The sequence below is a fragment of the Sphingobium phenoxybenzoativorans genome, from assembly GCF_018286635.1.
In the GTDB taxonomy this organism is placed as follows: Bacteria; Pseudomonadota; Alphaproteobacteria; order Sphingomonadales; family Sphingomonadaceae; genus Sphingobium; species Sphingobium phenoxybenzoativorans.
In genome coordinates this window covers 954202-1011872 of the sequence record NZ_CP073910.1, presented here as the reverse complement: position 1 = coordinate 1011872, position 57671 = coordinate 954202, and the positions used below count along the sequence as shown (strand labels likewise).

The window sequence follows — 57671 nt, the reverse complement described above, 5'->3', positions numbered from 1 at the left end:
AGCCGATGTAGACAAAACGTCGATAAATTGTCATCTTGAGTCGCAGATTTTCAGGGGGTCCCGTTTCGAGTCATGGGTGGCTGGCAATTCTGGGTGGATCGTGGCGGTACTTTTACCGATATTGTGGCGCGCGCGCCCAGCGGTGACCTGCGCACAATCAAGCTTCTGAGCGAGAATCCTGCGCATTATCGTGACGCCGCCGTCGCCGGCATCCGGCAATTGCTCGACCTTGCGCCGGATGCGCCCCTGCCATCCCATCTGATCGACCGGGTGAAGATGGGCTCGACAGTCGCCACCAACTCCTTGCTGGAACGCAAGGGCGCCAAGACCCTGTTGCTGATCGACCGGGGCTTTGCCGACGTACTGCGCATAGGCAATCAGGCGCGGCCGGATCTCTTTGCGCTCGATATCCACCGGCCGGAGCCTCTATATGCCGCCGTCGAGGAAATTGGCGGGCGCGTCAGCGTGGATGGCGAGACACGCACGCCGCTCGATGAGAATGATCTGCTCGCCCGTCTGCATGAGTATCGCACACAGGGTTTCGAGGCATGCGCCATCGCCTTGATGCATGCGTGGAAACATCCGCATGCCGAACGGCGAGTGGCCGAACTGGTGCATCAGGCCGGCTTCCCTTGGGTTTCGACCAGTCATGAAGCAAGCCCATCAATCGGCCTGGTCGCGCGCGCCCATACGGCGGTGGTCGACGCCTATCTTTCGCCCATTCTGCGCCGTTATGTCGATCAGGTCGTTTCTGAGTTGGGCGACACACGGCTCTATTTCATGCAGTCAAGCGGCGGACTGACCGATGCGGCGCTGTTTCGCGGCAAGGATGCGATCCTGTCAGGTCCGGCGGGCGGCGTCGTCGGCGCAGCCCGCACGGCCGAGGCCATCGGCATCGACCGCATCATCGGCTTCGACATGGGCGGCACTTCAACGGACGTCGCCCTCTATGCGGGGCGCTTCGAGCGCGAGTTCGACACGGAGATTGCCGGTGCGCCAGTGCGCGTGCCGACGATGGCAATCCACACCGTCGCGGCTGGCGGCGGGTCGATCCTGCATTTCGATGGCGTCCGTTTCCGCGTTGGCCCGGACAGCGCGGGCGCGCAGCCAGGACCGGCCGCCTATCGCAATGGCGGCCCACTGACCGTTACTGACGCCAACATCATGCTTGGCAAAGTTCAGCCCGCGCGTTTCCCCCATATATTCGGACCGAACGCCAATCAGCCGCTCGATGCCGAAGTCGTGCAAACGAAGTTTGAGGAATTCGCGCAGGAGGTTTCCCGCACGAGCGGAGACAACTGGACTGCAACGCGGGTCGCTGAAGGTTTCGTACGGGTCGCCGTCGAGAGCATGGCGCAGGCGATCAAGCGGATTTCGCTGGAAAAGGGGCATGACGTCCGCCAGTTCGCGCTGCAATGCTTTGGCGGCGCGGGTGGCCAGCATGCCTGTCTGATCGCCGAGACGCTGGGCATGGAGCGCATACTCATCCATCCCTTTGCCGGCGTCCTCTCCGCCTATGGCATGGGCCTCGCTGATCAGAGCCTGATCACGCAACAGGCCATAGAACGGAATCTGGACGACGCCACGGTCAGGGATGTCGAGCAGCTTCTGACGAGCGCGGAACGGCAGAGCGCCGCCGAACTTCTCGCGCGCGAACCGGAGCCAGTGGACATCCTTTTCCACCGTCAGGCGGAACTTCGCTATGCCGGAACCGACACGGCGCTCAGCGTAGCGTTCGGCAATGCCGGAGCCATGCGCGCCGCCTTTGAGCAAGCGCATGCTCAACGCTTTGGTTTCCATACGCCGGACCGCGCCCTCATTCTGGAAAGCGTTACGCTGGAGGCGATCGTGCCCGGCGAGCCGGCCAAGCCGCTGACCGAAGCGCCAGCCGCTGCGCCATTTGAAGGCGAAGATGCCCAAATCACCCTGTGGAGCGGAGAGGAAGCGCATGCGGCGACTGTCCACCGGCGGGAAAGTCTGGCGCGCGGGACCCGCATCATTGGCCCTGCCCTCATCTGCGACGCGCTATCGACAACGGTAATTGAACCGGGCTGGCAGGCGGAGGTCTCGACCGGCGGCGTATTATTGCTGGAGCGGCAAGCACAGGCGGAAACGGCAGACGCGGCGAATGGCGCGACCTTCAAAAAGGCCGATCCCGTCCTGCTCGAACTGTTCAACAACCGCTATATGGCTGTTGCCGAACAAATGGGCGTGGTGCTGCAGCACACCTCGACCAGCGTGAATATCAAGGAACGGCTGGACTATTCCTGCGCCGTATTTGACGCCCAGGGCAATCTTATCGCCAATGCTCCGCATGTGCCGGTGCATCTGGGCGCGATGGGCGACAGCGTGCGCACCGTCCTGCGCCTGCGCGGAGATACGCTCAAGCCCGGCGATATGATCGTCCTCAACAATCCCTTTTCCGGCGGCACGCACCTGCCCGACGTGACCGTCGTGGCGCCTGTGTTCGATGACAGCGGACGCGAATTGCGCTTCTTTGTCGGCAACAGGGCGCATCATACCGACATTGGCGGCACAACGCCGGGATCGACCCCGCCCGACTCCGCCAGTCTGGAGGAGGAAGGCGTCGTCATCGACAATTTCCTGATTCTGGATGGCGGCCAGTTCCAGGAGCACGCGTTTCGCGACCTGCTTGCCGATGCGCCATGGCCTGCGCGCAATCCGGACATCAACGTCGCGGACATCCGTGCGCAGATCGCCGCTAACGAGACCGGCGTGCGCGAACTGCAGGCGATGGTCCGGGAACAGGGCTGGCCGCTGGTCCTTGCCTATATGGGCCATGTCATGATCCACGCGGAAGAGAGCATCCGCCGCGTTTTCGCCAAGTTGAAGGATGGTGAATTCGCCTATCCCATGGATGACGGCGGAATGTTGCGCGTGGCCGTGCGCATCGATCATGGCGCGCGCGAGGCGACGATCGATTTCAGCGGCACGACCGCGCAGCATGGCGGCAATTTCAATGCTCCGCCCGCCATTGTGCACGCAGTAGTGCTCTATGTTTTCCGTTGCTTCGTTGATGACGCCATCCCGCTCAACGAAGGCTGCTTCACGCCGCTGCGGATCATCTTGCCAGAGGGCAGTTTCCTCTCGCCCCGGCCCGGCAGCGCCGTGGTCGCCGGCAATACGGAGGTAAGCCAGGCCATCTGCAACGCTCTGCTCGGCGCGCTCGGCACCGTGGCGTCCAGCCAGGGGACGATGAACAACTTCCTGTTCGGCAACGACCAGTATCAATATTATGAAACGATTGGCGGCGGGTCCGGCGCTGGCGACGCGTTCGACGGCGCGTCCGCTGTCCATACCCATATGACCAATACCCGCCTTACCGACCCGGAAGTGCTGGAACTGCGATATCCGGTATGGGTCGAGCAGACCGCGATCCGCCGCCATTCCGGCGGGGATGGCCGCCATCGCGGCGGCGATGGCATGATCCGGGCGCTTCGTTTCCTCGAGCCGATGACGGCCACCCTCGTCTCATCCCGGCGTCAGGTCGCGCCCTTTGGCATGGCCGGCGGCACGGATGGCATGCCCGGCCGGCAATGGGTCATGCGGGCCGGCGGCCAGCAGGAAGATGTTGCCGGCTGCGGATCGATCGACATTGGCGCAGGCGACCTGGTCGTCATTGAAACCCCCGGCGGTGGGGGTTTCGGCGCTAATTAATTAAAACACAAAATAATATATGCAGGAAATACAATAATATAACAGATAAAATCAGTATAATACAAACATACCATAAGATCTTTATTTGAAAACTTCCAAGGAGAGGAGGGTCACATAAAATCAAGGGGAATGGTAATGACGTATTATAGCAAGAATTTCTTATCCCTCGCGACTTCATTAGCGGCAATCGGAATAGCTCTGACGGCACAGTCGGCCCTCGCAGCAGACGCAGGCGAAACCTCCGCCCAGACGGAAAGCTCAACGGATCAATCATCTGCTCCAGCGGCCAGCACCAGCGCCGAGGAATATGGCGATATGGTCATCGTCACCGGTTCGCGCACCGCTGGCCGGACCGTCTATACCAGTGAATCGCCGATCGACTCCTTCTCCGCTGAAGACATTACGCGCACGACCAAGACCGACCTTCTGGAAAGCCTGGCCGTGCTGGTGCCTTCCCTCGATCTGCCCCGTACCCCCGGTTCATCGGCGCGCATCGTTCGCGGCCCCTATCTGCGCGGCCTCAGCCCGGGCCACACGCTGGTCCTTGTAAACGGCAAACGCCGCCACGCGACATCGACCCTTGGCGTTGGCGGCACCAGTGCGGCGCAGTCGGTCGATATCGCGATGATCCCGTCGGCGGCGATCGAGCGGATGGAAGTGCTGCGCGACGGCGCTTCGGCGATCTATGGTTCGGACGCGATTGCCGGCGTCATCAACTTCATCACGAAAAAGGATGATACCGGGCTTACCGCCTTCGGACGCTTCGGCACCTTTGGCGATGGCGAGGGCAAGACCTATTCGGCCTATATCGGCAAGGGCTTTCAGCTTGGCGAACAAGGTCACCTCTATGTGACGGCGCAATATGAAAAGCGCGACCGCACATTCCGCGGCTCGCCAGTCCCCGCCGATATCCTCTATTATTTCCCCCTGAACGCCAGCGGCAACCCCATCCTGCCGCGGGGTAGCCTGACTCAGCCAACCCTCCCGGCTGGCGCCACGCCAGACCCTCGCGAGGCGACGCGCGACAGCAATGCCTCCCAGATTCAGGGCGAGTCCCCCTACACCACCAAATCCTTGTCTGCGGATCTCGGCTTCGAACTCAGCGACAGCGTTCGCCTCTATTCGTTCGGCACCTATGCGGAACGCGACGCGGACTTGTTCAATTCCTTCCGCCTGCCGCTGCGCAATGAAAATGTCCGTGCCATCTTCCCTGACGGCTTTTCACCGATCCGCGACCAGAAAGAGAAAGACTTCGAGGTCATGGTCGGCCTGGAAGGCGACATCGGCTCCTGGAACTGGGACATCAGCACGACATATGGCGGCAACAAGGCGCGCATCGGCGCGCATGACACGGTGAACCCTTCCTACGGCCTCGATAGCAAGACCAAATTCTATATCGGCACTACCGACTATACCGCGTGGACGACCAATATCGGCGTGAAGCGCGCATTTGATCTGCCGATCAGCGCGAAGCCGGTCGAGTTCGCCGCAGGCGCGGAATATCGTAAGGAAAAGTTCCTCGTTCATGCCGGCGAACCGCAATCCTATTCCTGCGGCGGCGCGTCCGTACTTGATGGCCCCAACGCTGGCATGCCGCTTACAAGTTACAGCTATTGCGGGTCGCAGGCGGTATTCGGCTACACGCCTGACAATGAAGTGAACGCGATGCGCAACAATAAATCGGCCTATGCGGAACTGTCCTTCTATCCGCTGGAAAACTGGTCGATCAGCGCAGCGGGCCGTATTGAGGATTATTCGGACTTTGGCACGGCCAAGATCGGCCGGCTGTCGACACGCTTCGAAATCATCCCAGCCCTGGCGTTGCGCGCAACGATCGGCAACGCATTCCAGGCGCCGACCTTGGCCACCATCTCCTACCGGGCGCAGGTGAACTGGGGCACCTACATCGCCTTCTCCTTCCCGGTGACTTCACCGGAGGCGCTTGCCCTAGGTTCCCGGCCGCTGGAGCCGGAACGGTCAAACAATCTGAGCGCAGGCTTCGTCGCCACATTGTCTGACCGGATCCACCTGTCGGTCGATGCCTATCAGATCAAGGTGAAGGATCGGGTCTCGCTATCCACGACGATCCGCGACGCCATCTATCCCGGTTCCGGGGCGCTGCTGGTGTCGGTCGGCCTCGAACCGGATGCCGCCATCAACTATTTCATCAACGCCGCGAACACCCGCACCCGCGGCGTGGAGGCAGTGCTCGACGGCCTTGTCGATATGAACGATCTGGGCCGCCTGAGATGGTCGCTCTCGGCAAATTACAACCGGACGAAGGTCACCGGCCTTGCCGAGACCTCGCCGGTTCTGGCGGCCTTCAATGTGCCGGTGTTCAGCCTGGCGGACACCCGCAATCTTGAAAACCGCTCACCGCGCAGCAAGGTGGTGGCGGATTTCGTCTGGTCGATCGGCAAGTTCGACCTGAACCTGCGTGAAACCTATTTTGGCAAGACGATCCGCTACGGTACGCCTACGACCATCCCGACCTCTGGGCCTTATGCCGGAATGAGGGAGATCGGCTATAATATCGGCAACCTTTTCACCACCGACGCCAACATCAACTATAACATCAACGATCAGTTCACGCTGAGCCTGTCGGCCAACAATCTGTTCGCCAAAAAACCGGCGTTGATGCCCGTCCCGCTTCTTCAGCCCATTCAGTCCTACGCCTATGACGAAAGCGGCCCGGTCAGTTCCGACGGCGCCTTCTTCGCCGTTGGCCTGAGAGCGAAATGGTGAGTCTTTCCACGTCAGTCTGAAACATCTCCAGCCGGACCGGATGCCGGTCCGGCGGAACAGGATCATGAGGTCGAAATGAGCAACGATATTACCCGCAGAAGCATGATGGGCACCATCGCCGGCGGCGCGATGCTGCCCTACGCCACCGCGATCGCGGCGCAGGTGGACGGAACACCGCCGGTCACCTTCAACAGCGCGAAACACAAGCGCCTGGTTGACAAGATCGATCAGAAAGGCGCGCTGGCTTTCCTTTCCAAGACTGTCCAGCATAAGAGCTTCACCGATACGGAAGGAGAGAATGATCTCGCCAAGTTCATCGCGGAGTCGATGAAGGCGGACATTCCCGGCATCGAGGCGATCGCACAGCCCTATGAGGGCCGTCCTAACGGCAAACTCAAGACCCGGTATAACGCCATCGGCGTGCTGAAGGGCACAGGCGGCGGCAAGAGCATCATGTTCAATGGCCATATCGACACCAATCCGGTGACGGAAGGCTGGACAGTCGATCCTTTCGCGGGCCTCGTCGACAAGGATTTCATCTACGGCATCGGCGTCTCCAACATGAAGGCCGGTTGCGCCGCTTATTACTGGGCGTTGAAAGAACTGGTGAAGGCGGGCGTAAAGCTGAAGGGCGACGTCACGCTCACCTTCGTCAGCGCAGAACTGGCGGGCGGCCTCGGCACCATGGCCGTGCTCGATGGCGGTTATCGCGCGGACTATTTCATCAACCCGGAACCGACCGATCTGATCGCCCTCACCATGCACGCGATCGGCAGCTCCCTGGATATCGAGTTGATCGGTTCGACCCGGCACATGTCGAAGCGGGAGGAAGCGGTCGATACGATCATGGCGGCCTGCGACCTCATTCCCAAGCTCAACGCCATGACTTTCCGCGGAGCGCTCAGCGCAGAACATGCCTCAATCAACCGCGTGCATGTCGGCGTGGTGCACGGCGCGCTGGGACGGCAGCTTGACGAGTGGCGCCCGCCGCAGGTGGCCGACTATGTGAAGATCAAGGGGTCTGCTCGCTATGCGCCGGGCCAGACGCATGAAGGCGCAATGGCCGATATCCAGTTGCAGCTAGACGCTTTGGAAAAGCGCTTTCCAGGATTGAAGGCCAATAATCTGGCTGTGGACAGGAAGCCTGACCCGATCCGGCAGAAAGGCTATTTCGTCTCGCGCGATGCGCCAATCGTGAAGGCGGTCAACGACGCCTATATGACCGTCCGGCGGGCTCCGCAGCCGACAGGGCCGGAAACGACCAACGCCCGCTACTATGGAACCGACTCTCCGATGCTGCAGAATATTGGCGGCATGCAGGGCCTCGTCTGCGGACCGGGCGGCCGCTACAACACCATGCCGGACGAGCGGGTCGACATTGTCGACTATATCGACATGATCAAGGTATTCATGCTGACGATCGTCAATATTTGCGGGGTCGAAAGCTGATCTTCAGGATGGTTCCCCGAACCGGATTGATGAGAAGCCGCTGATGATAAACCGGCGATGCAGGGCCCTCTGCATCGCCGGTCAATCGCCGGTCAATCGCCGAGTCAGCCGCCTGTTGGCGAAGGCTTGTCCTGACCTTCAGGCGGACTGCGATTTCCCGCGAAAACGGCTGATGGCGGTTAACATCGTCAGCCCCATCAGGAACGCCGCGACGATGCCGGGCGCCCGGCCCATTCCAAATCCCATGGCCAGCAGCGCCGCCCCCATGGTCGCACCCAAAGTCTGACCAAGCAGACGGTTGGTGGCGATCAGGCCGCCAGCCGCCGCCGTGCGGTTGACCGGTGTCGCCGCGATGATCGATCGCGCATTGGGGGCTGCGAACAGTCCAAAGCCGCCACCGCAAAGCGACAGCCGCCAGGCCATGTCGAGCCATGTCGCATCATGCGGCTGGAAGGCGAAAAGCAGCATGCCCACCGCCGCGATCAGACTGCCGGAACCGCATAGCAGCGCCACGGATACGCGGTCGGACAACGCCCCGCCCAGCGGCGCCAGGATCAAGGTCGTCAGTGGCCACACCGCGAAAATCGCGCCTACTTCCCCAGGCGACAGACCATATTCATTCTGAAGGCGGAAAGGGATCGTGACGATCAGCGTCATCGCTGAGACGAAACATAACATTCCGCCAAGTGCGGCGAGGCCAAGTGCAGGCACAGCCAGCAGGTCGATCGGCAGCATCGGCTCTGATGCCGACAACTCGCGCTTTACAAAGGCGCGCCCGATCAGAATGCCCGCCAGCACCATGGCGGCCGAAACGACAGGCGAATTGCCATGCACGCCGCTTTCAATGCCGCTGACGATCAGGCCGAAGGTGCTGGCGCACAGCATTGCGCCAAGAAAGTCATAAGGCCGCTCACGCGGTTCCGGGTCCGGCAGCGCACGCCCAAGCAGCATCGAGACGATGCCGAACGGAGCCGCCGCCGCGAATATCCACGGCCATGACGCCACGCCGAGGACAAGCCCGCCCAACGTGGGCGCAAATGCCGATGCGCTCGATGAGATCACTGCATGGATGCCCAGGCCCCGGCCAAGCTGTTTCGGCGGATAGATGGACCGCAACAGCACGGCTGTAATGCTGAGCACCGCCGCTGCCCCCAGGGCCTGCGCCGCGCGCACCACCAGCAGAAATGGCAAGCTGCGCGCGAAGAAGCAGAGGATGGTCGTCACGGTGAACAGGATCAGCCCATATTGATATAGGGTGCGATGCCCCAGCCGGTCCGCCAGCGCCGCAATGGGCAGCATCGTCATCACCAGCACGAGCTGATAGACCGTGACGACCAGCACCGCCGAGGACCCGGACACGCCTAGGTCGCGGGCGATTGTCGGCAAAGCGACATTAGCGATCGATCCGTCGATGACGACCAGCGCCGTCCCGAACGATGCGGCGATGATTGCCAGCAGGCGGCGGGGCATCGGCAGGCCGCCACTCTGTTCGGCAGGTTCGGGGGCGTCGGCGCTCACTCTATGCTTGGCCGATGATCTGCCGGATCGCCGCGTCTTCTTTGGATGCGCCGCATGACAATAATCGCATGGAGCAGGTCCCGGCATGCATAGGCGTCTTGATCATGGCCAAAGCCGCAGACCTCTCCGATCGACATTCCGCCTTTTGCGGAATGAATGATAGTTCCCCTGGCCATATCTTCGCGATACGCCAAGTGCACTTGCCCAAACATGCAGGCTGTGTTGACGGCGACCACAGGCGACCACAAATGCCGGCCTTCCGCTGGGCTGGTGACGGCCGGTATCAAGCTCTAAAAATCCATCCACAATCCCCATCATCGATGATCAAATATGGTTAAGATAAAATCCGAAAGAAAAAAGTAACCAAGAAAATCATTTCCTGACAAATCGCCACGGAATTGAATATCATTTCCAATCATTTCTGACATAATCAGGGCCATTGAATCTGTTGGATAATTAATTTCGTCCCTTGTCCCTTTCCGGCACTGTTCCCTCATCACTATCAACTGCGCATTGCATTCCCCCGGAATGCCAAACACCTTGTCTTTGGGGATATAGTGCGCACTTGCCTTATGGCGGCGCGCGGCAGGGGGTAGGCATGACCTACATATCGTCGTCGGATGAATTCCGTTCGCCATTGGGCGTTGCGTCAACCGCAGACGGCGTCCCCACGGAACGCGCCTTCAGGAAAGACATCAACGCCTTGCGGGCGATTGCCGCCAGCATTGTCGTTCTGTTCCATTTCCGCGTCGGCGGGTTTGCGGGCGGATTTGTCGGCGTCGATATATTCTTTGTGATCTCCGGCCTGCTGATGATGCAGATCATCGAGCGGAAGGTTGCCGCCGGGCGCTTCTCAGTCCTCGAATTCTACTTGGCCCGAACAAAGAGGATCGTACCCGCTCTCGCCTCGCTCTGCGTGGTCCTGCTTGTTTTCGGAACCCTGTTCCTCGATCCGATGACATTGAGCGAAGTGGCCCGAAACGCCCTGGCGTCCCTGCTATTTCTCTCCAATGTGCTTTATTCCTCGGTCAGCAGCTATTTCGCCGAGGCCGCGGAGACCAACTGGCTCCTCCATACCTGGACACTTTCGGTCGAATGGCAATTCTATCTCGCGCTTCCTGTGGTCATGGCGCTTGCCTCGCGCTCGCCCCTGCTCTGGCGGCATCGCAAGACATGGATCGCGTCCGCCTGCATCCTCTCCTTCCTTGCCGCGATCCTTATCGCCGGGCGTTCGGAGAGCTTTGAGAAATACGCCTTCTTCCTGTTGCCGACCAGGGCGTGGGAGATGCTGGCCGGCGCGTGGCTTGCCATAGCTGCGCCGCAGATAAAGAACCGCGCGCTCAACAGTATAATGCTTTCCGTTGGCCTTGCCGCGATCGTCTTTTCCACCATCTTCTTCGACGCCGCCACATCATGGCCATCGCTGTGGACGGCGATCCCCGTGCTTGGCACGCTGGCCGTCCTGGCCGCAGCCAGAGGGGACGCAGGCTGGACGCGGACTCCCGGCATTCAGGCGCTCGGCACCTGGTCCTATTCGCTCTATTTGTGGCATTGGCCGATATTCGTCGGCTTCACCTATTTCGGCGTGCTTATGGGTCCCGCGGCAATCGCATGCGGATTGGCGCTCAGCGTCCTCTGCGCCATGCTGTCCTACGAACTGTTCGAAACCAGACTACGCGACGCCATTTTTGGCCGGACGCCCCTGTCATGGCGGCGCGCCGGCGCACTGGCCGCAGCCGCGCTGATCCTTGTCGCCATTCCGGTGACCGCCTGGAAAATGCAGGGCTTTGAAGCCGTGCGCACAGCCGCATTCGATAGCGATACCAAGGCGCGCCTTATCGATTATCGCGGCGCTCCAGCGGACTGGAAAGGCATGTCGCCCTGCAAGGGGCAGCAATTCTATTCCGGGCATATTTGCGTGATGGGCGCAGGCAAGGCGAACCGCGTCGCCATCATCGGCGACTCCCATGCGGAACAGATGCTGCCGCGGCTGGCGCAATTATCGCAGCAGAACGCGGAAATCACTGTTATCCGTCAGCAGGGCTGCCCCCCGCTCCCCACGCTTTTCTGGTCACGGCGCGGCGATCATTGTCACCGGTTTACGGAGAAAGCATTCGAAAAGGTGCTCTCGGATCGCTTTGACAAGGTGATTATCATTTCCGCCTGGGTCCATTATTTCGACTATCCGGGCGGCGCAAAGCCGGGCGCGCTCTGCGCCATGTCCTGGCGCGGTTGCCGCCCGATCACCTCCACCGCAGCGGTTGAGGCAGCCAAGGATGAAGCTTTTGCGTCTTTCTCCGACCATATCGGACGCCTGACCGCGCGCGGCGTGAAGGTGGCCGTGGTGCAGCAGACGCCCGACCCCAATGGCGTAAAGCCGCATGACTATTATCAGGGGACATTTTTTGGCGGCGTCCCCCGCATTGCGCCGGAAATCGACAGAGCCGCCTATCTGGCGCGGGCTTCGAACATCCGCAACGTGGTGGCGGCTGCGGCCCGGCGCGGCGGCGCGACGATCATAGATCCGGTCGAAACATTATGCGGCGATCGCGCCTGCCCGGTATATAATGATGGCCACTATCTCTACACCGATACGCATCATACGCGGGCGACAGAGGTCGTGCATCCCCGCTATGCCTATCTGGACAAGGCCATGTTCAACTAACGACCGTGGCGGCGCATAGAATAACGCATGGCAACGGCTTGATTCCCCGCATTCGGGGCCAATCTATCGGCCATGAACCAGATCCATAATTTCCACGCACATATCTATTTCAACGTCGATGAACTGGATGCCGCGCAGACACTGGCCAGCGAAGCCCAATCCCTGTTCGGGGTTGCCGTTGGCCATTTCCACAAGCGGCCGGTGGGACCGCACCCCCGCGGCAGTTGTCAGTTGACCGTCGCTAGAGAGAGGTTCGGCGAATTTGCCGCCTGGGCGGCGCTGAACCGGCGCGACCTGACGATCTTCGCCCATGCCGAGACCGGAAATGGCCTTGCGGATCATACCGCCCATGTCATCTGGTTTGGCCAGAGCGAACCGCTCGACCTTTCCCTGTTCCGCTAGGCGGGGGCTATTTCCGCGCGGAGGCGCGGCGCTTCCGGGGTCATGTCCAGCCGGAGCAAGCTGGCGGCTTCGAACATACGGACGGTGATCGGCTCATTGTCCGTGGCGCGCATGGCTACGTGGAACTCCACGGCCTCTGCCGATGGCATCCCCTCCAACCGGACAAGCTCGCCCTTTGCGACCTCGCTCCTCACCATGGGCTCGGGGAACACGCCAATTCCGCCTCCCGCCTTGGCGATGTCGATCATCGTTCTGGCATTGTTACAGAGATTCAGCGCTTCACCCGCGATCTTTGACTCGGCGATGGCCTTTCGCATGCGGCCGTGAATGGGGGAATGGCTGGCGAGCGACCAGACGGGTATCCGTCCCGCCCTGCCCTCATCCTCAACCATCGCAGCAATGGAAGGATGCGCCAGCCAGAGCAGACCAACGCTGCCAATCGGTTGCGATTTGAGCGCGGAATGCGCAATCGGCCCGGCGGCAAAAACAATGTCCATGCGGCCTGTCAGAAGCTGCTGGATCAGATTGGCGGTCAGGTCGATTTCCAGCTCCAGCAACACATGCGGCATGTCCGCCTTCAACTGCGTCAGGAAGCCGGGCAGGCAACTCGCCGCCACGATTTCCCCGGCCCCGATCCTGACGACGCCGCCCGCTTCGCCAAACCCGCCGCAGCGGAGCAGCATGTTCTGGACATCCCCCCAGATGACGCCGCAATCCCGCACCAGTTGGCGGCCTGCGGGCGTGAACGACATGGTCCGACCCTGGCGGCGGAACAGCCGCGCGCCCAAATGCGCTTCCATCTCCCGGACTCGCGCCGATACGGCTGGCTGGGTGGTGTTGAGCCTGTGCGCGGCGGCGGCGAACGTGCCGAGCCGGTCGATCCATAACAGGGTTTCGAGATGGTACAGGCCGATGCGATTGATAGACATTATTGATGATTATTCGAAAAATGAAATCATTGGAATTGATGAATCATATCGCCCTAAAATGGATCGAATGGAGGGCCATAATGAAGAAGCTATATGGTGATGCGGCATCGGCTCTGGAGGGGCTGCTGTTTGACGGAATGCATCTGTGCGCGGGCGGTTTCGGCCTGTGCGGCATACCGGAGCGTCTGATCGACGCGATCCGCGACAGCGGGGTCAAGGACCTGACGATCGCCTCCAACAATGCCGGTATCGACGGCGAGGGCCTGGGCAAGTTGCTCCGCACGCGGCAGGTCAAGAAGATGATCTCCTCCTATGTCGGCGAGAATAAGGAGTTTGAGCGGCAATATCTGGCGGGTGAGCTAGAGGTGGAATTTTGCCCGCAGGGCACGCTGGCGGAACGCTGCCGCGCTGGCGGCGCCGGCATTCCCGGCTTCTACACCAAGACCGGCGTCGGCACGGCCGTCGCCGAGGGCAAGGAAGTGAAGAATTTCGACGGCCAGGACTATATTCTGGAGCGTGGCATTTTCGCCGACGTGGCCATCATCAAGGGCTGGAAGGCCGATGAGAGCGGCAACCTCATTTTCCGCAAGACCGCGCGCAACTTCAATCAGCCTATGGCGACCGCAGCGAAGATCTGCGTGGCGGAGGTTGAGGAAGTGGTGCCGACCGGCAGCCTTGATCCAGACGCGATCCACCTGCCCGGCATATATGTGAAGCGCATGATCATCGGCGCGCCGTACGACAAGAAAATCGAATTCCGCACCGTTCGCCAGAAGGAGGCCGCATAATCATGGCATGGACCCGTGACGAAATGGCTGCCCGTGCGGCGAAGGAACTGCAGGACGGTTTCTATGTGAATCTGGGCATCGGCATTCCGACCCTGGTGGCGAACCACATTCCCGAAGGCGTGGAAGTGACGCTGCAGTCGGAAAACGGCATGCTTGGCATCGGCCCCTTCCCCCTGGAGGGCGAGGAGGACGCCGACCTGATCAATGCGGGTAAGCAGACGATCAGCGAACTGCCGCAATCAGCCTATTTCAGCTCGGCCGACAGCTTCGCGATGATCCGTGGCGGGCATATCGACCTGACCGTGCTCGGCGCGATGGAGGTTGCCGAAAATGGCGACATCGCCAATTGGATGATTCCCGGCAAGATGATCAAGGGCATGGGCGGCGCGATGGATCTCGTCGCGGGCGTCAAGAAGATCATCGTGGTGATGGAGCATACATCAAAGGACGGCTCGCCCAAATTCATCCCCGCCTGCACCCTGCCGCTGACCGGCAAGAATGTGGTCGACATGATCATCACTGACCTGGCCGTGTTCCAGCGGCCGGATCATGACAGTCCCTTCAAGCTTGTCGAAATCGCCCCAGGCGTGACCGCCGAGGACATCGCCGCCAAAACCACGGCGGCCTATATCAGCTAGGCTGGGGCCAGCCCCTTCCACAGCGACTGCACAAGGGAAGGATGATCCGCATATGCGGATCATCCTTCTTTTATTCTGCTCTAGAAGTTGGTGACTTCCTCGACATTCTTCTCCACCTCGGCGCGGTCGAACCAGAGCGTGCGGAAAGTCTTGCTGGTCAGATATTTCAACTGATCGCTGTTATGTTTGGAACCCGGCTGGCTGGCATTGCCATAGCTCATCATTCCCACAGCCTTCAGCGGTGTGCCGAACTCGACCATGGATACCCATGTCTCGCCATGAACGGGGGTGCGTTCGCCATTCTTCATCGGCCCCCATGTGATCGTACGGAACACGCCGGTATTGCCAAAGCCGCCGTTACCCGGAAGATTCACGTCGCCGATATGGAAGCGTGAGACATCTCCGAATGGCCGGTCGACCGCGCCATACAGCTTCTTCGTCTTGTCTACCGCCTGTTTCAGCATCTCGACGGCGGCGGCCGGGTCCTTCAAACCGCGTGGCGTTTCCAGCGGATCGTCCATCGTCCATTTCACCGCATAGTTCGACTGATCGGTGAAGTTTTTCGGCGAAAAAATGCCTGCCCATGTTTCGAACAGCAAGGCGCCGCGGCTATCCGCCTCAAAACGGTGATCCCACCCCTTGAGCAGGGCGATGGCGGCCTGCACATCGGGATCGGCCGACCCCGCCGCCGCCGCGAACAATTCGGGCAGCATGCGGTCGGCCATCAGCGATGTAGTCGTCAGCTTGCGTGAGACGAAATCGTCGAAACTCACCTTCCCGGGCATGGACATCAGCTTCACCGACATCTGCGCGCGCTGGCTGACCGGCCCGGCGGGCGCGACATAGGCGGGGAAATCCTTTGGATCGAGCAAGCGGGGCCAGGCCGCGAGCCATGGCGGGTCATTGGCGTTCTGCACGAAACCGCTAGCCGGATCGACGACCTTCGGCATGTCGTCATAGCTGTGGATATCCTTCCACGATGTCGCAGACGTATCGCCCGGAACCGGCTTTGACCAATAGGCGATGTCGCCATTGGGATGCTTGGGTAGAATGCCGTTATCGAGATATAATATGTGGCCCGCGCGGTCGGCATAGGTGATGTTGAACATCGGGACCTGCATCTTGCGCAGCGCGTTCTGGAACGCGGTCCAGTCCTGCGCCTTGCCCATTTCCAGATATTGTTCGAGCACGCCCGGCCGGTCCAGACCGGCTACCTTCAACGCGATCGTGGTCTTGCCGCCGGGCAGGTCGAATACCGGTCCCTGCACCGCCGTCCGCTGGTCGAACGTCACCGTCTTCAGCGTCCCGTCCGGCTGCTTGACTTTGTAGCTCAGCGTTTTGACCTTGAACGGCAGCACCTTGCCGTCAAACTGATAACCGCCATCCGCCAGGGTTAGCTGATAACTGGTGAAACCCAGCATGGTGTTCACCGTGTTGGTGAAGCCATGATCATTGTTGAAGCCGAAGCGCAGAACGGGAAGCCCGATCTGCGTTGCGCCATACAGTTTCAGCGTTGGCGTGGTGATCTGCGCTTCGAAATAGGTGAGCTGCGTCGCTCCCCAGGGCAGGTGCGGATTGGCGAGAAGCAGCGTCTTTCCGCTGGCGGAGCGGGATGGCGCAACGGCCCAAGTGTTGGAGCCGCCTGCTTCATTGGTTGATGGGTCGGCCAGCACCCGGCGATCCGACGCGATATAGACATAGTTCATCAGCCGATGCGCATGCGCCATCACATCGACGCCGGTGATGGGCAGGACCTGCCGGACAGACGCATCGATCTTGTCGGGATGCGCAGCCGCATAAGCATTGACCCCATCCGCAAAAGCGTTGAGGTTCTTCTGCATCTGCGGGCTTTGCTGCTTGAACCAGGCGGCCGCACGGTCCGGCACATCATTCGCGATCAGCCACTTGTCCTGATCGGCGAATTTCTCGCCCCAATATTCCGCCGCACGGGCGCGCGCCTCACCGAACAGGTGGATCAACACGTCGCCGTGATTCTGGGCCTGCGCGTAACCAAAGCCATAAAAGCCGCCGGCTTCGGTCTTGGCGTAAATATGGGGCACGCCGAAGCTGTCCCACAATATTTCTCCGCCGCCCCACTTTGTCTTGGCGGACGGAGCGGTCGATGCCGGCCCCGCCAGCATCGTCGCCGATAACAACAGGCCCAGAAAAATCGGCCTCATTCGCATTCTCCTCACTACCGGCTTTTAGAAATTCAATCCTACACGGGCGTAGTAGGAACCGCCGGTAAAGCCAAAGGGCGACTGACCGCCATAAAGCCCCTGCCCAAGCGTCGGACTGACCTGTCCAACGGCATCAGGATAGACGTTGAACAGATTGTTCGATCCAACCGCAACGCTGACCAGCGGCGTCACTTGCCAGGTCAGTTCCAGATCGGTGATCCACTTCGGGCCATAATAGCGGTCATTGGGATAGGTGGCGACGCCAGCCACCATCACCGGGTTCATCAGATTGTTGAAGCCGCCGAACCGGGTGAGGCGCGTCGACAGCGTAAAATCGCCAGCCGTGGTCACATTGCTGATCGACAATTTGGTATGTGGCAGGTTCACGGTCAGGTTGCTGCGCGAAAAACGATCGAACAGCTCGAAATTCACCGCGCTCAATTCCGGCGGGTTGCCGATGATGTGGGTGATCTTCGTCTTGTTATAGTTATAGCCCAAATTCCATTGCATGGTCGCCACGTCGAACAGGTCATGCTTGTACGACGCCACCACATCAATGCCGCGCGTGCGCGTATCAATGGCGTTGGTGTAATATTGGGCGCTCAGGTTGCCCGGAATGCCATTGGCGATCAGGATGTTGGAAATGGCGTTGCCGGACAATGTGCTGGTGATGACGATACGATCATCGACATCGATCTGGAACGCATCAACCGTCAGGCTGAAATTGGGGAAAGGCGTCAACACGACGCCGCCCGAAATGTTGAAGGATTTCTCCGGCGTCAGCGGCTCAGCGCCCAGGGCGATGGCCGCCGTCGACTCAACCGGCAGCGTTTTGATCTGGACCAGGGTGTTGGCAATGCCGTTGATCGTGCGGAACTGATTGGTCGTCTGCGAATAAATTTGCTGAGCAACGGCAGGCGCGCGGAAGCCGGTATTCGCCGCTGCGCGCACCGCAAGCCAGTCCGTCGCGGCATAGCGGCCGTTGACCTTCCAGATCAAGGTGTTGCCGCTATCGTCATCATAATGCTCGAAGCGGGCGGCCGCGCCGATCGTGATGTCCTTTGTCGGGTCCCACGCCACGTCCGCATAGGCGGCCAGGTTGTTGCGGGTCATCCGCGCGGCGTCCTGCGGCTGGAAACCGGCGGAGCTTTGCGCGCCCGGCGTCTGGCCGGCTCTGTAGAACGGTCCGATGGCATAGCTGTTCGGATCGCCTTCAAACGTCTGATAGCGTTCGCGCCGGTGCTGCGCGCCTGCCGAAACCTGCAGATTGCCGCCGCCCACATCGAATCCGCGCGTTAGATCGAGCGAAGTCACGAACTCCGACGATTTGAGCGTGCCGATGTAAAATTCGGTCGGGCCTGCCGGACCAAGTGACGGATTCACCGTCCCTTCGGAGGACTGCCGTGCGCGGTTGCGGCCGAAACCGGTGCTGAAATCCCAATCCCAGCCAGCGACGACGCCTTTCGCGCCCAGGATGAACTCGAAATCCTCCTCGTCTATCTTCACATGCGGGCGATAGCCGTTGGGATAAATCTCCAGCACGGAGTTCACGTCGTTCGGCGGACGGAAGGAATACCAGAGGTCTGACCGGCGCTGGCTGTATGTGCCAAACGCATAAAGGTGGACGTCGCCCACATCATAACCGGCGTTCAGGCCGGTATTGATGCTGCGCGATGGCATGACTCCATAACTGATGGTGGTCAGACGATCGATCGTCGCCTCGCGCGGATCGCGCTGGCCGTTGACCAGCGGATAGAGATTGACGTTGGGCGAGATTGGCAGCGCCCGGTTCGACATCTCCTGCTTCTTCATATTGACGGAGAAATTGGCGAAGCCGTTATCGCCAAGCGCCATGCCGAAATTCAGGTCCGCCTGATACAGTTCACCGTCCGATCGATCAAAATTCTGGCCGGCGGTGAATCCCGCGGAACCGCCCTTCGCATCGTCCTTCAAAATGATGTTGATGACGCCCGCAATCGCGTCAGACCCATATTGCGCAGCCGCGCCATCGCGCAGCACTTCGATATGGTCGATGGCCGAAACCGGGATCATGTCGAGATCAGAGGGGACCGACCCGTTGTAAACCGCGGACACGGCGTTGATCAGCGATGTCTTGTGACGGCGCTTGCCATTGACCAGGATAAGCGTCTGGTCGGGGTTCAGGCCGCGCAGGCCGCCCGTCGCAATGACGGTCGCAGTCGCCCCGCCCGCCCGCACCGGCAGGTTGAAGGACGGGACCAGCGTATTGAGCGCCTGGAACACGCCCGCCTTGCCGGTACGCTCCAGGTCCGCGCCGGATATGACGTCAATCGGCGTCGGGCTGTCCGTAATCGTCCGCGGCTGTCCGCGCGATCCGGTAACGACGATTGCAGCGCCCTCCTCGTCATCGGCCGCTGCGGAGGACACCTGGGGTGCAGTAGCGGCGGCGGCCGAAGCCTGCATGGCGACGGGCAGACTGGTGACCGAAAGGCTGGCGACTTCCACCGCCCGCGCGCGCTTGGGCTGCCGCGCAAGCGAGAGTGCGATGACTTCATTGCTCGATAGGGTAATCTTCAGGTCCGTGCCCGCGATCAGCCTGGACAGGGCAACGCCTGGCGCCATCCGGCCATTGACCGACTGCGCATGCAGCCCCGCCACCTGATCGTAGGGAAACAGGATCTGAATGCCCGACTGCCGGGCGAAAAGCGTCAGCGCGCTTTGCATTGACTGCGCCGGTATACGGAAACTGACCGGCTCCGCCGCTGCCAGTGCGGGTGCTGTGGCGACCGCGCAGATCGCAACGGATGCCAGCCCGGCTATGTTTCGAAAACTTCGCATCTTTGACCCCCTTTAATTTTTCGCATGTCTCAATGGGGGAAACGGGGGCCGATCACGTTTCTGCTAATAGGATCGAAAAATATCTCACTGGATTGCTGCGATCCTCGCGAAGCACAGAAACTGCCGGGAGGATCGGATCAGGGCAGCATAGGGGAACGGGGTTGGAAACGGTCAGGGTCAGGCTTGATTGGTTCAAGGCGGCAATTCTTCCGCATGAAGGCGCGCTTCGGGGACGATTGCGGCGCGTGATGTCGCGTTCCAGCGATGTTGACGACCTGGTCGCCGAATGCATGACGCGCGCCTATGCCCATGGCGATGTCAACGCCACGACCAACGGCAAAGCCTATCTGTTTCAGATCGCCCGCAACCTCCTGATTGATGAGGCGCGCCGGGAAAAAATCGTCTCGCTGGAGTTTGTGGCGGAACTGGACGTGCTGCAGGCCGATCATTCGACGGAGGCTGCGCTGCAGGCGCGCGATGAGCTTCGCCATCTCCAGGCGATATTGGATACGCTGCCGCCGCAATGCCGCCGCGCCTTCATTATGCGCCGCGTGTACGGGAAATCTGTTAAGGAGATAGCAGAGGAGATGGCGCTTTCCGTTTTCACTGTGGACAAGCATTTGACGCGCGCCGCCGTGAAGATAATGCAAGCCATTGGACAGTTTGAGGGTTCCGGTTTTGGGTGGTCGCTACAAAAGCGCGGAGGAAATGCAGACGATAGAAGCCGAAGCGGCTCGTCTGTTCCTTAAGGCGCGTGCAAGCGACGCACGGGAGGACTGGGACGCCGCCTATGATTGGGTTGCCCAGGACCCCGCTCATGGCCATGCCTTCGCCAAGGCGGAAGCGGGATGGGAGCTTGCCGAAAGGCTGAACGAGCTGCCCCTCGCGCGCGAGGGGTCGGAAGCGCACGGTCGTCTGATCACGGAAGCAGCAGCACCGCCGGAACCCGCGCCTGCGCGGCCAGCGATGATGAGCCGCCGCGCATTGCTGGGCACAGCGGTAGCGGCCGCAATCGTCGGCATTGCCGGAACAGTCACCCTGCGCCTGATCGGCACCGTGGACCATTACCGCACCGCACTTGGCGAAACCCGCGCGGTGCGCCTTGCCGACGGTTCAGTCGTCCATCTCAACACCAACAGCTCCATAGAGGTTGCGCTCCGCGACAATCGCCGGTCGATCAAGCTGCTGAAAGGCGAGGCGCGCTTCGACGTTGCGCATGACAAGGCGCGGCCGTTCATCGTGGATGCCGACGGGACCCAGGTCCGCGCCGTCGGCACCGTATTCAATGTGCGGCTGCGGCCGGAACTCACCGAATTGACCGTGATCGAGGGCATGGTCGCCGTGCGGAATGGCGGGTCAGAAGCACGGACAATCGGCAGCGGGCGCAGCGCCGCCGTCCGCAGCGGCGGCATAGCCGTCACCCCGCTCGCGCCCGCAAAACTCAAGCAGCGCATCGCCTGGCAGGACGGCGTGATTGAGTTTGATGGCGACACGCTGGCGCAGGCGGTTGAGGAGTTTAACCGTTACCGGGCGACGCCGCTGGTCATCGGGGACCCATCCATCGCCAGCATCCGGGTCGGCGGCACCTTCCAGGCAACCCGGTCCGACGATTTCGTCTACGCGCTGGAGCGGGGATTTGGCGTCCGCGCGATCGCGGGCAGCGACAAGTCGGTGATCCTGGTTTCCGACGATTAGAAGTCCTAGCCTGCAGTAGCAGATTGATGCGGGCGATCCGTTTCCGCTGTCATGGAACATATCGCTCTGCCGTTACCGGCGCAGATCACACGGCAGGACCGCCTTCGGTCGATATTGGGGGGGTCGGTCGGCAACCTCATCGAATGGTATGACTGGTACGTCTATTCGGCCTTCACCCTATATTTTGCGCCGGTGTTTTTTCCTTCGGATGACAGCACGGCCCAATTACTGAACGCCGCCGCCATTTTCGCGGTCGGCTTCCTGATGCGGCCGCTGGGGGCCTGGCTGATGGGCATGTATGCCGACCGGCGGGGGCGGAAGGCGGGCCTCACCCTTTCCGTCATGCTGATGGGCGGCGGATCGCTGATGATCGCGGTCATTCCCGGCTATGCCGCGATCGGCGTGTTCGCACCGCTGCTCCTCCTGGTGGCGCGCCTGATGCAGGGCCTGTCGGTCGGCGGCGAATATGGCGCCAGCGCCACCTATCTTTCCGAAATGGCGGACAAGGATCACCGCGGTTTCTTCTCCAGCTTTCAATATGTCACGCTGATCGCGGGCCAGCTTCTGGCGCTCTGCGTGCTGTTGCTGCTTCAGCTTGCCCTGACGGAAAGCCAGCTCGAAAGTTGGGGATGGCGCGTGCCCTTTGCGGTGGGCGGACTGATGGCGATCGGCGTCTACCGCCTGCGCCGGGGCCTGCGCGAGACCGAGGCATTCGAACAGAATGCCGCCGTTTCCGAACAGCCAAGCTCCAGCGGATGGACTCTGATTCGGCGGCACCCGCGCGAGGTGCTGCTGGTGATGGCGCTTACAGCGGGGGGCACGCTCGCCTTCTATGCCTATAGCACCTACATGCAGAAATTCCTGGTCAACAGCGCCGGTTTCGGCCGTCAGACCGCAACGGCGATCATGGCGTCGGCGCTGTTCATCTACATGCTGCTGCAGCCCATTGCGGGCTGGATTTCCGACCGGATCGGCCGCAAGCCCTTGCTGCTCGCCTTCGGCATTTGCGGCGTGCTGTTCACCACCGCCATCTTCACCCGGCTGGAAACCGTGACATCCTCGTTCGGCGCATTCCTGCTGGTGCTGTCCGGCCTGGTCATCGTCACCGGCTACACATCGATCAACGCCATCGTGAAGGCTGAACTGTTTCCCGCCAACATCCGCGCGCTGGGCGTCGCGCTGCCCTATGCGCTGGCCAACACGCTGTTTGGCGGCACCGCAGAATATGCGGCATTGTGGATGAAGCAGGCCGCAATGGAGAGCGGCTTCTACTGGTACGTCACGGGAATGATCGCCGTGTCGCTGATCGTCTATCTCCGCATGCCCGACACCCGCACCACCAGCCGTATCTGATCGATTGAGGGGAATTGCCATGACATCACTGACCAGGACCCTACTCCGCACGCTGCCCCTGCTGCTGATCGCGCAGACCGGGGAAACGCTGGCGCAGGATGCCGCTCCGGCCGAACCGAAATTCACTTCGATTCAGCCGACCGACTTCGCCATCGCCGGATCGCTTTCGAATAGCTGGGCGGATTTCGACAATGACGGCGACCTCGATCTCGCCGTTTCACTCAAGAGCGGCGACATCCGCCTCTATCGTAATGACAAGGGCAAGTTCGTGAATGTCGGCCCGGAGGTGGGACTGCCTTCCTCCGGTCCGGAAATGCGCGGCGTCGCATGGGGCGACTATGATGGCGACGGATGGGTCGACCTGCTTGGCGGGGCGACCATGCCCGACCAGCTAAGCCTGGTTTTCCACAATGAAGGCGGAAAGAAGTTCACCAATGTCGCGCCGGAACTGGGCCTGACGATCCCCGGCCGGTCCGCCCGCCAGACAAGCTGGCTGGATTATGACAATGATGGCGATCTGGATCTTTATGCGTCCAACCGCATCGGCCCGAATGCGCTGTACCGCAACGATAATGGCAAATTCGTTCAGGTCTTTGCGGGGACCAGCGTTTCCGACACGCGCCCCACCGTTGGGGCATGCTGGTTCGATTATGACCGGGACGGCGATCTCGACCTGTTCCTGGCCAATCAGTCGGGTGCGACCGACTCCTTGTGGCGCAACGATGGCGACAGCTTCGTCGATGTCGCGCCGCAGCTTGGCCTAGACAATCCCAGCCGGACGAAGGACGAAGGCGGCGTTGGCTGCGCCGTCGGCGACTATGACAATGACGGCTTTTTGGACCTGTTCGTGCCCAATTATGGCGTGAACACCCTCTACCACAATAATGGCGACGGCACCTTTACCAACGTCGCGAAGGAAATGGGCGTCGCTGTAGAAAACCACGCCGTCGGTGCAGTGTGGGGCGATTATGACAATGACGGTTTTCTCGACCTCTATGTCACGTCCTATGTTGGAGAACGGAACAAGCAGCAGCCCAGGGACAGCCTGTTCCACAATCAGGGCGGCAAAGGTTTCGTCAACGTCTTGACGCCGGAATCGCAGCTCAACGCTGGCGACCATGGCGTGCAATGGGTGGATTATGACCGCGACGGCGCGCTCGATCTTTCGGTGATGCGCGGATACACCGATCAGGGCGGCCATTTCCTGTTCCATAACGATCTTCCAAAGGCCGCTGCGCGCCGCAGCCTCTCGGTGCTGGTCCTCGACGCCAAGGGGCGTTTCACCCGCATGGGCGCGGAAGTGCGCCTGTACGACAAGGGCGGCAAGATCATCGCCACAAGGCAGGTGTCGACCGGTGACGGCTATAATTCGGAAAATGCGGCGCCGGTGCATTTCGGCTTGAAGGATAACAAGCCGGTGACCGTCGAAGTCACATTCATGGGAGCCAACGGCCGCAAGACGCAGACCGTCCGCAATGTCGACCCGAAACGGTTCGCCGGAAAATCGCTGGTGGTCAGCGAAGGGAACTGACGGCGCAGCCGCTCGAACTGCGCGCGGGCTGCATAACTGGCTTGCAGCCCGCACAATATACTCCCCCATCCGGGGCGCATAATATTTCGCGGCATGGATTCCTGCCCATGCCGCTTCTTGTTAAGACGGCCCATGGATGAGGTTCTGGCGATCGAGAATATCATAGGTGCTGGCGCTGTCGCCTTCAGCGCCGCGATCTATAAACTGACGCGCCTTGCCCGCCGCCTGCGGGATATTCTCGATTTTGAGGATAACAGTCTCAACTGATGCGCGTCCCGCCCGTTAAAGGCCGCGCATGGTCATTCGCTCCAGGCGGAAAATAGCGTTCCTGTCCTACATCCTTCCCCAATGTTAGCCCCGATCCGGCTGAAGCGGAAAGGGATCGACATGTTGGAAAAGACTGCTGGAGATAACCTCGCCAATGACCGTTCTCCGCGGCCATTTCCGGTGGCTCACGCCACTATCGAACCCAGCCCATGCCCGGCCGCTGGGACGGCCGAGGAAGATGCAATGGCAACCCGCAACTTCCGCAACTTCGATAACCGGTTTAGCGCAAAAATCCCGGAAATCCGTCAATCTCCGAACACTGCATGCGTCAGCGTGACTGACTTGGTCTTGCCGATCAGATTGCTCCATTCGCGGTGCGCATAGCGATGGAGGAGACCCTGCGCCTCCATATAGGTGCGGTGCGGATTATCCTCTCTCAGGAACCGGGCATTGGGACCCAGCATCTCGGCGACTGCGCGCGCCGACACCAGAAACTCTATGATGTCGCCGCCGAAATCGCCTTCAAAACGCAACATCGAGCCATCCGCCGTCCAACGCGGGTTGGGCTGGTCAAAGCGCAGGAACACCACCGCCATTCATCATCCTCCAGACGTGTCGCGAACAACGATAGCGTCAGAGGGTAAATAAAGATGGACCTGTTTCACACCGCCAGCGCAACGACCTTTCGCGCCGCCAGAACAACGGGCAGGTCGATCATGCGCCCGTCTAGCGTGATGACGCTTGCACCCTGCGCATTGTCCCACGCCGCCAGAACGCGCCGCGCCCGGTCAACTTCCGCCGCGCCGGGCGAAAAGCCGCCATTGACTGGACCAATCTGCGCCGGATGGATGCACAGCGCACCGGTCATGCCGATGGCCTTTGCCGCCGCTATCGCATCCGCCCAGGCGGCCTCGTCCTTGATCGTCGCTATGGAAATCGGCAGACCTATCGCCATCTGCCCCCGCACTGCCGCGGCCAAAGCGATCTGGCGGCAGGGAAGGTCGAGGCATTGCGGCGATGGCGGCACGCCCAGCGCCAGCGAGAAATCCTCCGTCCCCAGGGCAAGCCCGATCACGCCCGGCACGGCAGCAATCGCGTCGATCTGGCGCAAGCCGACCGGACTTTCGATCAGGGCGATCAGGCCCGGCGCCTCCGCCAGTCCACGCTCCCTGGCCAGCTCCCGGACCATTTCTCCGATCACCGTCAGCCGCGCGGCGTCCTCCACCTTCGGTGCCATGATTGCCGCTACGCCTGGATGCACGGCGGCATCCAGATCGGCCGTCACATCCCTCCACAGACTGTTGATGCGCACAACGACGGGGCATCCTGCCTGCGCAATCATGGAGGTTGCCCCGTTGACGGAGCGCCGCGCCGCCGCCTTGCGGTCGATGGCCACTGCATCCTCCAGATCGATGATCACTGCGTCGGCTCCGCGCGTCGCGACCTTGGCCAGCCGCTGCTCGTCATCCGCTGGCACGAACAGCAGCGATCGCCAGAGCGGCCTCATGCGGAGAAGTCCGCCTGCGCCGTCATCGCCACGCCAACCGGCCCGATCGCCCGCAATCTGGCCTGCCCGCTCTCATAGGCAAGACCAAGGCGCATCTCCTCCCCGTCGTACATCGGCGACATGGCGCGAAAGCTGTAACGGGCAATTTTCCGTCCGGCCTTCTGCCGCAAAAGATGATCCATCAGCAGCGTCGCGATCAACGGCCCCTGCACCACAAGGCCGGGATAGCCCTCCTCATCGCGCGCATAGTCGCGATCATAATGGATACGGTGGCTGTTGAATGTCAGAGCAGAATAGCGAAACAGCATGACCGGATCGGGCGCAACAATCCGCACCACCTCATCGTCGCCCTCAACCGCTACCGCCGGCCGCGCCAGCGGCGCTCCGGGCGCGGCGGCCTCCCGGTATACGATGTCCTGCTCCTCGACGATGGCCGCCTCTCCATCACGCTCACCAATCTCATGCCTTACCGTGACAAACAGCATTTCGCCGGACCGCCCGCTCTTGGGCGTAGCGGCAACAAGCGTCGAGACCCGGCGGATCGCTGCGCCCTTCTCTATCTCGCGCCGGAACTCCACGCGGCTTCCCGCCCACATCCGGCGGGGAAGGTCGACATTGGGCAACAAACCGGTGTCCGACCGCACGGGGTGCCCATCTGGTCCGACATTCGAATGCCGCGCATCGGGCTGAAAACAGAGCCAGTGGCCAAGCGGCGGCACCATGCCCTCAAGCCAGGGCGGTTGATCATGATCCAGCGTTGCCGCCAGCCGGACGAAGCGCGCTGGGTCGGCGATATCCTCATCGACCTGACAGCGCCCGATGAAAGATTGCGGGTCCATCACGCGAATTCCTTCCTGATATTTTGGCCATGGCTATCGAGAGCAGGCATGGCCAGGGCATGCCGCCCTTCATCCCGGATGACCGGACTGGACGGCAGGCTGACCGGCCCGGCCGATCCCGACGCCGGTGTCCGCCGTAATGCGGGATGGCGTGAAAGGCCGGCAATCTCGTTGACATCGGCCCAACCGATGCCGGCCGCCTCCAGACGCTTGACGGCTTCTTCCCGGGCAATCCCGGAGAGGACAGCGCCAACCTTATCCTCCAGCGCCGCACGATTTTCCACGCGCTTCGCATTGGTGGTAAAGCGGGCATCGTCAGCCAGTTCCGGCTGCTCCATAACGGTGGCGCAGAACCGGCTCCATTCCCGCTCATTCTGCACAGCGACAACAATCTGATGCCCATCCGAGCAAGCGAAGGCGCCATAAGGCGCGATGGAAGGATGATGAAGTCCCGTGCGGCGGGGCGCTTTTCCGCCATGCTCGAAATGCAGCAATGGCACAGTCATCCATTCCGCCAGAGCATCGAACAATGCGACGCTGATGCCCCGCCCCTTGCCCGTCCGCGTCCTTTCGAACAAAGCTTCCATGATTGCGGACGCCGCGTTCAGGCCCGCTGCGATATCGGCCACCGAGACACCCGTGCGCACCATGCTTTCTGCCGTACCCGTGGTCGCGGCCAGCCCGGCCTCGCATTGGATCAGGAGGTCATAGGCCTTCTTGTCCCGCCACGGGCTATTCCCGTCATACCCCATGATGTCGCAGGTAATGAGCTTGGGATGGCGCTCACGCATTTGCGCCGAGCCAAAACCCGCCCGCTCGGCCGCCCCCGGCGCCAGGTTCTGGACAAATATGTCGGCCCGCGCCAACATCGCCTGCAACAGGGCTGCATCCGCCGGCTGCCGGAAATCCAGCACGATCGACTCTTTGCCCCGGTTCAACCAGAGGAAATAGGCGCTGTCGCCGTCCACAATATGGTCATAGGATCGCGCGAAATCTCCTTCCGCCCGCTCGATCTTGATCACGCGCGCGCCGGCGTCCCGCAACCGCTGCGTACATAATGGGGCAGCCACCGCCTGTTCGATGGCGACGACCAATATGCCGTCGAGCGCGCCCATCAGAAGGACTTGGGCAGACCCAGCGCATGGGTTGCGACGTGGCTCAATATCAGGTTCGTGCTGATCGGCGCGACCTGATACAGCCGGGTCTCGCGGAATTTGCGTTCCACATCATATTCCTCGGCAAATCCGAAACCGCCATGCGTCTGAACGCACATGTCGGCCGCATACCAGCTTGCTTCAGACGCGAGCATCTTTGCCATATTGGCCTCCGTGCCGCATGGGATTCCCGCTTCGAACATGGCGGCCGCCTTGTTGACCATCTCGGCGGCGGCGGTCAGTTGCACATAGGCGCGGGCGATCGGAAACTGGATACCCTGATTCTGGCCAATCGGCCGGCCGAATACCGATCTCTCCGTCGCATACGCCGACGCGCGATCTATGAAGAAGCGGCCATCCCCGATACATTCGCTGGCGATCAGGATGCGCTCGGCATTCATTCCGTCCAGAATATATTTGAACCCCTTGCCTTCCTCACCGATCAGATTGGCGGCGGGAACGCGAAGATCGTCGAAGAACAATTCCGTCGTCGCGTGATTGAGCATGGTGCGGATCGGCCTGATCGTCAGGCCATTGCCCAGGGCTTGCTGCATATCGACGAGCAGCACCGAAATGCCATCGGATGGTTTGGCGACTTCCTCACGCGGCGTTGTACGAACGAGCAGGACCATAAGGTCGCTATGTTCCGCCCGGCTGATCCATATCTTCTGTCCATTGACGACATAATCGTCGCCGTCACGCCGCGCGAAGGTGCGGATGCGGGTCGTATCCGTTCCGCTGGTCGGTTCGGTCACACCGAACGCCTGCAGGCGCAACTCCCCGGTCGCAATCTTGGGAAGATAGGCAGCCTTCTGTTCTGCCGATCCATGCTTCAGCACCGTGCCCATGGTATACATTTGCGCATGGCACGCGCCCCCGTTGCAGCCCGAACGATGGATTTCCTCAAGAATTGCGGTAGCCGCGCCAAGCCCCAGACCGGAACCGCCAAACTCCTCCGGGATAAGGACCGACAAAAAACCCTCGCGGGTCAGGGTATCGACAAAGGCCGTCGGATAGGTCCGGTCCCTATCCAGCTCTTGCCAGTAGGTTCCGGGAAAATCGGCGCACAGTCTGCGGACGGACTCCCGGATTTCCGGGAAGCTTTGCTGTTCGTGCGCACTCATCTCTGTCTCCTTTGTGCGCTGCATCCGCATATTGGCCGCGCCTGTCCAACACCCGCTCGCGCTTTCAGCTATGCCGTTCAGGCATGTCTGGCGTTACGAGCCATGCGTTGCTACATTTCGACCATGGATCTTCGTCAGCTTCGCCACTTCCGTCAGATCGCCCTCTCCGGCAGCATCTCCGCCGCCAGCGGCACATTGCGGATCGCTCAACCGGCGCTCAGCCGCCAGATGCAAATGCTTGAGCAGGAATTGGGCGTCACGCTGTTTCACCGCACAGGTCGCGGCGTGCTGCTTACTGCGGCGGGCGAAGCGTTACTGACCGACTCTTTGACCCTGATCGACGAAGCCGAGGAACTGGGTCGGCGCATTCGCGCTTTTGGCGGCATTCCTGCAGGGGAAGCGACAATCGGCCTGTCCCCCACGATTGGACGTCTGCTTACGCTTCCGCTGGCGACGCGCGTGCGGCGGGATTTTCCCAACCTGAAATTGCGGATCGCCGAAGGGTTCAGCGGGACATTGCTCGAATGGTTGCAAACCGGCCGCCTCGACGCGGCCATACTCTACCATTCACCGGCCAATTCGGCCTTGCGTTGTGAAAAAGTGGGGCAGGAGCCGCTATCTGTCATTGGCAGCGTAGTGCGCCCTGCCTTCCCGCCGGGCGATCATGTGCCTATCTCTGCCCTGAAGGGGCATCCACTGGTGCTGTCAACCCCGGCGCACGGCTTACGTCAGATGGTGGAGCGCCATGCCGCCACAGCAGACGTCAAGCTTGACCTGCTCTTCGAGTTTGACTCCCTCGATGCGACGATCGCTCTGGTCAAGCAGGGCATGGCCCTCACGATCCTTCCAGAGTCGGCCGTACGGGCTGAACTTGATGCGGGAACGCTGCTTGCATGGCCGGTCGGATCGCCCAGCCTGGTGCGTCCGTTGATCATAGCGACAGCGCCGCAACGCCCCGGCGCAATCAGTGCGCGCGAACTAAGCGCATTACTGCGTGAAGCGATCATGTCCGCAGCGCCACCGGAGAATGGCAAATCTACGTCCGCCGGCTGAAGGCAAAGACGTTAGCGCGCGCCCAGTTTGCGCGAATGCAATTCCAACCTTTCACGAAACTCCGCGAGAACACGCGCGGCACCATATAGCGTTTCCGGCGATATGCCTGCGCTCAGCGACGCCGCCCAATCCCGCGCCTCACGCGCCGCAAGTTCAAACAGGCGATGCCCCTGCTCTGTCGCAACCAGCAGCTTCGCACGCCGATCCTGCGGATTATCCACTAATGAAGCCAACCCCTGTTCGACCAGTTCGTTCGCCACACGCTGAACGCCTTGGCGGCTATGCCCCAGCCCTCTTGCAATATGCGCCACGGTAACATGGGTCTTGGCCCGGCAGATGGACGTAAGAATCAGCCAGTCAGCGGGCCTGAGGCCCGCGCTTTTTGTTGTCATCTTGCGGGCAATAGCAAGCCGGCCTGAGAGCCGGACGACCTGATCCACCAGCGCGATAAGCGCTATGTCCGATCGGCTCATGCCCCCTTCAACACCGACATCGCGGGGAGAAATAGACAACATAGTGCGTATTTTGCATGCAATTACGAGCGTGTCAACGCAATCGGCCTTTCAATCGCGGGGGAATATGCCAATCTCCTCGCAGGAGAGGAGCACTATAATGAGCATGCATCCCGGCACTACCAGCGCGCAGAGCAACTTCGCCGAAGACCGTCTGGCAATCGTCAATCTATTCGCCGCCTATGCGCATTTCGCCAATGTGGGTGATATCGATGGCTGGGCCAATTGTTTCACTTCCGACGCGACTTACGCCGTTTCCGCGCCCAGAGCGCCGGGCATCCCGCTGCCAATAGCGCAAGTCGTAGCCGCTGAAACACCGCAATTCGCCGCGTATCGCCGGATGCTGGATGACCCCGATTCCGGGGAGCGGAAAATCTACTGTATCGTTAATCCTTATGTGGTCACGCAGGACGCTTCATCAGCCTCGATTGTATGCGAACTGGTGCAGTTGCGCGCGCAGCCCACAGGACCGGCGCCACGCATCCAACTGACCGGCACCTATAGCGGCGATCTCGTCAAACGGGATGGAGAGTGGCGTATATTCCGCTGGGCCATTTCGACAACACGGCAACCTGAGTCCGTTTCGGAAGTGCCGGCCTTATGGTGGCTGAATGTCGCCGCCAGCAAGGATGGTGACTGGCGCGCGCCAGCCGAACAGGCTTAAGGCCGATGGATCTGGGATTGCGATCCCGCACTGCGCTGGTCTGTGGCGGGTCGAGAGGTATTGGCCTGGCAATCGTAGAGGAACTGACGAACGCGGGCTGCCGTGTCGCAATACTCGCGCGCGATCAGGCAAGACTCGATGAGTTGGTCAGTGATTTGCGGCATCGCGGCCACGAGGCGGTCGGCATTGCCGGCGATCTGGCCGATCTGGAATTCTATAGGCACGCATCTGACATGGCGACAGCGACGCTCGGTCCGCCCACCATCGCCATATTCAACGGTTTGTCACCCCGATCCGGCGATTTCGATGCGATGACCATTGCTGATTTCGCTGAAGCCCATCATCAAGTGGTTGGTTGCTTCGCCGCGATGGCGAAGGCGGTTCTGCCCGGAATGAAGGCGGAGGGATGGGGACGGATCGTCACCATCGGCTCGAACGTCGCAAAACAACCTTTCCGGGGAGACAGGGATGCCGCCTATGTGCTGGCAAATACGGAACGGGTCGCCGCCGTCGGTTTGAGCAAAACCCTGTCGGCGGAATTGGCCCCCTTCGGCATTACGGTCAACACGATCCTTACCGGCGCGATCGATACCGGCAGCGCACGGGCATGGTGTGCGCAGCAAGCGGCCGAAGCGGGCATAAGCACAACCCAATTTATGGACCGCTTCGTCAACGACCGCATCCCGATGCGGCGTATGGGGACCCCGGATGAGATGGCGGCGCTATGCGCTTTTCTGTGTTCGGCACGCGCCGGCTACACCACGGGCGAGACAATACTTTGCGACGGCGGCGTATCGATGGCGATGATCTGACGGCCTTTACCGGCCTTTGAAGGCGGGAGAGCGCTTTTCCTTGAAAGCGCTCACGCCCTCTCGATAGTCATTGGTCAATCCCAGCCGCCGCTGGGCATCGCGTTCATGATCGAGTTGATCGTCAAAAGTCGACGCCCACGACCGCCTGATGGCGCGTTTGGTCTCCACCAACCCGGCTGTCGGCGCCGCCGCTAGCGTCATCAGCAGCTTTTCAACTTCCGTATCGAAAGCCTCGTCATCAACGGCTTTCCAGATCATGCCCCAGTCCGCAGCCTGGCTGGCATCGACAGGCTCCCCGGTCAAAGCCATCGCCATAGCGCGCGGATTGCCAACAAGATGCGGGAGAGTCCAGGTCCCGCCGCTATCGGGCAGCAAGCCGATCTTGGCGAACGCCTGGATGAAGCGCGCACTGCGTTTTGCAATCACGATATCAGCCAGCAGGGCAATATTCGCCCCCGCCCCAGCCGCCACGCCGTTTACGGCGCAGATCACGGGAAAGGGTAAAGCGACGATCCGGCGGACCAGAGGATTATAATAGGTTTCAATATTATGGCCCAGGTCCAGCGGCGCGCCGCTCTCGACATTGCGCTCGGCAAGGTCCTGACCGGCGCTGAATGCGCGCCCCGCCCCTGTGAGCAATATCACCCGGACCGAACCGTCCGCTTCCAGAGTGTCCAGCGCCCGCATCAACGCCTCATGCATGCCCACGGTGAATGCATTGAGCCGGTCCGGCCGGTTGAGCATTATCCGCCCAACACCCCCGTCGATAGACAGTAGAACTGGCGAATCCTCGTTCATGCCTGCACCTCGGAACGCGCTTCCCTGGCCAGCAAGTCAGCGCGCAGTTCGTTCTTCAATATCTTGTTTGCGCCACTAAGGGGCAGAGGGGTCAATCGCACTTCGACCGATCGCGGACATTTGAAGCCTGCGATCATCGACTTGCAATGATCGATCACCTGCTGCGGCTCGATTGCCACACCTGACACGGGTACAACGACCGCGTGAACGGCTTCGCCCCAGCGCGCATCCGGCCGGCCGAATACAGCGCACTGCTGCACGGACGGGTGCGCGGCAATGGCGTTTTCAACCTCCTGCGAATAGACATTCTCCCCGCCGGAAATAATCACATCCTTCAGACGGTCGACGACATAGAGATAGCCGTCACCATCCAGATAACCGATGTCGCCCGTATGCATCCATCCGCCGCGCAGCGCCTCGGCCGTGGCATCAGCCTGCCGCCAATATCCCAGCATGACCATAGGCCCGCGTACGACAATCTCTCCCCGCTCCCCGGCCAGAACTGGAGCGCCAGATGGATCGACCACCGCAATGTCCGCAAGCAGCGCCGGACGGCCCGCTGACCGCAGCAATCCTTTCGCCGCCATCTCCGGCATATGTTCACGCCAGCCCAGCATCGTCGCGATTGGCGATGTCTCCGTCATCCCATAGGACTGGACGAACCGGACATCCGGCAATCGCGTCATAACCTGCCGCAGCAACGCCTCCGGCATGGCGGCCGCGCCATAGGTTATGTAGCGCAGCGAGGACAGATCAGCGCTTGCTATCTCTGGCTCATCCAGCAAGGCGCTTAGCATCGTCGGCACAAAAGTCGCCAGCGTCACGCGATGCCGTGCGATCACGGACAGAACTTCGCCCGCGACGAAGCGCGGCAGAACGACATGCGTGCCCGCCGCCTGCGTCACCGAAAACAGCCTGACGCCCGCCGCGACATGGAATAGCGGGCCGCAATGGAGGTGAACCGTGCGCTCATCCATACCGATGTGCGATATAAAATTCGCCGAATTGGCGAGGATATTGGCATGGCTGAGCATCACGCCCTTCGGCGCTCCGGTCGTGCCTCCGGTATAAAACAGACAGGCAAGGTCATCGCCGCCCCGCCCCGCGTCCGGTACGGCCTGCGCGACCGCCAACGCCGCCTCATAAGCCGTCATGCCATCTGGCGCGGGGCCATCCGCACAATGGATGATGGCGGACACCGTTCCACCCGATGCATGCTTCAACTCGCCAGCGAATTGCGCAAAGTCGGGACCAAGAACGATAATCTTCGGCTCAGCATCGGCAATCTGCGCTGCAATCTCCTGAACAGATAGCCGGTGATTGAGCGGCGTTATCACGCCCCCCGCATGCAACGCAGCGAAATAGCATTCCAGGGACCGGTGGCTGTTCAACGCAAGCAAGGCGACGCGATCCCCCGTCTCCAATCCAAGCGATTTGAACATGCCAGCAAGCCGCGCGGTCCGGTCCACAAACTGCGCCCAACTGAACTGCGCGTCACCGTCGAGGATCGCCACGCCATGCGGGCGCATCAAAAGCGCGCGCCGCATTCCCTGCGTCAGTCCAATCATCACGCGCAACTCCACTCAAAGCCGTTTTGGACAATCCGCTTCGTCACTATCCGCCTCTCAGACCTCAAGAGGAAAGCCTCCCGACACCCGCAAAGTTTCCCCGGTGATGAAACTCGCCTTGTCCGAACAAAGGAACATCGCCGCATCCACGATATCGCCGGGAAGCCCCTGGCGCTTGAGCAATTGCAGATCATTGATGAAATGGCCGACCATATCGGACGGAAGGTCCGCCATGACCGACTCCGTCGCCATCAATCCCGGCGCCACGGCATTGACCCGTATATTATCAGGCGCAAACTCACGGGCAAAACTGACGGTCAACCCGCGCACGGCGAGCTTCGACAAGCCATAGGGCCCAGGTATCGTATATCCTGCAATCGACGCGAGGTTGAGAATGACGCCACCCCCACGCCGGGCCATTGCGGACCTGACCGCCACCGAGCAATTGATGACGCCCATGACATTCACTTCCAACACAGCGCGGACATCCGCTCGCGATATGATGGAAAAATCTGCGCTGTACCGGTTGGCCAGAAGCCCGGCATTGTTGATCAGGATGTCCACACCACCCAGCGTTTCGACAATATGGGCGACCGCCGAGTCGACCGCTTGTTCGTCGCTGACGTCACAGGAAACGGCGCTGCACGATGCGCCATCGACGGAAAGGGAACTGGCTGCGCGTCGCGCCTCATCTCCATCCCTATCCAGGATGACAACCGTTGCGCCAGCGGCGCATAATGCCTGTGCAAAGCCAAAACCGAACCCGCGGGCGCCTCCGGTGACGATAGCTATCTTATCTTTATGCTCCATCACTTCGACATATTGCATGCAAAATTACTTGTCCATATTTTCCGAAAGCAGCTTGCGTGAGAGAACGGTCATTAAATTAGCCGAATACGCTTTTGGCTTGGCTTTTCAGAAATGAGTTGCATGCAAAATACAGTAGAAGCTAGGCAGGAACCCCATGATTGAGAAAAACCGTCCGAATGACTTTGACCAGCGGCGCATCACATTTGCGGGCGCACATGGCCTGACCATCGCTGGAACAGCGGTCGGCCCTGCTGACGGTCTGCCGGTCATTCTTTCGCATGGTGGGGGACAAACCCGATATGCCTGGGGCCGTACAGCGCATTCTTTGGCGGAGTTGGGCTTCCTCGCAATCTCGCTGGATCTGCGTGGCCATGGGGAAAGCGGCTGGATGTCGTCCGGCCTTTACGTGATCGAAGATTATGCCGAGGATTTGCGACTATTCTCTGCGACTCTGGACCGCCCGCCTATACTGGTGGGCGCATCACTGGGTGGCATAGCGTCGCTTCTGGCCGCCGGTGAGCCGGACTATGCTCCGATTTCGGGCCTATGTCTGGTCGATGTCTCGCCCCATCTCAAATCAGACGGCGTGGCCGGCATATTGGGCTTCATGAGAGAGACCAGCAAAGGCTTCGACACGCCTGAACAGGCGGCGGACGCCATTGCCGCCTATGTCCCCCATCGCCCACGCCCTACAGACATTGAGGGCCTGAGAAAAAATTTGCGGGAGGGAGAAGACGGCCGCTTTTACTGGCACTGGGACCCGCAGACAATTGCCAAGCCACTGGAACCGGAACGCACAAGCAAGCGGCTGGAGCAGGCGGCGGCGCATATAGATGCGCCAGCGCTGCTGCTGCGCGGCGAGTTGAGCGAACTGGTGACCGCAGACGTCGCAAAAAACTTCATGGCGCTGTTCAACAGGGGGGCGACCGTCGACATTCCCGGCGCGCGGCACATGGTTGCGGGCGACAGAAACGATCTGTTCGGCAGGGAACTGATCGCCTTTGCAGAAAATATACGAAACGAGAGGACAGGGGATGTTGGCCAATAACGCGCCGTTGCCGGTGCTGACGCCGGAGACGGAGGCTTTCTGGACCGGAGGCCGCGAGGGGAAACTAATGATTATGCGGTGCGCGCAATGCACGCGCCGACATCATCCGCCCAGTCCGGTATGCCCCCATTGTTACAGCGAACGGGTGGCGCCAGAAGCCGTATCGGGCCGCGCGAAGATCGCCAGCTTCACCGTAAATCACCAGAAATGGCTGCCCGACATGAAGGTGCCGTTCGTGATCGCAATCGTTGAATTGGATGAACAGCCGGATATCCGGATAACCACCAATATCGTCAACGCGCCGCCAGAGACGATAAATATTGGCCAGTCCGTCCAGGTGTTATTCGAACAGCATGACGATGTGTGGCTTCCCCTTTTCCAGCCGGAGGAAGGCGCATGACATTTGGCGAGAAACAGGTCGCCATCACCGGCATAGGCCAGTCGGAGATCGCACGCCCCTCCTCGCGGTCGGCGCTCCTGCTGACCATCGACGCCATTCTGGCGGCCATCGAGGATGCCGGATTGACGCCAGCCGATATAGACGGGCTGACGACCTGGCCCGGCCGGATGGACAGCGATCCGGGCTTTGGCCCGGTCGGCACCACAGACATCAAGGAAGCGTTGGGCCTGAAGCTCAATTATTTTGCCGGCGGCAAGGAAGCGCCGGCTCAATTCGGTGCAGCCATCAATGCGATCGGCGCGATAGCGGCGGGACTGGCCCGCCATGTGGTCGTGTTCCGCACAGTTTATGAAGCCACGACACGCAAGCAGACGGGCGCTGGCACTGCATTTGGCACTGCGCGCGTTCCGGACGCCCGTTTTCAGTGGCAACTGCCCATGGGCGCGATGTCCGCATCAAACTGGACCGCCCTCTACGCCCAGCGGCATTTTCATGATTACGGCACCACACGTGAACAGATGGCGCAGATTCCGCTTAACTGCAGGCGGAACGCAGCCCTTAATCCCAAGGCGATATATCGCACGCCGCTGACTCTCGACGATTATATGGGTGCGCGGATGATTTCGACTCCGCTCTGCCTTTATGACTGCGACGTGCCGGTGGATGGGGCGACCGCGATCATCTTCTCACGCGCCGATGCCGCCGGCGACCTTCGCCATGCACCGATCAGGCTGGAAGCCGTTGGATCGGCGCTGCATGGCCGCGACAGTTGGGATCAGCGGGCGGACCTGACCAGCATGGCGGCGTTCGACGCCGCGAAGATGATGTGGTCCCGCACCGATATGAAGCCGTCGGATATAGACACCGCGCAGCTCTACGACGGTTTCACGATCCTGACGATGCTTTGGCTGGAAGCGCTGGGCTTTTGCGGGAAGGGTGAGAGCGGCGCCTTCATTGAAGGAGGCGCTCGCATCGCGCTGACAGGCGAATTGCCCCTGAACACATCCGGCGGACAATTGTCAGAGGGCCGCGTGCACGGCTACGGCTATCTCCACGAAGCATGCCTCCAACTGCGCGGCGGCGCTGGAGCGCGACAGATTGCGAAGCCTGTAAATACTGCGGTCGTGGGAACAGGCGGCGGCCCATTGGCCTCCTGCATGCTGCTACGAAACGATTAGGTTCTTCGTGCGAAGTGGCGCGGGCGACTGTAACAGCCGCCCGCCCGCGTAGTCATAATGCTTCGAAGATCGTCACATTGGCCAAACCGCCGCCTTCGCACATGGTCTGAAGGCCGTAACGCCCCTTGCGCTGGCGCAGCGCATGAATGAGCGTGGTCGCGAGTTTCGCGCCCGACGCGCCCATGGGATGCCCAAGCGCCATTGCACCGCCATGCACATTCAACCGGTCCAGATCAGCGCCGATAGCTTTCGCCCAGGCAAGCGGCACTGGGGCGAAAGCCTCATTCACTTCATAGAGGTCGATGTCCTGAATTGACATTCCGGCGGCCTTGAGCGCGCGCTCGGTTGCAGGAATAGGCGTTTCGAGCATGATGACAGGGTCGCCGCCCAGTACGGTCATCTGATGGATGCGCGCCAGGGGAGCGACATTCAACGATTTCAGCATTGCTTCGCTGACGATCAGGACGCCGGCCGAACCGTCGCAAATCTGGCTGGAACTGGCGGCGGTGACCAGCCCGTCAGGCAGCACTGTCTTCACCGCCCCAATCGATTCCGGCGTGGCATCAAACCTTATGCCTTCGTCGACGTCATGCGGAACTGCGTTGCCTTCAGCATCGACACCCGAAACGGACAGGATTTCCTCCGCGAACAGCCCGCTTTCGGTCGCCGCGATGGCGCGCTTGTGGCTGGACAAAGCCAATGCATCGCAATCGGCGCGGGAAAAGCCATATTTGGCGGCCATCATCTCCGCGCCCTTGAACTGATTATACGCAAAGCCGGGGCGGCGTTCCAGCATCACAGGACTCATCGGCCCGCCCCAACCCTTTTCATGGGCCAGCGTGTAAGCCGAGCTCATCGGAACGCGCGTCATGCTCTCGACACCGGCGGCGATGACAACCTGCGCGCTCCCGGCGATCACCGCCTGCGCAGCAAAATGGATCGCCTGCTGGGACGATCCGCACTGACGATCGACCGTCACGCCGGGCACTGTTTCGGGCAGGTTCGACGATAATATCGCCTGACGGGCGACGTTGAACGCCTGCTCGCCGACCTGGGTGACACATCCCATGACAACATCGTCCACCTGGGCAGGGTCGATGCCGGATTGTTCGACCAGCGCATCAATCACGCGCCCGGACAAATCCGCCGGATGCCAGTTCCTCAGACGCCCACCCCGGCGGCCTCCGGCTGTGCGGGTAGCGGCGACAATATATGCTTCAGCCATGACGATCCTCGAAAAACAGGGAAAATATCTGCCCGCGATCAGCGCGGCGGCATGCGGATTGCACCGTCAAGGCGGATGACCTCACCGTTGACATAACCGTTGCGGCAAAGCTCCAGCACCATCGACGCATACTCCTCCGGCGCGCCGAGACGGCTTGGGAATGGCACGGATTCGGCGAGACTCTTGCGCATCTCCTCCGGCGCAGCGAGCATCGGGGGGGTAGCGAAGATGCCCGGCATGATCGTGTTCACGCGGATGAATTCCGATGCAAGGTCGCGCGCGATAGGCAGGGTCATGCCGACGATCCCCGCCTTTGCCGCGGCATAGGCGACTTGTCCGATCTGGCCATCCTTGGCTGCGGCCGAGGCGGTGTTGACGATAACCCCGCGTTCGCCGTCGATGGGATCGAGGGATGCCATGCCCGCGGCGGAAACGGCGGCGCACTGAAATGCGCTCATCAGATTGAGGTGGACGATCTTGGTGAAGCGATCCAATGCCATAGGCTCAATCGCGCCTGTCTCGCGATTGCGGCGGATGATCTTTGCGGACGTGCCGCCACCCGCACAACTCACCAGGATGCGCTCCTGCCCATGCGCTGCGCGCGCAGCAGTGAAGCCCGCCGCCACGGATTCCGCAGACGTCACATCGACTGAACAGAATGCGCCGCCTAGTTCCTTTGCGACCGCCTCGCCCCGTTCCGCATTGAGATCGAAGATCGCGACTTTTACGCCTTGTGCCGCGAGCGCCCGCGCTGTCGCCTCGCCCAGGCCCGAAGCCCCGCCCGTGACCACAGCCGAAATCGATCCATCCAGACGCACCCCGATTCTCCTATATCACCAATTCATTCGCATATTGCATGCACGATACCGCCTAACGGCGCAACCCGTAAGGCAGAATGAACATCGTCCCTCCATTGAAATTTGCCGAGTTTCTAGCGGTTTCCTCTATTGAAGGGAAATTCGCGACCTTTCCGCCTCTCCTTTACCGATGCACAAATTCGCGTGACATTCGCAGCATCCCAACTTATTTGCATGCAATATAGAATGACGGGAGACGATTGATGTTTGAAGGCAAAACGGCCCTGATTACCGGCGCTGGCAGCGGCATGGGCGCAGCAGTGGCGCGTCACCTGGCGTCCAAAGGCGCGAACGTGGCGCTTGTCGGAATTGATTCAGCCCCCCTTGAAAAGGTTAGCGCAGAAATAGCTGCGGCCGGAGGTTCGGCCATCGGCATCGCAGCCAATGTAGCGAAGCCCGACGAGATGGAGCGCGCAGTTTCGAAGACGGTCGAAACATTCGGCGCGCTGCATTTCGGCGTCAACTGCGCAGGCGTATCACAAACCCCCAAGCCCATCGGCGAGCTTGCTCCATCCGAATGGAGCGAAACCATCTCCGTCAATCTGGACGGCATCTTCCATGCCATGCGCTACGAGATCCCCGCTATCCTCGCAGCAGGCGGCGGCGCGATCGTCAACATTTCGTCCGTGTTCGCGCATAAGGGATTTGCCGATCGTTCAGCCTATTCGGCTTCGAAGCATGCCGTAATTGGCCTCACACGCAGCGCCACGCTGGACTATGCCTCGAAAGGACTTCGCGTAAACACCCTCTCCCCCGGCGTCATCGATACGCCAATGTTGGACGTTGATCGCGAATCCAGCAATCAGTTCGCGCAATATATCCCAGCGCGCAGGATTGGCCGCCCGGAAGAAATCGCAACCGCCGTCGCATTCCTGCTTTCGGATGATGCATCCTATGTCAACGGCGCGGAATTGATCGTCGACGGCGGCTTTCTTGCCTAACGGCATAAGCGGCTAGGAAGCACTGGTCGTTAGGAGGCACTGGGGCGCAGCAGGTCAATCATGCCCAAATCTGCATACCAGTCCTCCATCAGGGGCGCCAAATCTTTGGACCGGGCGAGAGGGATCAACAGTTCCGCGTCACGGCCGACAATCCACTGGTAAGGCGGCTTGGCCATTGTCGCCACCTCCATAACAGCACTTGCGACGTCATCGGCCGTCTGACCCGCCATCATTTCCTGGATGAATGGCCCCATGCCGTTGCGGAGGCGCATTTCGAATGGCCAGTATGGCGACTGCTCGTCAAAGCCGTCGGGATATACATAGTTGGCGGCAAAGCGCGTGGGGAACGCTCCAGGCGCGACGGAAATCACATCTATTCCAAATGGTCGCAACTCGATCCACAGAGATTTGGTCAGCCCCTCCAGCGCATGTTTCGATGCGCAGTAAGCGCCCCTGTGCGCAACCGACATATGCGCCACGACCGAGGAAATGTTGATGATCCGGCCTTGTCGACGCGCGCGCATGCTCGGCAATATGCTGCGGATCAGGCGAAGAACGCCAAAGACGTTGGTGTCGAACTGCGACAGCATTTGCGCGTCGCTCAAATGCTCGACGGGCGCCACAACCTCGTAGCCTGCATTGTTGACAAGAATGTCGATCGGATGGCGGGCGGAAGCATCCGCCAATGCCGCGTCTACATCCGCAGCACTCGTGACGTCGAGCTTTCCGATGGCGATAGGCAGACCGCCATCCCGCAATTCCTCAAGCGGCCCAGCGCTCGACAGATTTCGCACGGTTGCATACACGTCATGCCCCGCACGCGCCGCCAGTTCCGCTGTCGCAAGACCGAAGCCGCTGCTACACCCTGTGATGAAAAACCTCTCCATTCCTGCAGCTCTCCATTTTTGTCAGCTTTACTTGTTGAACATAAGGCTGGATTCAGCAAGCGTGCCGACTTCATAAAATCTCATATTTACATGCAATGTTGTCAAAGGGCGGGGAATGATTGAGCATTGGACCGAAGCTGGAAATGAGAGCGTTCTGCCCCGCCTGCTTCAACAGCGCGCGAACGAAACACCGCAACGGATTTATGCGGAGTTCGAGGATGGTGAGAGTTGGACATATGCGCGCTGCTGGTCGCTTGCGCAGGAGACCGCGGCGATGCTGGCGTCATATGGCCTTGGCCGTGGCGAGGTGCTTCTACTATGGGTGCCCAACGGCCCCGATTTTCTCAGGCTATGGATGGGAGCAAATCTGCTCGGCGCAATCGTGGCGGCCCCAAATCTGGCGTATCGGGGCAATATTCTGGAACATGTCATTAATCTGACAGGAGCCAGAATAGCTGCGATCGATTCCACATTGATGGATCGACTGGAGGGCATCGATTCAAGGATCTTGGAAAACATCATCGTCACGGGGGACGGCCGGCATATCTCGTCAGATTGCCGCGCAGTCGCCTTGCCCGACTCTGACCATATGCGTTTTCCGCCAGTCGCATTGCCGATTGTGGAGCCATGGGACCCACAATTCATTATGTTCACTTCCGGCACCACGGGTCCGTCCAAGGGCGTGACAGTACCCTATGCCCAAATGCATGCGATTGCGTCCACGCACTATGGGTCGCGCTTTGGCCCCGACGACCGTTATCTGCTCAATCTTCCGCTATTCCATGTTGGTGGACTGCTTCCGGCGGTCGGCGCAATGATCACCGGCGGAGCGGTGGTCGTGATGCCCAGCTTCAAGACCGATCGTTTTTGGGCAACCGTGCGGGATCGGAACATCACCGGCTGCACAATGATTGGGGCAGCAGCATCCTTCCTCGAAAATCTGCCGCCGACCGCCCAGGACAGCGACAACCCTCTGCGCTGGGTGTCCATGTTTCCGCTTGTCAGGGATACGCCCGCATTCGCGCGGCGCTTCGGCATAGGCATCTTCACAGGTTATGGCATGTCGGAACTGTCGATCCCGATAACTTCTGATGACCACGCCCTGCCGGCGGGCAGTTGCGGTTATCTCCGGGACGATTACGAGGCCCTGCTGGTCGACGCACATGATATGCCGGTTGCCGAGGGGGACGTAGGCGAACTTATCCTGCGCCCCCAAAAGCCGTGGATCATATTCAGCGGATATTGGCGCAACCCGGAGGCTACGGCGGAAGCCTGGCGCAACGGCTGGTTCCATACGGGCGACACTTTTCGCCGCTTGGCCGACGGGGCCTATATCTTCGTCGACAGAACGAAGGACGCATTGCGTCGAAGGGGAGAAAATATCTCCTCCTATGAGGTGGAGGTAGAAATATTGGCCCATCCGTCAGTCGTCGAGGCCGCTGTCATTGGCGTCCCGTCCTTACATGGCGAACAGGATGTGATGGCGGTTGTTGTGCGCGGCGGAAGCGATGACATCACTCCCGCTTCGTTGATCGAATTTCTGAAACCCCGCCTGCCGGGCTTCATGCTACCGCGCTATATCCGCTTCACGGACACACTGCCGCGCACGCCCAGCCTTAGGGTTCAGAAACATGTGCTGCGCGAAGATGGTGTGACGCCCGATAGCTGGGACCGGCTGGGATAGACCGCCTCAACCCGGCAGCGAAAGCACGATGGACGCGCCAGTAATGCATGCGGCATCGGCGGAAATAAGCAAGGCAATGGCGCGCGCAGCGCCACCTGGCGTCACCCAGCCCGACCTGTCCGCATCGGGCATATCCCGCCGGTTGGCTGGCGTATCGATGATGGTCGGCAATATCGCATTCACACGGATACCACGGCCCCGCAATTCATCAGCCAGGCTTTCGGTAAGCGCTTTGACGCCAGCCTTGGAAGCCGCATAGGGCGCCATCCCCATGGCGGCGGCGTTGGCGGCCGCCGCTCCGACATTTACGATGGACCCACCGCCGCCTGCCAGCAGATGCGGTATCGCCGCACGCGCTGATACCGCTGCGGTGCGCAGATTCATACGATACATACGGTCCCAGCTATCAATGCTTCCGCCCTCGACCGGTTCCCATATGAAACCACCGGCAACATTGACGACCGCATCCAGTCCACCGAGACTTGCGGTGACCTCAGAATATGCCTTTGTGACCGAAGCCTCGTCGGCAAGATCCACGCCCCCCAGGACGACAGATGCCGCTCCGGCCTCCGCGGACGCCATATCGACAATCGCAACCTGCATGTCCCGCGCAGCGAGTTCCGCCGCAACGGCTTTTCCCAACGCGCCCAGACCGCCAGCAACCAATATTCTCATAGCGCGGCCTAATTCCTGCGCCAGCTCAGCGGGAGATACAGCATGGCGTTATTCTTCCCCGATTCAGCGATGACCTTTTCCCCCGCCTTGATCTGAAATTCGGGAATGCGGGCGAACCAATGCTCCAGGAATGTCCGAAGCTCCAGACGCGCGAGGTGCGATCCCAGGCAACGATGTGGCCCGCTTCCGAAAATCATGTGCGCCTTGTTCTCGCGATGAAAATCAATCGTCATGGGATCGGGAAACTGCCTGTCGTCAAGTCCGAACAAGGTCGTCGAAAGCAGGACAGGGTCACCCGCGCGCATCTCGATGCCCTTAAACTGCATATCGTTGCGGACCATCCTGGCGAGATTGGTGACACCATGATAGCGCAGCAATTCTTCCACCGCTTCCGGGATCAGCGATGGGTCATCAGCCAGTTGCCGCTGATGCTCAGGATGGGTCGCCAGAAAGCGCATTGAGAAGCCGAGTTCGGCAACGACTGTATCAAGCCCGGCGAACATCAGATTAATGCACATGCTGAAAACTTCCTGCTCGGTGGCAGGCCGTCCCTGTATCGTGCTGTCGATTACCTTCGTCGCCAGATCGTCCCGCGGCGTGCGGCGGCGGTCGTCCAGCTTTTCACTCAGATAGGCGATCATCGCATCCATTGAGGATTGAACCCGCGCAGGATCAGGACTGCGTGTCTGGTCCTCGACCAAGGGCAGCAGCATCGCTGCATCCTCCATCGGGAAACCCATCATGCCAAGGAACACGGCGATTGGGAGCCGTTGGGCCACAGCCTCCTGAAATTCGCATTCGCCGTCCGCAATGAAGCCTTCAATCAGATTGGCGGACAGATCACTGACGATCTGCTCGTAATTTCTGAGAGCCTTTGGAGAGAAGGCTGGCGCTAGAGCATTGCGATAGTCGCTAAGCTCGGGTGGATCATATTCCGCAGGCGCAAACCTGAAGCCGGTATTGACATAGGGTATGGAGACGATCTGACTGGAGAAAAGATCATAGTTCCGATACGCTTCCTGAATATCCTCGGCACGGGTGAACACCCAATGGCCGCCATTGCGCGGCGTGTAGAAAATATCGGGGCCATCATGAAACTGGTGCCACGTCTTGTGGATGTCTCCGTCGATCGCATTCATATCGAATACGTCGAAATCACGCACCAGCCCGGCGGCAACATGGGGCGGCGGTGAGCTTGGCACGGTTAGCTTCGCGTGCGTGGTCATTCCGGCCTCCTCATCTCATATCGCATTTCAGCTTATGTTGACGACATGCTATCAGCAAGATTACATGCAATCAATCAAGAACAGTGCAAAATCCGGCCATAACCAGCCATTAATTCCCTATATTGCGTACATTTATGGAGAGGGCATGAATTTAACCGAGCCGAAACGTCTCCGGGGTCTGGATCGTGGAGAGCGCTGCGCATTATTGATATCGGAATGCCAGACAGCGGTGATCGATCCAAAAGTCGCCATGTTCAAGGATTTGGCGAATGCAGCGCAAGCCCGCGCGCTCCCCACAAAGATATCCGCACTTGCGCATCGATGCCGCAATGCGGACATTCCAGTGGTGCATTGCATCGTCCGGCTTCTACTAGGCGGAAAAACAGCGACTGCCAACTCGCCAATCCATTCCATCATGCGCAAAAGCCCGTTCCTCCATCGCGATCATCCAGCATCGGGCATTCATCCCGGCATAGAAGTAGATCCCAGCGACATCATTTCCGACCGCGCGCACGGCATCACCGCTTTCCATGACAGCGGCCTTGAAACCGCGCTCCGCGCCTTGAACGTCGAGACGCTGATCCTCACCGGCGTTTCCACCAACATCGCCCTGATCGGCGCAAGCATAGAGGCCGTTAATCGCGGCTTCTCAGTGGTTATCGCGGAGGATTGCACGGCCGGCGCGACTCCCGAAACCCACGCACATTCCATTGAGCAGACCTTGCCTATCCTGGGCACGGTCTGCAGCACGGGAGCCATTATGCCCTATATAAGAAATCAAACCGGCGTCAGTTAACGCTAATCGGCTCTCAGTCCAAAATAGACGCAGCCGCCTAAACGGGGTCCCATGTGAATACATCGCTGGACACCTGTAGCGGAAACAGGCTGGGCCGCATGGCGGGCATGAACTCCTCTGCAATAGTTGCCGGCGTCCAGCCCTGCTCGCGGTGAAGCGAACGAACGGGTCGCGGAGGACTGAACAGGAAAATCTCATGCTTGCGCACGCAGAAAATCTGCCCTGAGACATCGGCGGCGGCATCCGAACAGAGATAAGCGACAAGCGGAGCAACCTTGTCCGGCGTCATCGTCTTCAATCGTTCTACTCGCTGCTTTTGCGCTTCGGTCTCCGCGGGAATGCTCTCCGTCATGCGGCTCCAGGCGAAAGGCGCAACACAATTTGAGCGCACGCCAAACCGGCGCATATCGAGTGCGATAGAATTGGACAGGCCGACAATCCCCATCTTGGCTGCGGAATAGTTGGACTGACCCACATTGCCGATCAGGCCGGAAGTCGACGTCATGTGGACGAATGCGCCGCCGCCCTGATCCTTGAAATAGGGCGCAGCCGCGCGCGACAAATGAAAGCTGCCGCCAAGATGAACATCGACGACCGATTGCCAGTCCGTCGCGCTCATCTTGTGGAACATGCCATCCCTGGAAATCCCGGCGTTGTTGACGATGGCGTCCACGCGCCCAAATGCCTTCACGGCATCGTTCACTATGGAGGCAGCACCTTCCGGATCCGAGACGCTCGCCAGGTTGGCGACGGCCTTTCCCCCTGCCGCGATAATTTCGGCCACGACTTCGGCGGCGGGGCCGCTATCCGCTCCGTCACCGCTAAGCGATCCGCCAAAGTCATTGACGACGATCGAGGCGCCCTCTGCTGCGCATGCCAGGGCGAGCGCACGGCCAATCCCTCGGCCAGCCCCCGTAACCGCGACAACCTTGCCCGTGAGCAATTCCGTTCCAGACATCTGCCTACCGCCTCATTCAATCACAATTGCGACGCGGGCAGATTGACCACCAGCCCATCGATATCGGCCGACAGCTTTATCTGACAGGACAGCCGGCTATTCTCATCAGGATCCACCGCCATTTCCAGCATCATTTCTTCTTCGGAATTGGGCGTACCGACCCTGTCCATCCAGTCCGGCGCGATGTGCACATGGCATGTCGCGCAGGCCAAACCACCGCCACAGTCCGCCAATATACCGGGGACGCCATTGTTAAGCGCGACCTGCATCACGCTCTCACCCTCATTCCCGTTCACGGTGCGGCTTTCGCCGCGATGCGAAACGAATGTCACCTCAACCATCACCCAACTCCAGTCATGTCTTGTTCCGTCACAATGTCGCGCTGAGTCTTTGCCAGTCGGAGCGCAACTCCTCTCTAAACCTTTCGTCGGCGATAGCGATGAGCGCTTCCGCGCGTTCCGCCATCGAGCACCCCCGCAACCTGGCAACGCCATGCTCCGTCACCACGACATCCGCGTCGGCGCGGCCAAGGGAAATTGTCGGGCCGTCAAGCCGGGGTACGATGCGAGATATGGTTCCCCCCCGCGCTGTGCTCGGCATCAATATCATCGCCTGTCCGCCGGGAGAGGCAAGGGCCGCCCGCACAAAGTCAGGCGCACCGCCAACGCCACTGAACATCCGTCCGCCCTGCCACTCAAGATTGACCTGACCAAAAAGATCAATCTCCAGCGCGGAATTAATCGCTGTGAAGCTTGGCAATCCCGCAAGCCTGGACCCGTCATGCGTGGTCAGCGTATCGGCAAATTCGATGAGGTTCGTTTCGGCCAGATAGTCGTAAAGCGCGGTTGTTCCGGCGGCGATGCCCGCGCAATGATCCCGCCCGTCCGCAAGCGCCCCTTTTTCCGCAAGCAATCGGACCCCCTCGGCCGCCATGCCGGAACGCAGCCGCAGATTGCGGTGGTTCGTCAGGGCGGACCACAAGGCGCCTGGCGCACCGCCAATGCCGATCTGCACCGCCGCCCCATCCGGGACAAGCGGAGCCGCCAGTTGCGCGATCGTCTGAAGCTCGCCTGATGGCGGCGCTGACCCAACCTCGACCAAGGGGCTTTCGCAATCGACGATCAGATCGGCTTCGCCCATTTGGATGCGCGGCCCCCGCCGGATAGACGGCATGCGCGAGTTGACGATAGCTACCCGGCGACGCGCCCGCATCCAGGCGATCGGCGAGAAATCTGCCGCAATGCCAAAGGATGCGAAGCCTTGCGCATCCGGTGTCGAGACATGGGCCACGGCCAGGTCCAGAGGCGCTGCATTCCGAAAGTACCGTGCAATCCCGCTATATGATAACGGCATTATCGAGATGCGACCGGCTTCATAAGATGCGCGCAAAAGCGGCTGCATCAAAAATGTCGTGACCCTGGCGTCAGAAGCCATCGCCGAATAATCGAAACGGTTCATGCCGGGCAGCAGGCAACTCAACAGGTGAACGCCGCGCAAGCGTTCGGGGTCAGCCGACAATGCTTCGGCCAACGCAACCACCTCTCCCGTTGCTCCCGGAAGATAGATGGTTTCACCCGGCCGGAACATGTCGAGCAAAGCGCGCATCAGGGCCTTTCGAACAGGGCCGCGATACCCTGGCCGCCGCCGATGCACATGGTTTCCAGACCATAGCGCCCACCCCTGCGATCCAGCTCATGCAGGAGCGTCGTCATTATGCGGACACCAGTTGCACCGATGGGATGGCCAAGAGAGATGCCGGAACCATTGACGTTGATCCGGGAATGATCGTCAAAATCCCACCCCTTCATGACGGCCAGGACCTGCGTCGCAAACGCCTCGTTTATTTCGATCAGGTCGATATCGTCCCAACTCTTGCCAGTGCGCGCGAACAGGCGCTCCACCGCAGGAACCGGCCCAATCCCCATCCGTGCGGGATCGCAACCGGCGGCCGCCCATCCGGCCAGATAGGCCATCGGCTCCAGCCCCAGCTCGGCAAGCTTGTCCTCCGCGACTATCAGGCATGCGGCGGCGGCGTCATTTTGCTGGCTACTATTGCCAGCCGTTACCGTGCCGCCTTTGATCAGCGGGCGCAGCGCCGCCAGCGTTTCTGCGGTTGTCTCCACCCTCACGCCTTCATCGCGAGCGAACAGCGCCGGATCGCCCTTTTTTTGCGGAACGGGAACAGGCACGACCTCTGCGTCAAAATATCCGCTGGCCCACGCCGCCGCCGCCCTGCGCTGGCTCTCCGCCGCAAACGCATCGGCCGCCTCCCGGCTGATCGCATAATCCGTCGCCAGATTTTCGGCGGTCTCGATCATTCCCGATATGACACCGAAGCGTTCAACGGGCTGCGAACGCTCCCGCCCACGATCCAGCCTATCATATAGTTGAACCGTGCCAGCCCGCGCCCCGCCGCGCATGGACGTGGTATAATATTCGATATTGCTCATGCTTTCGACGCCGCCCGCAAGCACCACATCGGCTGCGCCCGTCTGCACCATCATCGCAGCATTCACGATCGCCTGGAGGCCGCCGCCACACCGGCGATCCACCTGGGAGCCCGGCACGGTGATCGGCAGGTCCGCCGCAAGCGCCGCCCAACGGCCAATACAGGGCGCCTCGCTATTGGCGTAGCTCTGCGCGAAAACGACGTCATCGATCCGCTCTGGATCGACCCCCGTGCGGGCAACCGTCGAACGAATGATGTGCGCAGCCAGCCGCTCAGCCGGAAGCGGAGACAGGGTACCCAGAAATTTCCCGACCGGCGTTCGAACCGCCCCAACGATAGCCGCCCGTCTCATACCACTCCCGCGCATCATTGCATGTAATCAACGCCAGGATGGCATTGAGCTCTGGACTGCACTATAGACTCATGCCAATATTGCATGCAATAAAAGTTTGGCACGGAGAGAGATATGGCGACCGACGCGTTGACGCTTTTCATGGACCATAAGGAAATAGAGGACAAGGTGGGGCTTTGGTGCCGCATCGTCGATACACACGCCATGAACCGCATGGGCGAGGTATTCGCGGACGACATATTCTGGGATTATGGCAAGGGCACCACTGAGCAGGGCCTGAAGAACATAACCCACCGGATCGAGGCGCATCTGGTGGACACGCCAAACTGCAGCGCGACGCAGCACCGCTTGGCCAATATGCGCATCGACGTAAATGGCGATGAAGCCGAAAGCGAAGCCTATTTCGTGGGCGTACATGCGGGCGCTGGCGAATATGAAGGCAAGACCCTCCTGCAATGGGGCAATTACAACGATTTCTGGAAACGGACGCCGGACGGATGGCGGATCAGCCGGCGCATCTATCGCATCGATATCTCCGACGGCCCGATGGGCATCGTCTATGGCGGCGCAACGGCCGACATGTGGCAGGCCGGCGACGATCGCCGCGTGGGCCGCTGAACAGAATATAGGAAAAGGGACAGGATATGAGTTTTTCGGGCAAGGTGGCGCTGGTCACTGGTGGCAGTTCAGGCATCGGCGAGGCAACCGCCATACGCTTTGCGCAGGCGGGCGCACGGGTCGTGATCACCGGGACGCGCGCCGATGTTGGCGAAGCGAAAGCGGCGGCTTTGCGCGACGCAGGACATGAAGTGCAATTCGTCGCCGGGGATGTGTCGCAAGAAGCCGACGTCAAAGGCTGGGTTGACGCAACGCTCGACCATTATGGGCGGCTCGATTTCGCGGTGAACAGTGCGGGCGTATACCAATATGAAGCCGGTACGATCGTCGACATTGCGTCTGACTATTGGGACCGCCTGATCGCGATCAACCTGCGCGGCATCTATCTTTCAATGAAATATGAAATTGCGGCGATGCTCCGTTCCGGCGGTGGGTCCGTGGTTAATGTGGCGTCGGGCGCGGGGCTCAGGGCGGTGCCGATGGCATCGGCCTATGTGGCGGCCAAGCATGGCGTGATCGGGCTCACAAAAACGGCGGCTGTCGATTTCGGATCGCAGAATGTGCGCGTCAACGTGATCTGTCCTGGCCTGGTCAAAACAGGAATGACCACATTCCTCGACCAGATAGAGCCAGAAGTCGCCTCCCAATATTACAAGGCAAACGCCATGGAGCGCATCGGCCTGCCGGAAGAAATCGCGGACGCAGCGGCGTGGCTCTGCTCGCCGGGCGCTTCCTTCACCACCGGCCTCATCATGCCAGTCGATGGCGGCTACAGCGTCAAATAAGCAAGGATCGCACCATGGGCACTATCGATACGCAGACCCTGATCGACCGCGCGATGATCTCCGATCAGGTTTATCGTTACATGAAGGGTCTGGACACGCGCGACTTTGACCTCGTCATGTCCGTACTTTCCCGGCCTTTTCATATGCAGGCCAATCAGCTCGGCATAGACCGCGAGATGATGCCGGAGGAATATGTCACCAAGCTGGGGCCGAAGAAGTTCCTGCCCGGCTTCGACGTGACCGTTCACATCAGCACCAACCATCTGATCACAGTCGATGGCGATACGGCGCATGTGGAGACCAAGCTCTACGCCTGTCATTATATCCAAGAGGAGGATAGCGGCGACCGCAGGAATATCGGCGGAAACCGCACGCCTGGCGTCAATATCCACTGCAACAAGCAGATGCCATGGGAAGGGTGGCTCACGCGCCAGCCCGATGGCGGGTGGCTGTTCCACAAGGTCCGCATGGGTACCTTCGCCAGCGAAGGCGACACGACGGCCTTTGACATTTCGCTCCAGCGCTCAGGCCATCTCGTATGAATGCCCATCCGGCAGAAGTGCCATCATCGGCGCAACTGCCGGACCGGCTCGCCATCCTCAATCTGCTGGGCATTTACTCCGCCTATGCCAATGACGGCGATCTGGACGGATGGGGAAGCCTGTTCGCGGATGACGCGATCTTCGAAATCCATTTGCCGGACGGAACCTACCCGGTCGACAAAGCCACGCTGCTGGCTGGGGAAAAGCATATTTTCCAGCTCTACCGGGACCGCAAGGCCAACCCTGCCAGCGGCGAACGGCGGCTTTTCCTCTTTTCAAACCCCTATGTCGCTCGCCAAGATATCAGCGACGCCGATGTCGGCGTGACGATGACGCTTGTCCGCACTAGCCCGGATGGTCCCCATCCGCATATCGAAGCAACGGGAACCTACACGGGCACATTGGTAAAGCGCGAAAATATATGGCTTATCCATCGCTGGCGCGTCCAAACGGACCGGACGCCTGAACCGATGCAGGATGGCCCGGCCCATCCCGACGCAGCATGGGAAAATTGACGCGACCGCATCAATATATCGGCCTAGCCACCCTCAACCGTTTTAGCGAACCTCCGCACATCCATTCTGGATGACGGTTGCATTCCGCGCTTTGACCCGCGCCTGGAACGACACGAGGTCGCCGTCGCGCCACAGATCGACGGTCACAACATCCCCCGGATAGACAGGTGCGGAGAAACGCAGCTTGTGGCTCACCATCCGTTCCGGCTCGAATGCCGCATAATGCTGCAGGACAGCTCTGCAGCAGATGCCGAAGGTGCAAAGCCCGTGTAATATGGGCCGCTCGAACCCCGCCCGGCGCGCAGCCTCTGGATCGGCATGCAGGGGATTACGATCCCCCGCCAGACGATAGAGCAGCGCCTGATCGGCGCGCGTCACATAGTCCACGGATTTGTCGGGCGGCCGGTCCGGCACGATGTGAGGCGCAGCGCCTCCCGTTGCCGGGCCTCCAAAATGCCCGTCAGCGCGCGCGAACCATCCAACCGAAAGCGTGACATAAGGCTCACCAGTCTCGGCATCCCGCAACATGGTTTCGGCCATCAGTATGGCGCCCTTGTCGCCCTTGTCGATGGCGGCGATGATGCCTCCATCCGCCTTCACGCGCGCAGACGCTGGTAGCGGCCTGTGCAGCCGGATTGCCTGCTCCGCATGGACGACCCGGCTATAATCGACACCGGTCGCCGCCAGCGGCGGGTTGGAGCCCCAGGCCGCAACCGTCGCGAAGGACGGAACGACCTTCAGATCCTTCTCATAGACGAAGGCCAATTCGTCCGCGTCCAACGGATCGCCTCCCATGCCTATGCCAAGGGCGTAGAGCATCGCGTCACGATCGCTCCAGGCAAATTCGCGATCGGGGGATCGGACTTTCAACAATGCTTCATAGGGAATCACGGGCATCTCCTGACGCCTCGTTTATGCCCTCATTGCATGCAATTCAATGCATCAGGCGGCCTGATCTTCTTCTTCCGCCTGATTGGATACAGCCTCGAAAGCACCGCGGAGCAATTCGCGGTTGGCGTATACATGCTCGCGCATCAGGGCCTCCGCCCTCGCCCCCTCGCCGCGCATCATCGCCTCCACGATATGCACATGGTCGTGGTGCGACCGGAGGCGCTGTTCGCGGGTGTGCACCTTCTGGAAGAAATCCGAATCCGGGTTCAGGCGGCTGTCGAAAATGCGGGGAAAAAAGCGGATCTGCCGCATGATCGGATCCAGATGTCTGTTATGCGACGCCTCCAGCAAAGCATAGTGGAACTGGGAGTTCAGTGCCCGCCACGCGGCCTGCTGCGCAGGACCCCATTCAGGTGAGCGGAAGATTTCCTCACCCTGCTCGATAATCTCCAAAAACGCCGCTTTACCGGCATCATCCATGCCTCGTTCGGCAATGACGCGGCAGGCCAGCCCTTCCAAAGTGCCGCGCACATCATAAGCGTCCAGCACATCGCTAAGCTCGACGCTCCGCACGATATAGCCGCGATTGGGGTAGTAAACGAGCAGGTCCTCATTCGCGAGAACGCGCAGCGCATCGCGAATCGGTGTCCTCGATACGCCAAGATCGGAAGCCAGGGTCGCCTCGTGCAGGTGCGCGCCGGGACCATATTTCCCATCCAGAATCCGCTCACGAATCTCTGAGATCACCTGCTCGGTAACCGTTACCATTCCTGTCGTCCCCATTTCTTACAAAGCATCACGAATTTTTCTCAAAACCAAGTTTGCATGCAACCTTGGTTTTCGGTATCAACCTTAGCAGTGGTCGCCGGCAATTGCATCCAAAGAAGAATGCGCCGCGATAAGGCCGCAGTGACGGCGAGTATCAGGAGTGAAGTCGAAATGGCTTGGGACGTAGTTGTAATCGGTTGCGGAGTCGCAGGTTTGTCTGCCGCAGTGACGGCGGCGGAAGGCGGAGCGAAGGTAGCGCTGCTGGAGCGTGCGCCCTATGACGAACGGGGCGGCAATTCGCGCTACACCGAAGCCTGGATGCGCATGAAAACCGAGGACGAGGTTGCGGACGATCTGATCGACCTGTTCCTTGAACGCGGCCATGGCGCGATCGGGCCGGAATTTCTGAAGGAAGTTTCGAACGATTATGAGAACTGGCCGCAGAATGTCCGCGCCTATCCTTTCAACGATCCTGAAATCGTCGGCTCCCTCGCCGAAAATGCGCCGGGCACGATGGCGTGGCTGAAGGAGCATGGCGTCAAGTTCACGTTCCACAGCCCGATGCTGCTGCAGAAAGGCCCCGAACGTATGGGGCCGAGCGGCGGCGGCCTGGCCATTGTGGAAGCGCTGGCGACGTCCGCTGAAAAACTGGGTGTCGAAATCATGTATCAGACGACCGGGCGGTCGCTGTTGCTGGATGACGCCGGGAATATCCGGGGCGTGCGCTGCTGGTCGAAAGAAAAGGGCAATTTCGCGATCGAAACGCCCAATGTCGTGATCGCGTCCGGCGGCTATCAGGGCAATCTGGAAATGATGACCCGTTATGTCGGGCATAACGCGCATCTGACCCGCCCTGTCTCCCCTGGCGGCGTGTTCAACAAGGGCGAAGGCATTGAGATGATGCTGGCCGTCGGCGCCGCTCCGGCCGGACAATATGACATGTTCCACGGTGAGCCGGTCGATCCGCGGTCGCCCAAGCATGAGGCGCTGATCGCGGTCGTGAATTATGGCATCCTCGTCAATGTGCATGGCAAGCGGTTCATGGACGAAGGGTCGAACCGCTATGAATTGATCTATGACGATGTGTCGTGGACGATCATGCGGCAGAAGCTGGGCATCGCGCATCTGCTGTTCGACTCCCGCATGTTCGACATCCCCAATATCCGCACCCGCATCAAGACGGATCAGGAACCGATCCGCGCCTCCTCCATCGCAGAGATGGCCAGCAAGATCGGCGTGCCGGAGCGCGTCCTTATCGAAACCGTGCGCAACTATAATGCTGCTACGGTTGAAGGCGACTATGACACGACGCGGCTGGACGATCTCCATACGCAGGGTCTGGCCCTGCCCAAATCGAACTGGGCGCGCCCGATCGACGAGAGCGATCTCTACGCCTATCCCATCATGTGCGCGAACACCTTCACGTGCGGCGGCGTAAAGATCACCAAGGATGCGCAGGTCGTAAACCGCGATGGTGAACCCATCCCTGGTCTTTACGCGTCGGGAGAGACGGTCGGCCTCTATTATAATCTGTATGTCGGGGCGACGTCCGTGCTGCGCGGGCTGGTGTTCGGGCGTCAGGCGGGCCGCAAGATATGCGAGACGCTTGGAGCGAAGGGCAAGACTACACCGTCGATTGCGGCCTGACGCCGGCGGGGGACGCGTTCGGTGAGATGAAATAACAGGCATCCGCGCAACGGCGGAGGGAGAGACATATGCCGGTTCTGGAAGGGAAAGTCGCGATCATCACAGGTGCGGCGCGGGGTCAGGGCGCTGCGGAGGCGCGGCTGTTCCATGCCGAGGGCGCAAAGGTGGTGTTGACCGATGTGACGGAGGACGGCCGCGCGCTTGCGGACGAACTTGGCGACGGCGCGCTGTTTCTACCCCTCGACGTCGCTGATGAGGCAGCATGGCAAAATGTTGCGCAGCAAAGTGCGACCCATTTCGGCGGAATCGACATCCTGATCAACAATGCGGGCATTACCGGTTATGAGCCGGTCGATGCGATCAGCACGGCGCAGTTGCAGCGTTACATGAACATCCATGTGTTCGGGGCGCTCTACGGAATACAGGCCGTAACGCCCTTCATGGAAAAAGCCGGAAGCGGCGCCATCGTCAATGTGGCGTCGACGGCGGCGCTGCGCGGATATCCCACCTATCTGGGCTATGGCGTCAGCAAATGGGCTTTGCGCGGCCTGACCCGTTATGCATCGCACGATCTGGTTGGACGGAAGATCAGGATCAACACGATCCTTCCCGGCGGTGTGGAAACCCCGATGCTCATGCGCGACGACGCAGGCACGCTCATCGATGCGGCGCGCGCCGCGGTTCCCATGAAGCGCTTTGCGACGGCAGAGGAAATCGCCAAGGTCGCACTGTTCCTCGCCAGCGACGCCTCAAGCTATATGACGGGCGCCGACATGGTTGTGGACGGCGGGCTGAACGCGTGAAACAGCCGCGATGACGGCCGAGGCTATCCTGCAGAGCGCCCATGCGCCTTTGTCGTCACGCCGCCGGCTCAAGGCTATTATTGGCGGGGCGGCGGGCAATTTCGTCGAATGGTTCGACTGGTTCATCTTCGTTTCCTTCGCGATTTATTACGCGCCGATATTCTTTCCGAAGGGCGACCTGACGGTTCAGCTTCTTCAGTCCGCAGCGGTGCTTGCTCTGGGTTTCGTAGTGCGGCCGCTCGGCGCATGGCTGTTCGGCCTCTATGCTGACAGGCGTGGACGGCGGGCCGCGCTCAGCCTGTCGGTGGGATTGATGTGCACCGGATCCTGCCTGATCGCGCTGACGCCGGGACATGCTGTAATTGGCGCGTTCGCCCCCGCCATCCTGCTTACCGCACGTCTGTTGCAGGGCCTGAGCGTGGGCGGGGAATATGGCGCAAGCGCCACCTATATCAGCGAGATGGCCGGTAGCGGCAGGCGCGGCTTCTGGTCGAGCTTCCAATGCGTGACTTTGGTGCTTGGGCAATTGTCCGCGCTGTGCCTGCTGATGCTGCTCCAGTCGCTGCTCAGCCCGGAAGCGCTGGCCAGTTGGGGATGGCGGCTTGCCTTCCTGCTGGGAGCAGCGCTGGCGGTCGTCGTATTCTGGATCCGGCGGGGCCTGGACGAAAGCCATTCATTCCGCGCGGCAGAGCCGGACAAGGTGCAAAATCGCGCCGCGCGCCATCTCCTGACTGAACATCGCAAGGCTACCATCCTGGTATTCGCACTGACGGCCGCAGGCAGCACCGGCTTCTATGTCTTTATCGGCTATATGCAGAAATTCCTGGTGAACACATCCGGGTTCACTGCGCCGCAGGCGACCGCCATCATGGCCGTCGCGCTGGTGATATTCCTGCTTGCACAACCCCTGTTCGGCCTGCTGTCCGACAT

General features: G+C 60.5%; 52 protein-coding genes (1 of these 52 running past the window's edge). 28 read left to right on the top strand and 24 right to left on the bottom strand.

Annotation, left to right across the window (positions count from 1 at the left end; genetic code table 11):
• Nucleotides 1-72 precede the first annotated feature (72 nt).
• The 3 genes from KFK14_RS04945 (at nt 73) to KFK14_RS04935 (ending at nt 7872) form a co-directional block, all read left to right on the top strand.
• Complete coding sequence (locus tag KFK14_RS04945; protein ID WP_212610088.1) at nt 73-3678, top strand: hydantoinase B/oxoprolinase family protein; 3606 nt, start codon at nt 73-75, stop codon at nt 3676-3678.
• Nucleotides 3679-3813: 135 nt separating this feature from the next.
• Nucleotides 3814-6423 carry a TonB-dependent receptor plug domain-containing protein gene (locus KFK14_RS04940; RefSeq protein ID WP_212610087.1) on the top strand — a complete coding sequence of 870 codons (2610 nt, stop codon included), beginning with the start codon at nt 3814-3816 and terminating at the stop codon, nt 6421-6423.
• 75 nt (nt 6424-6498) lie between these two features.
• Entirely contained in the window at nt 6499-7872 is a 1374-nt protein-coding gene (locus KFK14_RS04935; RefSeq protein ID WP_212610086.1) for a M20 family metallopeptidase, read from the top strand.
• 138 nt (nt 7873-8010) lie between these two features.
• Here the strand turns inward: KFK14_RS04935 and KFK14_RS04930 are convergent, their stop codons facing one another.
• Nucleotides 8011-9390, bottom strand: a complete 1380-nt coding sequence (locus KFK14_RS04930) for an MFS transporter (protein WP_246524890.1) — start codon at nt 9388-9390, stop codon at nt 8011-8013.
• 598 nt (nt 9391-9988) lie between these two features.
• Here KFK14_RS04930 and KFK14_RS04925 point away from each other — a divergent pair.
• Nucleotides 9989-12055, top strand: coding sequence for an acyltransferase family protein (locus KFK14_RS04925; protein WP_212610084.1), 2067 nt, complete (start codon nt 9989-9991; stop codon nt 12053-12055).
• Between the two features lie 72 nt (nt 12056-12127).
• Entirely contained in the window at nt 12128-12457 is a 330-nt protein-coding gene (locus KFK14_RS04920) for a DOPA 4,5-dioxygenase family protein (RefSeq protein ID WP_212610083.1), read from the top strand.
• Here the strand turns inward: KFK14_RS04920 and KFK14_RS04915 are convergent.
• Complete coding sequence (locus tag KFK14_RS04915; RefSeq protein ID WP_212610082.1) at nt 12454-13386, bottom strand: LysR family transcriptional regulator; 933 nt, start codon at nt 13384-13386, stop codon at nt 12454-12456. The two genes, KFK14_RS04920 and KFK14_RS04915, sit on opposite strands and share 4 nt — an antisense overlap.
• Before the next feature lie 77 nt (nt 13387-13463).
• Between KFK14_RS04915 and KFK14_RS04910 the strand changes: the two genes are divergently transcribed.
• Nucleotides 13464-14174, top strand: coding sequence for a CoA transferase subunit A (locus tag KFK14_RS04910; RefSeq protein ID WP_070152259.1), 711 nt, complete (start codon nt 13464-13466; stop codon nt 14172-14174).
• Between the two features lie 2 nt (nt 14175-14176).
• Nucleotides 14177-14812 carry a CoA transferase subunit B gene (locus KFK14_RS04905; RefSeq protein WP_070152171.1) on the top strand — a complete coding sequence of 212 codons (636 nt, stop codon included), beginning with the start codon at nt 14177-14179 and terminating at the stop codon, nt 14810-14812.
• Nucleotides 14813-14892: 80 nt separating this feature from the next.
• Here the strand turns inward: KFK14_RS04905 and KFK14_RS04900 are convergent, their stop codons facing one another.
• Nucleotides 14893-16992, bottom strand: coding sequence for a penicillin acylase family protein (locus KFK14_RS04900; protein WP_246524888.1), 2100 nt, complete (start codon nt 16990-16992; stop codon nt 14893-14895).
• A 24-nt stretch (nt 16993-17016) separates the two neighbouring features.
• Entirely contained in the window at nt 17017-19809 is a 2793-nt protein-coding gene (locus KFK14_RS04895; RefSeq protein ID WP_212610080.1) for a TonB-dependent receptor, read from the bottom strand.
• A 161-nt stretch (nt 19810-19970) separates the two neighbouring features.
• Between KFK14_RS04895 and KFK14_RS04890 the strand changes: the two genes are divergently transcribed.
• From KFK14_RS04890 to KFK14_RS24190, 5 genes are all read left to right on the top strand, one after another.
• Entirely contained in the window at nt 19971-20558 is a 588-nt protein-coding gene (locus KFK14_RS04890) for an RNA polymerase sigma factor (RefSeq protein WP_070152178.1), read from the top strand.
• Nucleotides 20518-21504: a FecR family protein gene (locus tag KFK14_RS04885; protein ID WP_212610079.1), complete on the top strand. Its 987-nt coding sequence runs from the start codon at nt 20518-20520 to the stop codon at nt 21502-21504. The genes KFK14_RS04890 and KFK14_RS04885 overlap by 41 nt, the downstream gene beginning before the upstream one ends.
• Nucleotides 21505-21555: 51 nt before the next feature.
• Nucleotides 21556-22857 (top strand): MFS transporter, encoded by a 1302-nt coding sequence (locus tag KFK14_RS04880; protein WP_212610078.1) that lies wholly within the window; start codon nt 21556-21558, stop codon nt 22855-22857.
• A gap of 19 nt (nt 22858-22876) precedes the next feature.
• The gene (locus tag KFK14_RS04875) at nt 22877-24388 is read left to right on the top strand and encodes a CRTAC1 family protein (RefSeq protein ID WP_212610077.1); all 1512 of its coding nucleotides are present in this window, start codon (nt 22877-22879) and stop codon (nt 24386-24388) included.
• 132 nt (nt 24389-24520) lie between these two features.
• Complete coding sequence (locus KFK14_RS24190; RefSeq protein ID WP_281417177.1) at nt 24521-24655, top strand: hypothetical protein; 135 nt, start codon at nt 24521-24523, stop codon at nt 24653-24655.
• Nucleotides 24656-24960: 305 nt separating this feature from the next.
• Here the strand turns inward: KFK14_RS24190 and KFK14_RS04870 are convergent, their stop codons facing one another.
• The 5 genes from KFK14_RS04870 to KFK14_RS04850 form a co-directional block, all read right to left on the bottom strand.
• A complete protein-coding gene (locus KFK14_RS04870) occupies nt 24961-25251 on the bottom strand; it encodes a hypothetical protein (RefSeq protein ID WP_070152190.1) in 291 nt (96 codons plus the stop codon).
• Nucleotides 25252-25316: 65 nt separating this feature from the next.
• Entirely contained in the window at nt 25317-26162 is an 846-nt protein-coding gene (locus KFK14_RS04865; RefSeq protein ID WP_212610076.1) for an HpcH/HpaI aldolase/citrate lyase family protein, read from the bottom strand.
• Complete coding sequence (locus KFK14_RS04860) at nt 26159-27001, bottom strand: HTD2 family dehydratase (RefSeq protein WP_246524886.1); 843 nt, start codon at nt 26999-27001, stop codon at nt 26159-26161. Before KFK14_RS04860 ends, KFK14_RS04865 begins: the two co-directional genes overlap by 4 nt.
• Entirely contained in the window at nt 27001-28116 is a 1116-nt protein-coding gene (locus tag KFK14_RS04855; protein WP_246524884.1) for a CaiB/BaiF CoA transferase family protein, read from the bottom strand. The genes KFK14_RS04860 and KFK14_RS04855 overlap by 1 nt, the downstream gene beginning before the upstream one ends.
• Nucleotides 28116-29279: an acyl-CoA dehydrogenase family protein gene (locus tag KFK14_RS04850; RefSeq protein ID WP_070153608.1), complete on the bottom strand. Its 1164-nt coding sequence runs from the start codon at nt 29277-29279 to the stop codon at nt 28116-28118. The genes KFK14_RS04855 and KFK14_RS04850 overlap by 1 nt, the downstream gene beginning before the upstream one ends.
• A gap of 102 nt (nt 29280-29381) precedes the next feature.
• Here KFK14_RS04850 and KFK14_RS04845 point away from each other — a divergent pair, with 102 nt between their 5' ends.
• Complete coding sequence (locus KFK14_RS04845) at nt 29382-30332, top strand: LysR family transcriptional regulator (protein WP_212610074.1); 951 nt, start codon at nt 29382-29384, stop codon at nt 30330-30332.
• A gap of 11 nt (nt 30333-30343) precedes the next feature.
• Here KFK14_RS04845 and KFK14_RS04840 read toward each other — a convergent pair whose 3' ends face one another.
• A complete protein-coding gene (locus tag KFK14_RS04840; protein ID WP_070153611.1) occupies nt 30344-30805 on the bottom strand; it encodes a MarR family winged helix-turn-helix transcriptional regulator in 462 nt (153 codons plus the stop codon).
• Nucleotides 30806-30944: 139 nt separating this feature from the next.
• Here KFK14_RS04840 and KFK14_RS04835 point away from each other — a divergent pair, with 139 nt between their 5' ends.
• Together KFK14_RS04835 and KFK14_RS04830 are read left to right on the top strand one after the other, a co-directional pair.
• Nucleotides 30945-31508: a nuclear transport factor 2 family protein gene (locus KFK14_RS04835; protein ID WP_212610073.1), complete on the top strand. Its 564-nt coding sequence runs from the start codon at nt 30945-30947 to the stop codon at nt 31506-31508.
• 5 nt (nt 31509-31513) lie between these two features.
• The gene (locus KFK14_RS04830; RefSeq protein WP_212610072.1) at nt 31514-32320 is read left to right on the top strand and encodes an SDR family oxidoreductase; all 807 of its coding nucleotides are present in this window, start codon (nt 31514-31516) and stop codon (nt 32318-32320) included.
• 6 nt (nt 32321-32326) lie between these two features.
• On the opposite strand, the gene paaG is transcribed toward KFK14_RS04830, so the two are convergent.
• Genes paaG through KFK14_RS04815 form a run of 3 tightly spaced genes read right to left on the bottom strand, consistent with a single transcriptional unit; the run spans nt 32327 to nt 35514 of the window.
• Entirely contained in the window at nt 32327-33118 is a 792-nt protein-coding gene (gene paaG / locus KFK14_RS04825) for a 2-(1,2-epoxy-1,2-dihydrophenyl)acetyl-CoA isomerase PaaG (protein WP_212610071.1), read from the bottom strand.
• Entirely contained in the window at nt 33115-34686 is a 1572-nt protein-coding gene (locus KFK14_RS04820) for an acyl-CoA synthetase (protein ID WP_246525019.1), read from the bottom strand. The genes paaG and KFK14_RS04820 overlap by 4 nt, the downstream gene beginning before the upstream one ends.
• Nucleotides 34687-34743: 57 nt before the next feature.
• Nucleotides 34744-35514: an SDR family NAD(P)-dependent oxidoreductase gene (locus KFK14_RS04815; RefSeq protein ID WP_212610069.1), complete on the bottom strand. Its 771-nt coding sequence runs from the start codon at nt 35512-35514 to the stop codon at nt 34744-34746.
• Nucleotides 35515-35650: 136 nt separating this feature from the next.
• Between KFK14_RS04815 and KFK14_RS04810 the strand changes: the two genes are divergently transcribed.
• From KFK14_RS04810 to KFK14_RS04800, 3 genes are read left to right on the top strand one after another with little or no spacing between them, the layout of a single operon-like run.
• Nucleotides 35651-36544, top strand: coding sequence for an alpha/beta fold hydrolase (locus tag KFK14_RS04810; protein ID WP_212610068.1), 894 nt, complete (start codon nt 35651-35653; stop codon nt 36542-36544).
• Nucleotides 36531-36944, top strand: coding sequence for a Zn-ribbon domain-containing OB-fold protein (locus tag KFK14_RS04805; RefSeq protein ID WP_212610067.1), 414 nt, complete (start codon nt 36531-36533; stop codon nt 36942-36944). Before KFK14_RS04810 ends, KFK14_RS04805 begins: the two co-directional genes overlap by 14 nt.
• On the top strand, nt 36941-38122 hold the full coding sequence (locus KFK14_RS04800; RefSeq protein WP_212610066.1) for a thiolase family protein: 1182 nt from the start codon (nt 36941-36943) through the stop codon (nt 38120-38122). Before KFK14_RS04805 ends, KFK14_RS04800 begins: the two co-directional genes overlap by 4 nt.
• 52 nt (nt 38123-38174) lie before the next feature.
• Here KFK14_RS04800 and KFK14_RS04795 read toward each other — a convergent pair whose 3' ends face one another.
• Nucleotides 38175-39347, bottom strand: a complete 1173-nt coding sequence (locus tag KFK14_RS04795) for an acetyl-CoA C-acetyltransferase (protein ID WP_212610065.1) — start codon at nt 39345-39347, stop codon at nt 38175-38177.
• Nucleotides 39348-39385: 38 nt separating this feature from the next.
• Nucleotides 39386-40165 carry an SDR family NAD(P)-dependent oxidoreductase gene (locus tag KFK14_RS04790; RefSeq protein WP_212610064.1) on the bottom strand — a complete coding sequence of 260 codons (780 nt, stop codon included), beginning with the start codon at nt 40163-40165 and terminating at the stop codon, nt 39386-39388.
• A gap of 242 nt (nt 40166-40407) precedes the next feature.
• Here KFK14_RS04790 and KFK14_RS04785 point away from each other — a divergent pair, with 242 nt between their 5' ends.
• A complete protein-coding gene (locus KFK14_RS04785) occupies nt 40408-41145 on the top strand; it encodes an SDR family NAD(P)-dependent oxidoreductase (RefSeq protein WP_212610063.1) in 738 nt (245 codons plus the stop codon).
• A gap of 29 nt (nt 41146-41174) precedes the next feature.
• Here KFK14_RS04785 and KFK14_RS04780 read toward each other — a convergent pair whose 3' ends face one another.
• Complete coding sequence (locus KFK14_RS04780; RefSeq protein ID WP_212610062.1) at nt 41175-42032, bottom strand: SDR family oxidoreductase; 858 nt, start codon at nt 42030-42032, stop codon at nt 41175-41177.
• Nucleotides 42033-42147: 115 nt separating this feature from the next.
• Between KFK14_RS04780 and KFK14_RS04775 the strand changes: the two genes are divergently transcribed.
• Nucleotides 42148-43716, top strand: a complete 1569-nt coding sequence (locus KFK14_RS04775) for an AMP-binding protein (protein WP_212610061.1) — start codon at nt 42148-42150, stop codon at nt 43714-43716.
• A 6-nt stretch (nt 43717-43722) separates the two neighbouring features.
• Here the strand turns inward: KFK14_RS04775 and KFK14_RS04770 are convergent, their stop codons facing one another.
• Nucleotides 43723-44391: an SDR family NAD(P)-dependent oxidoreductase gene (locus tag KFK14_RS04770; RefSeq protein ID WP_212610060.1), complete on the bottom strand. Its 669-nt coding sequence runs from the start codon at nt 44389-44391 to the stop codon at nt 43723-43725.
• 8 nt (nt 44392-44399) lie between these two features.
• Nucleotides 44400-45617 carry a cytochrome P450 gene (locus tag KFK14_RS04765; protein ID WP_212610059.1) on the bottom strand — a complete coding sequence of 406 codons (1218 nt, stop codon included), beginning with the start codon at nt 45615-45617 and terminating at the stop codon, nt 44400-44402.
• A 64-nt stretch (nt 45618-45681) separates the two neighbouring features.
• On the opposite strand from KFK14_RS04765, the gene KFK14_RS04760 reads away from it, so the two are divergent.
• Nucleotides 45682-46413, top strand: a complete 732-nt coding sequence (locus KFK14_RS04760; protein WP_212610058.1) for a cysteine hydrolase family protein — start codon at nt 45682-45684, stop codon at nt 46411-46413.
• A 37-nt stretch (nt 46414-46450) separates the two neighbouring features.
• Here KFK14_RS04760 and KFK14_RS04755 read toward each other — a convergent pair whose 3' ends face one another.
• The 4 genes from KFK14_RS04755 to KFK14_RS04740 are packed head-to-tail and all read right to left on the bottom strand — an operon-like array spanning nt 46451 to nt 50172.
• Entirely contained in the window at nt 46451-47371 is a 921-nt protein-coding gene (locus KFK14_RS04755; protein ID WP_070153659.1) for an SDR family NAD(P)-dependent oxidoreductase, read from the bottom strand.
• 20 nt (nt 47372-47391) lie between these two features.
• Nucleotides 47392-47712: a 2Fe-2S iron-sulfur cluster-binding protein gene (locus tag KFK14_RS04750; protein WP_212610057.1), complete on the bottom strand. Its 321-nt coding sequence runs from the start codon at nt 47710-47712 to the stop codon at nt 47392-47394.
• A gap of 28 nt (nt 47713-47740) precedes the next feature.
• Nucleotides 47741-48976: an acetyl-CoA hydrolase/transferase family protein gene (locus KFK14_RS04745; RefSeq protein WP_212610056.1), complete on the bottom strand. Its 1236-nt coding sequence runs from the start codon at nt 48974-48976 to the stop codon at nt 47741-47743.
• Nucleotides 48976-50172: an acetyl-CoA C-acetyltransferase gene (locus tag KFK14_RS04740; protein ID WP_212610055.1), complete on the bottom strand. Its 1197-nt coding sequence runs from the start codon at nt 50170-50172 to the stop codon at nt 48976-48978. Before KFK14_RS04740 ends, KFK14_RS04745 begins: the two co-directional genes overlap by 1 nt.
• A gap of 114 nt (nt 50173-50286) precedes the next feature.
• On the opposite strand from KFK14_RS04740, the gene KFK14_RS04735 reads away from it, so the two are divergent.
• From KFK14_RS04735 to KFK14_RS04720, 4 genes are read left to right on the top strand one after another with little or no spacing between them, the layout of a single operon-like run.
• On the top strand, nt 50287-50790 hold the full coding sequence (locus tag KFK14_RS04735; RefSeq protein WP_070153671.1) for a nuclear transport factor 2 family protein: 504 nt from the start codon (nt 50287-50289) through the stop codon (nt 50788-50790).
• A gap of 26 nt (nt 50791-50816) precedes the next feature.
• The gene (locus KFK14_RS04730; protein ID WP_212610054.1) at nt 50817-51575 is read left to right on the top strand and encodes a glucose 1-dehydrogenase; all 759 of its coding nucleotides are present in this window, start codon (nt 50817-50819) and stop codon (nt 51573-51575) included.
• 14 nt (nt 51576-51589) lie between these two features.
• A complete protein-coding gene (locus KFK14_RS04725) occupies nt 51590-52117 on the top strand; it encodes a nuclear transport factor 2 family protein (protein ID WP_070153681.1) in 528 nt (175 codons plus the stop codon).
• Nucleotides 52114-52632 (top strand): nuclear transport factor 2 family protein, encoded by a 519-nt coding sequence (locus KFK14_RS04720; RefSeq protein ID WP_212610053.1) that lies wholly within the window; start codon nt 52114-52116, stop codon nt 52630-52632. Before KFK14_RS04725 ends, KFK14_RS04720 begins: the two co-directional genes overlap by 4 nt.
• 42 nt (nt 52633-52674) lie before the next feature.
• Here KFK14_RS04720 and KFK14_RS04715 read toward each other — a convergent pair whose 3' ends face one another.
• Nucleotides 52675-53523 (bottom strand): MaoC/PaaZ C-terminal domain-containing protein, encoded by an 849-nt coding sequence (locus KFK14_RS04715; RefSeq protein WP_212610052.1) that lies wholly within the window; start codon nt 53521-53523, stop codon nt 52675-52677.
• A gap of 51 nt (nt 53524-53574) precedes the next feature.
• A complete protein-coding gene (locus KFK14_RS04710) occupies nt 53575-54291 on the bottom strand; it encodes a GntR family transcriptional regulator (RefSeq protein ID WP_212610051.1) in 717 nt (238 codons plus the stop codon).
• A gap of 57 nt (nt 54292-54348) precedes the next feature.
• Here KFK14_RS04710 and KFK14_RS04705 point away from each other — a divergent pair, with 57 nt between their 5' ends.
• The 3 genes from KFK14_RS04705 to KFK14_RS04695 form a co-directional block, all read left to right on the top strand.
• Nucleotides 54349-55938, top strand: coding sequence for an FAD-dependent oxidoreductase (locus KFK14_RS04705; RefSeq protein ID WP_343227788.1), 1590 nt, complete (start codon nt 54349-54351; stop codon nt 55936-55938).
• A 68-nt stretch (nt 55939-56006) separates the two neighbouring features.
• Entirely contained in the window at nt 56007-56741 is a 735-nt protein-coding gene (locus KFK14_RS04700) for an SDR family NAD(P)-dependent oxidoreductase (protein WP_212610049.1), read from the top strand.
• Nucleotides 56742-56751: 10 nt separating this feature from the next.
• Nucleotides 56752-57671: the 5' portion of an MFS transporter gene (locus KFK14_RS04695; RefSeq protein ID WP_212610048.1), read on the top strand. The gene runs 391 nt beyond the window's last position; 920 of the gene's 1311 nt are visible here — the first part of the coding sequence; its start codon is at nt 56752-56754; the stop codon falls past the right edge of the window.

Coding starts and splice junctions, on each gene's coding strand:
- KFK14_RS04945 (WP_212610088.1), top strand. CDS start 73: ATGGGTGGCTGGCAATTCTGGGTGGATCGTGGCGGTACTTTTACCGAT.
- KFK14_RS04940 (WP_212610087.1), top strand. CDS start 3,814: ATGACGTATTATAGCAAGAATTTCTTATCCCTCGCGACTTCATTAGCG.
- KFK14_RS04935 (WP_212610086.1), top strand. CDS start 6,499: ATGAGCAACGATATTACCCGCAGAAGCATGATGGGCACCATCGCCGGC.
- KFK14_RS04925 (WP_212610084.1), top strand. CDS start 9,989: ATGACCTACATATCGTCGTCGGATGAATTCCGTTCGCCATTGGGCGTT.
- KFK14_RS04920 (WP_212610083.1), top strand. CDS start 12,128: ATGAACCAGATCCATAATTTCCACGCACATATCTATTTCAACGTCGAT.
- KFK14_RS04915 (WP_212610082.1), bottom strand. CDS start 13,386: ATGTCTATCAATCGCATCGGCCTGTACCATCTCGAAACCCTGTTATGG.
- KFK14_RS04905 (WP_070152171.1), top strand. CDS start 14,177: ATGGCATGGACCCGTGACGAAATGGCTGCCCGTGCGGCGAAGGAACTG.
- KFK14_RS04900 (WP_246524888.1), bottom strand. CDS start 16,992: ATGAGGCCGATTTTTCTGGGCCTGTTGTTATCGGCGACGATGCTGGCG.
- KFK14_RS04895 (WP_212610080.1), bottom strand. CDS start 19,809: ATGCGAAGTTTTCGAAACATAGCCGGGCTGGCATCCGTTGCGATCTGC.
- KFK14_RS04885 (WP_212610079.1), top strand. CDS start 20,518: ATGCAGACGATAGAAGCCGAAGCGGCTCGTCTGTTCCTTAAGGCGCGT.
- KFK14_RS04880 (WP_212610078.1), top strand. CDS start 21,556: ATGGAACATATCGCTCTGCCGTTACCGGCGCAGATCACACGGCAGGAC.
- KFK14_RS04875 (WP_212610077.1), top strand. CDS start 22,877: ATGACATCACTGACCAGGACCCTACTCCGCACGCTGCCCCTGCTGCTG.
- KFK14_RS24190 (WP_281417177.1), top strand. CDS start 24,521: ATGGATGAGGTTCTGGCGATCGAGAATATCATAGGTGCTGGCGCTGTC.
- KFK14_RS04870 (WP_070152190.1), bottom strand. CDS start 25,251: ATGGCGGTGGTGTTCCTGCGCTTTGACCAGCCCAACCCGCGTTGGACG.
- KFK14_RS04865 (WP_212610076.1), bottom strand. CDS start 26,162: ATGAGGCCGCTCTGGCGATCGCTGCTGTTCGTGCCAGCGGATGACGAG.
- KFK14_RS04860 (WP_246524886.1), bottom strand. CDS start 27,001: ATGGACCCGCAATCTTTCATCGGGCGCTGTCAGGTCGATGAGGATATC.
- KFK14_RS04855 (WP_246524884.1), bottom strand. CDS start 28,116: ATGGGCGCGCTCGACGGCATATTGGTCGTCGCCATCGAACAGGCGGTG.
- KFK14_RS04850 (WP_070153608.1), bottom strand. CDS start 29,279: ATGAGTGCGCACGAACAGCAAAGCTTCCCGGAAATCCGGGAGTCCGTC.
- KFK14_RS04845 (WP_212610074.1), top strand. CDS start 29,382: ATGCGTTGCTACATTTCGACCATGGATCTTCGTCAGCTTCGCCACTTC.
- KFK14_RS04840 (WP_070153611.1), bottom strand. CDS start 30,805: ATGAGCCGATCGGACATAGCGCTTATCGCGCTGGTGGATCAGGTCGTC.
- KFK14_RS04835 (WP_212610073.1), top strand. CDS start 30,945: ATGAGCATGCATCCCGGCACTACCAGCGCGCAGAGCAACTTCGCCGAA.
- KFK14_RS04830 (WP_212610072.1), top strand. CDS start 31,514: ATGGATCTGGGATTGCGATCCCGCACTGCGCTGGTCTGTGGCGGGTCG.
- paaG (WP_212610071.1), bottom strand. CDS start 33,118: ATGAACGAGGATTCGCCAGTTCTACTGTCTATCGACGGGGGTGTTGGG.
- KFK14_RS04820 (WP_246525019.1), bottom strand. CDS start 34,686: ATGATTGGACTGACGCAGGGAATGCGGCGCGCGCTTTTGATGCGCCCG.
- KFK14_RS04815 (WP_212610069.1), bottom strand. CDS start 35,514: ATGCAATATGTCGAAGTGATGGAGCATAAAGATAAGATAGCTATCGTC.
- KFK14_RS04810 (WP_212610068.1), top strand. CDS start 35,651: ATGATTGAGAAAAACCGTCCGAATGACTTTGACCAGCGGCGCATCACA.
- KFK14_RS04805 (WP_212610067.1), top strand. CDS start 36,531: ATGTTGGCCAATAACGCGCCGTTGCCGGTGCTGACGCCGGAGACGGAG.
- KFK14_RS04800 (WP_212610066.1), top strand. CDS start 36,941: ATGACATTTGGCGAGAAACAGGTCGCCATCACCGGCATAGGCCAGTCG.
- KFK14_RS04795 (WP_212610065.1), bottom strand. CDS start 39,347: ATGGCTGAAGCATATATTGTCGCCGCTACCCGCACAGCCGGAGGCCGC.
- KFK14_RS04785 (WP_212610063.1), top strand. CDS start 40,408: ATGTTTGAAGGCAAAACGGCCCTGATTACCGGCGCTGGCAGCGGCATG.
- KFK14_RS04780 (WP_212610062.1), bottom strand. CDS start 42,032: ATGGAGAGGTTTTTCATCACAGGGTGTAGCAGCGGCTTCGGTCTTGCG.
- KFK14_RS04775 (WP_212610061.1), top strand. CDS start 42,148: ATGATTGAGCATTGGACCGAAGCTGGAAATGAGAGCGTTCTGCCCCGC.
- KFK14_RS04770 (WP_212610060.1), bottom strand. CDS start 44,391: ATGAGAATATTGGTTGCTGGCGGTCTGGGCGCGTTGGGAAAAGCCGTT.
- KFK14_RS04765 (WP_212610059.1), bottom strand. CDS start 45,617: ATGACCACGCACGCGAAGCTAACCGTGCCAAGCTCACCGCCGCCCCAT.
- KFK14_RS04760 (WP_212610058.1), top strand. CDS start 45,682: ATGCAATCAATCAAGAACAGTGCAAAATCCGGCCATAACCAGCCATTA.
- KFK14_RS04755 (WP_070153659.1), bottom strand. CDS start 47,371: ATGTCTGGAACGGAATTGCTCACGGGCAAGGTTGTCGCGGTTACGGGG.
- KFK14_RS04750 (WP_212610057.1), bottom strand. CDS start 47,712: ATGGTTGAGGTGACATTCGTTTCGCATCGCGGCGAAAGCCGCACCGTG.
- KFK14_RS04745 (WP_212610056.1), bottom strand. CDS start 48,976: ATGCGCGCTTTGCTCGACATGTTCCGGCCGGGTGAAACCATCTATCTT.
- KFK14_RS04740 (WP_212610055.1), bottom strand. CDS start 50,172: ATGAGACGGGCGGCTATCGTTGGGGCGGTTCGAACGCCGGTCGGGAAA.
- KFK14_RS04735 (WP_070153671.1), top strand. CDS start 50,287: ATGGCGACCGACGCGTTGACGCTTTTCATGGACCATAAGGAAATAGAG.
- KFK14_RS04730 (WP_212610054.1), top strand. CDS start 50,817: ATGAGTTTTTCGGGCAAGGTGGCGCTGGTCACTGGTGGCAGTTCAGGC.
- KFK14_RS04725 (WP_070153681.1), top strand. CDS start 51,590: ATGGGCACTATCGATACGCAGACCCTGATCGACCGCGCGATGATCTCC.
- KFK14_RS04720 (WP_212610053.1), top strand. CDS start 52,114: ATGAATGCCCATCCGGCAGAAGTGCCATCATCGGCGCAACTGCCGGAC.
- KFK14_RS04710 (WP_212610051.1), bottom strand. CDS start 54,291: ATGGTAACGGTTACCGAGCAGGTGATCTCAGAGATTCGTGAGCGGATT.
- KFK14_RS04705 (WP_343227788.1), top strand. CDS start 54,349: ATGCAACCTTGGTTTTCGGTATCAACCTTAGCAGTGGTCGCCGGCAAT.
- KFK14_RS04700 (WP_212610049.1), top strand. CDS start 56,007: ATGCCGGTTCTGGAAGGGAAAGTCGCGATCATCACAGGTGCGGCGCGG.